Annotated in this window: 47 protein-coding genes and 1 tRNA gene (1 of these 48 running past the window's edge); 30 read left to right on the plus strand and 18 right to left on the minus strand. The window is 50.3% G+C overall.

The window, feature by feature from the left end:
- On the minus strand, positions 1-225 hold the 5' end (the start) of the coding sequence (locus SU32_RS11550; protein WP_053999526.1) for a carbohydrate ABC transporter permease. 672 nt of this gene lie to the left of the window's left edge; the window shows 225 of its 897 coding nt (coding positions 1-225); it begins with the start codon at positions 223-225; its stop codon lies off the left edge, out of view.
- A gap of 67 nt (positions 226-292) precedes the next feature.
- Positions 293-1,594, minus strand: coding sequence for an ABC transporter substrate-binding protein (locus SU32_RS11555; RefSeq protein ID WP_053999527.1), 1,302 nt, complete (start codon positions 1,592-1,594; stop codon positions 293-295).
- A 136-nt stretch (positions 1,595-1,730) separates the two neighbouring features.
- Between SU32_RS11555 and SU32_RS11560 the strand changes: the two genes are divergently transcribed.
- A complete protein-coding gene (locus SU32_RS11560; protein ID WP_053999528.1) occupies positions 1,731-2,570 on the plus strand; it encodes an amidohydrolase family protein in 840 nt (279 codons plus the stop codon).
- Between the two features lie 3 nt (positions 2,571-2,573).
- Here SU32_RS11560 and SU32_RS11565 read toward each other — a convergent pair whose 3' ends face one another.
- On the minus strand, positions 2,574-3,074 hold the full coding sequence (locus tag SU32_RS11565) for a MaoC family dehydratase (RefSeq protein WP_053999529.1): 501 nt from the start codon (positions 3,072-3,074) through the stop codon (positions 2,574-2,576).
- A gap of 78 nt (positions 3,075-3,152) precedes the next feature.
- On the opposite strand from SU32_RS11565, the gene SU32_RS11570 reads away from it, so the two are divergent.
- From SU32_RS11570 to SU32_RS11600, 7 genes are all read left to right on the plus strand, one after another.
- Positions 3,153-4,301, plus strand: coding sequence for a CaiB/BaiF CoA transferase family protein (locus SU32_RS11570; RefSeq protein WP_053999530.1), 1,149 nt, complete (start codon positions 3,153-3,155; stop codon positions 4,299-4,301).
- Positions 4,302-4,430: 129 nt separating this feature from the next.
- Positions 4,431-5,258, plus strand: coding sequence for a transporter substrate-binding domain-containing protein (locus tag SU32_RS11575; RefSeq protein ID WP_053999531.1), 828 nt, complete (start codon positions 4,431-4,433; stop codon positions 5,256-5,258).
- A 68-nt stretch (positions 5,259-5,326) separates the two neighbouring features.
- Positions 5,327-6,007: an amino acid ABC transporter permease gene (locus SU32_RS11580; RefSeq protein ID WP_053999532.1), complete on the plus strand. Its 681-nt coding sequence runs from the start codon at positions 5,327-5,329 to the stop codon at positions 6,005-6,007.
- 2 nt (positions 6,008-6,009) lie between these two features.
- Positions 6,010-6,675 (plus strand): amino acid ABC transporter permease, encoded by a 666-nt coding sequence (locus SU32_RS11585; protein ID WP_053999533.1) that lies wholly within the window; start codon positions 6,010-6,012, stop codon positions 6,673-6,675.
- A gap of 1 nt (position 6,676) precedes the next feature.
- A complete protein-coding gene (locus tag SU32_RS11590) occupies positions 6,677-7,480 on the plus strand; it encodes an amino acid ABC transporter ATP-binding protein (RefSeq protein WP_053999534.1) in 804 nt (267 codons plus the stop codon).
- 6 nt (positions 7,481-7,486) lie between these two features.
- On the plus strand, positions 7,487-8,416 hold the full coding sequence (locus SU32_RS11595; protein ID WP_053999535.1) for a D-amino acid aminotransferase: 930 nt from the start codon (positions 7,487-7,489) through the stop codon (positions 8,414-8,416).
- Between the two features lie 2 nt (positions 8,417-8,418).
- Complete coding sequence (locus SU32_RS11600) at positions 8,419-9,096, plus strand: GntR family transcriptional regulator (RefSeq protein WP_082376676.1); 678 nt, start codon at positions 8,419-8,421, stop codon at positions 9,094-9,096.
- A gap of 15 nt (positions 9,097-9,111) precedes the next feature.
- On the opposite strand, the gene SU32_RS11605 is transcribed toward SU32_RS11600, so the two are convergent.
- From SU32_RS11605 to SU32_RS11615, 3 genes are all read right to left on the minus strand, one after another.
- Positions 9,112-9,390 (minus strand): hypothetical protein, encoded by a 279-nt coding sequence (locus tag SU32_RS11605; protein WP_211097757.1) that lies wholly within the window; start codon positions 9,388-9,390, stop codon positions 9,112-9,114.
- 465 nt (positions 9,391-9,855) lie between these two features.
- Positions 9,856-11,100, minus strand: coding sequence for an L-rhamnose isomerase (locus tag SU32_RS11610; RefSeq protein ID WP_053999537.1), 1,245 nt, complete (start codon positions 11,098-11,100; stop codon positions 9,856-9,858).
- 21 nt (positions 11,101-11,121) lie between these two features.
- The gene (locus SU32_RS11615) at positions 11,122-13,239 is read right to left on the minus strand and encodes a bifunctional rhamnulose-1-phosphate aldolase/short-chain dehydrogenase (RefSeq protein WP_053999574.1); all 2,118 of its coding nucleotides are present in this window, start codon (positions 13,237-13,239) and stop codon (positions 11,122-11,124) included.
- 176 nt (positions 13,240-13,415) lie between these two features.
- Here SU32_RS11615 and SU32_RS11620 point away from each other — a divergent pair, with 176 nt between their 5' ends.
- The 7 genes from SU32_RS11620 (at position 13,416) to SU32_RS11650 (ending at position 20,551) form a co-directional block, all read left to right on the plus strand.
- Complete coding sequence (locus SU32_RS11620) at positions 13,416-14,231, plus strand: DeoR/GlpR family DNA-binding transcription regulator (protein WP_053999538.1); 816 nt, start codon at positions 13,416-13,418, stop codon at positions 14,229-14,231.
- Between the two features lie 33 nt (positions 14,232-14,264).
- Complete coding sequence (gene rhaS / locus SU32_RS11625) at positions 14,265-15,260, plus strand: rhamnose ABC transporter substrate-binding protein (protein WP_053999539.1); 996 nt, start codon at positions 14,265-14,267, stop codon at positions 15,258-15,260.
- Positions 15,261-15,325: 65 nt separating this feature from the next.
- A complete protein-coding gene (locus SU32_RS11630; protein WP_053999540.1) occupies positions 15,326-16,858 on the plus strand; it encodes a sugar ABC transporter ATP-binding protein in 1,533 nt (510 codons plus the stop codon).
- Positions 16,855-17,835: an ABC transporter permease gene (locus SU32_RS11635; protein WP_144421115.1), complete on the plus strand. Its 981-nt coding sequence runs from the start codon at positions 16,855-16,857 to the stop codon at positions 17,833-17,835. The genes SU32_RS11630 and SU32_RS11635 overlap by 4 nt, the downstream gene beginning before the upstream one ends.
- On the plus strand, positions 17,835-18,845 hold the full coding sequence (locus tag SU32_RS11640) for an ABC transporter permease (RefSeq protein WP_053999541.1): 1,011 nt from the start codon (positions 17,835-17,837) through the stop codon (positions 18,843-18,845). The genes SU32_RS11635 and SU32_RS11640 overlap by 1 nt, the downstream gene beginning before the upstream one ends.
- Positions 18,845-19,159: an L-rhamnose mutarotase gene (gene rhaM / locus SU32_RS11645; RefSeq protein ID WP_144421117.1), complete on the plus strand. Its 315-nt coding sequence runs from the start codon at positions 18,845-18,847 to the stop codon at positions 19,157-19,159. Before SU32_RS11640 ends, rhaM begins: the two co-directional genes overlap by 1 nt.
- A complete protein-coding gene (locus SU32_RS11650; RefSeq protein ID WP_144421116.1) occupies positions 19,160-20,551 on the plus strand; it encodes an FGGY-family carbohydrate kinase in 1,392 nt (463 codons plus the stop codon).
- Here SU32_RS11650 and SU32_RS17660 read toward each other — a convergent pair.
- Positions 20,504-20,647, minus strand: a complete 144-nt coding sequence (locus SU32_RS17660) for a DUF475 domain-containing protein (protein ID WP_425394276.1) — start codon at positions 20,645-20,647, stop codon at positions 20,504-20,506. The genes SU32_RS11650 and SU32_RS17660 overlap by 48 nt on opposite strands.
- A gap of 180 nt (positions 20,648-20,827) precedes the next feature.
- Here SU32_RS17660 and SU32_RS17585 point away from each other — a divergent pair, with 180 nt between their 5' ends.
- Positions 20,828-20,953, plus strand: coding sequence for a hypothetical protein (locus tag SU32_RS17585; RefSeq protein ID WP_281175885.1), 126 nt, complete (start codon positions 20,828-20,830; stop codon positions 20,951-20,953).
- A gap of 125 nt (positions 20,954-21,078) precedes the next feature.
- On the opposite strand, the gene SU32_RS11655 is transcribed toward SU32_RS17585, so the two are convergent.
- Positions 21,079-21,155, minus strand: a tRNA-Arg gene (locus SU32_RS11655).
- 33 nt (positions 21,156-21,188) lie between these two features.
- Positions 21,189-22,352, minus strand: coding sequence for a M20 aminoacylase family protein (locus SU32_RS11660; RefSeq protein WP_053999544.1), 1,164 nt, complete (start codon positions 22,350-22,352; stop codon positions 21,189-21,191).
- 147 nt (positions 22,353-22,499) lie between these two features.
- On the opposite strand from SU32_RS11660, the gene SU32_RS11665 reads away from it, so the two are divergent.
- Positions 22,500-23,675, plus strand: coding sequence for a D-alanyl-D-alanine carboxypeptidase family protein (locus SU32_RS11665; RefSeq protein ID WP_053999545.1), 1,176 nt, complete (start codon positions 22,500-22,502; stop codon positions 23,673-23,675).
- Here SU32_RS11665 and SU32_RS11670 read toward each other — a convergent pair.
- The 4 genes from SU32_RS11670 to SU32_RS11685 all read right to left on the minus strand — a co-directional run bounded on the left by SU32_RS11670 (position 23,641) and on the right by SU32_RS11685 (position 26,166).
- A complete protein-coding gene (locus tag SU32_RS11670; RefSeq protein ID WP_053999546.1) occupies positions 23,641-23,883 on the minus strand; it encodes a sulfurtransferase TusA family protein in 243 nt (80 codons plus the stop codon). The genes SU32_RS11665 and SU32_RS11670 overlap by 35 nt on opposite strands.
- 79 nt (positions 23,884-23,962) lie before the next feature.
- Positions 23,963-24,919: an acetyl-CoA carboxylase carboxyltransferase subunit alpha gene (locus SU32_RS11675; protein ID WP_053999547.1), complete on the minus strand. Its 957-nt coding sequence runs from the start codon at positions 24,917-24,919 to the stop codon at positions 23,963-23,965.
- Positions 24,920-25,004: 85 nt separating this feature from the next.
- Entirely contained in the window at positions 25,005-25,922 is a 918-nt protein-coding gene (xerD, locus tag SU32_RS11680) for a site-specific tyrosine recombinase XerD (protein ID WP_053999548.1), read from the minus strand.
- Between the two features lie 43 nt (positions 25,923-25,965).
- Positions 25,966-26,166 (minus strand): hypothetical protein, encoded by a 201-nt coding sequence (locus SU32_RS11685; protein ID WP_053999549.1) that lies wholly within the window; start codon positions 26,164-26,166, stop codon positions 25,966-25,968.
- Between the two features lie 143 nt (positions 26,167-26,309).
- Between SU32_RS11685 and SU32_RS11690 the strand changes: the two genes are divergently transcribed.
- From SU32_RS11690 to SU32_RS11700, 3 genes are read left to right on the plus strand one after another with little or no spacing between them, the layout of a single operon-like run.
- Complete coding sequence (locus SU32_RS11690) at positions 26,310-26,900, plus strand: shikimate kinase (protein ID WP_053999550.1); 591 nt, start codon at positions 26,310-26,312, stop codon at positions 26,898-26,900.
- Positions 26,897-28,021, plus strand: a complete 1,125-nt coding sequence (gene aroB / locus SU32_RS11695; RefSeq protein WP_053999551.1) for a 3-dehydroquinate synthase — start codon at positions 26,897-26,899, stop codon at positions 28,019-28,021. The genes SU32_RS11690 and aroB overlap by 4 nt, the downstream gene beginning before the upstream one ends.
- Positions 28,022-29,272 carry an HlyC/CorC family transporter gene (locus SU32_RS11700; RefSeq protein WP_053999552.1) on the plus strand — a complete coding sequence of 417 codons (1,251 nt, stop codon included), beginning with the start codon at positions 28,022-28,024 and terminating at the stop codon, positions 29,270-29,272. It begins immediately after the preceding gene.
- 44 nt (positions 29,273-29,316) lie between these two features.
- On the opposite strand, the gene SU32_RS11705 is transcribed toward SU32_RS11700, so the two are convergent.
- A complete protein-coding gene (locus SU32_RS11705; RefSeq protein ID WP_053999576.1) occupies positions 29,317-29,604 on the minus strand; it encodes a BolA family protein in 288 nt (95 codons plus the stop codon).
- A gap of 142 nt (positions 29,605-29,746) precedes the next feature.
- On the opposite strand from SU32_RS11705, the gene SU32_RS11710 reads away from it, so the two are divergent.
- Genes SU32_RS11710 through SU32_RS11725 form a run of 4 tightly spaced genes read left to right on the plus strand, consistent with a single transcriptional unit; the run spans position 29,747 to position 34,308 of the window.
- Positions 29,747-30,364: a J domain-containing protein gene (locus SU32_RS11710; RefSeq protein WP_053999553.1), complete on the plus strand. Its 618-nt coding sequence runs from the start codon at positions 29,747-29,749 to the stop codon at positions 30,362-30,364.
- A gap of 54 nt (positions 30,365-30,418) precedes the next feature.
- The gene (gene cobS / locus SU32_RS11715; protein WP_053999554.1) at positions 30,419-31,405 is read left to right on the plus strand and encodes a cobaltochelatase subunit CobS; all 987 of its coding nucleotides are present in this window, start codon (positions 30,419-30,421) and stop codon (positions 31,403-31,405) included.
- A gap of 10 nt (positions 31,406-31,415) precedes the next feature.
- On the plus strand, positions 31,416-33,314 hold the full coding sequence (gene cobT / locus SU32_RS11720; RefSeq protein WP_053999555.1) for a cobaltochelatase subunit CobT: 1,899 nt from the start codon (positions 31,416-31,418) through the stop codon (positions 33,312-33,314).
- Positions 33,307-34,308 (plus strand): esterase-like activity of phytase family protein, encoded by a 1,002-nt coding sequence (locus tag SU32_RS11725; RefSeq protein ID WP_053999556.1) that lies wholly within the window; start codon positions 33,307-33,309, stop codon positions 34,306-34,308. The genes cobT and SU32_RS11725 overlap by 8 nt, the downstream gene beginning before the upstream one ends.
- Here SU32_RS11725 and SU32_RS11730 read toward each other — a convergent pair.
- From SU32_RS11730 to rpmB, 3 genes are all read right to left on the minus strand, one after another.
- Positions 34,305-34,898: a hypothetical protein gene (locus tag SU32_RS11730; protein ID WP_053999557.1), complete on the minus strand. Its 594-nt coding sequence runs from the start codon at positions 34,896-34,898 to the stop codon at positions 34,305-34,307. The genes SU32_RS11725 and SU32_RS11730 overlap by 4 nt on opposite strands.
- Before the next feature lie 94 nt (positions 34,899-34,992).
- Positions 34,993-35,613 (minus strand): VUT family protein, encoded by a 621-nt coding sequence (locus SU32_RS11735; RefSeq protein ID WP_053999558.1) that lies wholly within the window; start codon positions 35,611-35,613, stop codon positions 34,993-34,995.
- A 91-nt stretch (positions 35,614-35,704) separates the two neighbouring features.
- Entirely contained in the window at positions 35,705-35,995 is a 291-nt protein-coding gene (gene rpmB, locus SU32_RS11740) for a 50S ribosomal protein L28 (RefSeq protein WP_053999559.1), read from the minus strand.
- A 222-nt stretch (positions 35,996-36,217) separates the two neighbouring features.
- Between rpmB and SU32_RS11745 the strand changes: the two genes are divergently transcribed.
- Complete coding sequence (locus SU32_RS11745; RefSeq protein ID WP_053999560.1) at positions 36,218-37,000, plus strand: DUF3108 domain-containing protein; 783 nt, start codon at positions 36,218-36,220, stop codon at positions 36,998-37,000.
- A gap of 23 nt (positions 37,001-37,023) precedes the next feature.
- Positions 37,024-37,932 carry an aromatic amino acid exporter YddG gene (yddG, locus tag SU32_RS11750; RefSeq protein WP_053999561.1) on the plus strand — a complete coding sequence of 303 codons (909 nt, stop codon included), beginning with the start codon at positions 37,024-37,026 and terminating at the stop codon, positions 37,930-37,932.
- On the opposite strand, the gene SU32_RS11755 is transcribed toward yddG, so the two are convergent.
- Complete coding sequence (locus tag SU32_RS11755; RefSeq protein ID WP_053999562.1) at positions 37,919-38,371, minus strand: cupin domain-containing protein; 453 nt, start codon at positions 38,369-38,371, stop codon at positions 37,919-37,921. The genes yddG and SU32_RS11755 overlap by 14 nt on opposite strands.
- A gap of 91 nt (positions 38,372-38,462) precedes the next feature.
- Here SU32_RS11755 and SU32_RS11760 point away from each other — a divergent pair, with 91 nt between their 5' ends.
- The 4 genes from SU32_RS11760 to SU32_RS11775 all read left to right on the plus strand — a co-directional run bounded on the left by SU32_RS11760 (position 38,463) and on the right by SU32_RS11775 (position 42,145).
- Positions 38,463-39,203 (plus strand): class I SAM-dependent methyltransferase, encoded by a 741-nt coding sequence (locus tag SU32_RS11760; protein ID WP_053999563.1) that lies wholly within the window; start codon positions 38,463-38,465, stop codon positions 39,201-39,203.
- Between the two features lie 80 nt (positions 39,204-39,283).
- Positions 39,284-40,069 carry a chorismate mutase gene (locus tag SU32_RS11765; protein WP_053999564.1) on the plus strand — a complete coding sequence of 262 codons (786 nt, stop codon included), beginning with the start codon at positions 39,284-39,286 and terminating at the stop codon, positions 40,067-40,069.
- Between the two features lie 26 nt (positions 40,070-40,095).
- Positions 40,096-41,214 carry a histidinol-phosphate transaminase gene (hisC, locus tag SU32_RS11770; RefSeq protein ID WP_053999565.1) on the plus strand — a complete coding sequence of 373 codons (1,119 nt, stop codon included), beginning with the start codon at positions 40,096-40,098 and terminating at the stop codon, positions 41,212-41,214.
- Position 41,215: 1 nt separating this feature from the next.
- The gene (locus tag SU32_RS11775) at positions 41,216-42,145 is read left to right on the plus strand and encodes a prephenate/arogenate dehydrogenase family protein (protein ID WP_053999566.1); all 930 of its coding nucleotides are present in this window, start codon (positions 41,216-41,218) and stop codon (positions 42,143-42,145) included.
- The last annotated feature ends 99 nt before the right edge of the window (positions 42,146-42,244 follow it).

A 42,244-nucleotide genomic window follows, 5' to 3' on the forward strand; every position in this document is an offset into this window, starting at 1 on the left:
CAGGAAAACGGTACGGCCGAACGCCCACCAAAAGCCGGCGTCTTCAAACAGCCGGACATAGTTTCTAAAACCGATCCAGTTATTGATACTGTCCGGCCGTGTCAGCCGGTATGCAGTAAAACTGGAGTAGAATGACAGGACCAATGGTATCAGAACCACTGCAGCAAGAATAATGAAAGCTGGCAGCAGCAGCACGAACCATTCGGGAAGCTTCGAGCGTCGCATATTTGTTTTCCAGACAATTTTGGGTTCGGGCCGCGCCTTGTGCGCGACCCTTGGCGTTTGGGAGGTATTAATAAACGCCTTCGTCTTTCATCATGGAATCGACTTCATCAGCAGCTTCAGCCAGTGCCTCATCGATGGTTTTGTCGCCCAAAATCGCCGCTTGCAACTGCGGGAAAATCAGGTTTGTCGCTTCAATCCAATATGGTGTTTGAGGCGCAGGAAACGCTGTCGATGCGGCTTCCTGAAATGCCGCAAGCACTTCGGCGCGGTACGGATCATCTTTAGATGATTCAATCACATGATCCCAAACAGCTGAACGTGTCGGCAACGGTCCTGCTTCACTCTCAAGCTTCTGGCTATCTTCATTCGTTAAGAACGCTACCAGAGACGCAGCCGCTTCCTTGTTGTCGCAGCTCTCGGTGACAGAGAAACCGTGATGTCCGGACCAGCCGGTTCGAACGCCTGCACTGCCTTTTGGCGGCGCAACCACACCAACATTACCGGCAATTTTCGATGATGCAGGATCATTGAAGAAACCGGCCCAGCCCGGCCAGTCAAGATTGACAGCCACATTGCCCGATGCAAAGCCCTGACCCAAATCGTCCCATAGATAAGACGGCGTACCGGCAGGAACCGATTTATTCTGGTAAAGATCGACAAACCATTTCAGCGCGCGCTTACCTTCTTCGCTGTTAAATGCCGGCGACCAATCTTCATTGAAAAGCTGCCCGCCTTCGGCAACGACCATTTCGTAATAACGTCCGACAATCGCCTCGTCTTTTCCGGCATATTGCGTGCCGTAGAAATTTGGCGGGTCTGTAAAGAACGTGGCCTGATCGGAAACCTGTTCCCAAGTTTCGGCAGGCGCGAGATCATATCCGTACTCTTCTTTGAATTTGCCTTTATTATCTTCGTCTTCAAACAGGTCCTTTTGATAATAAAGAGCGGAAACGTCAAACTGCGCGCGTGGCAACATAACCAGCTTGCCGTCAAGTTTTGATGCGGCAATGTTCGACGAAACATATTCGCCGATAAATTCCTCGGTAAGGAACGGCGTCAAATCTGTATATAATTGCGGGTATTGTGACGCAAAAGATGAATGGTTGGAGCCGACACACCAGGATGTTGTTCCTGCCGCCAAATCAGATTTGAATTCCTTGTCGAGCTCGAAGTGGTTCTTCTTGGAAATGATTTTGACGCTAGCGCCGGTTTCCTTTTCCCACTCTGCAATGCGCGAATAAAGCCGCTCATATTGCTCCCCGCCAATCAATTTGGCTTCCAGTTCAACACCGTCAAATTCAGCTGCCAATGCAGACGGCGCAGACAACATTAAAGCAGCCGCGCTTACACTTAAATAAAATTTCTTCATGAGACCTCCTCCAGATCCGTTTGTGCCACGGCAACGTGGCATCACATCCAAATTATGGATATTTCATATATAAACTTGACTTTTACATTTGGTCAATCACAATTTTGTTTTCTTTATCTGTTTAGGGTGGCCCGTAATGATTTTTGATACACATTTGCATCTGATAGACCGCAGCAAACTCAGCTATCCTTGGCTGAGCGAAGTGCCCGCGCTCGACCGGGACGCCTCCTATGACGACTATTTAAGCGTGGCCAAACGGCTCGGCATTACATCGACCCTACACATGGAAGTTGATGTGGCGGAGAAGGACCAGACCGCAGAAACAGACATGATTGAGCAATTGATGCAGACAAAAGGCGGCACACTTCGCGGTGCAATTGCATCATGTCGGCCCGAAGCAGAAGATTTTCCGGCATACTTGGAAAAGGTAGCTGCCCGACGGTCTGTTTACGGTCTACGGCGCGTGCTGCATGTTGTCCCCGACGAAATCTCGCAGTCCGACTTGTTCAGAAGCAATTTAAACCGCCTGGCAAATACATCACTGACATTCGACCTGTGCTTACTCGCCCGTCAGTTGAAAATAGGCGCATCACTCATTGATGCCTGCCCTGACGTGCCCTTCATTCTGGATCATTGCGGCGTGCCCGATATTGCCGGCGGCGGCTACGACACATGGGCAAAGGACATGAAAGATTTGTCGCGACGGCCAAATATTACGGCAAAAATCTCCGGTATCATCGCCTATGGAGACCCGCAAACTTGGACGCTGGATACACTGCGCCCCTATGTCGAGCATACGATTAAGTGCTTCGGCTGGGACAGAGTTGTCTGGGGCAGCGACAGTCCGGTTTGCACACTGGGCGGCAATATCGAATTATGGGTCGCTGCCACACACGCATTGATTGCGGGCTGCTCTGCCGATGAGAAAGTAAAGCTGCTGCAAGACAATGCGAAGCAGCTTTGGCAATTGGAATAGTAATTATTCCGCAGGCCGTCCGTTACGGTACTTCACCGTCTGAATGTGCTCGCAATATAATACGATCTCGTCGTCGTTCTTAAACACTTCATAACTGACACGCACTTGGCCAAGCTCGTCTGTGCGCGGTTTCTTCTCAAGATTTGTACGCACCGTATGAATGGTGTCACCGATGAAGACCGGTCGAATGAAGCGTAGTTTGTCATATCCATAGCTGAACGTGTTGACATTATTGTTCGCCATCAAACCAAGACCGTATGAAAACACCATTGCCCCGGCGACAAGACGCTTATTGAACAAACCTTCTTCTGTGGCGAATACATTATCGGCCACATAAGGGTGGTTATCCATAACGAGGCAGTTGAATGTCATCGCCTCGCCTTCTGAAATCGTACGGCGAATGGAACGGACCTTCTGGCCGACCTCAAATTCTTCATACATCCAGGTTTCAACATTATAGAGCGGGATTTCTTGGTTGTTTTCGTAATAGCCCTTGCCTGTCATTTCGATAACTCCATTATTACTTGACTGCTTGCGTATATAAAACTAACTTTCAAATACAATAATAGCAATCTGGCAGGCATGACAATGGAAAATAACAAACTCCCTCTCTCAGGGCTGCGCGTTTTGGATTTCGCGCAATTTCTCGCAGGACCTATGGCCGCTTTGCGGCTTGCCGATCTTGGCGCTGAAGTCATTAAGGTGGAACGTCCGCAGGGCGGTGACCTGTGTCGCAAGCTTGTGGTTGCCGACCAGACTTTCGGGGATGACAGTTTGCTGTTTCATACGATCAATCGAAACAAACGCAGCTTTGCCGCGGATCTGAAAATTGAAGACGATCTTGAGAAGGTCAAAGATCTGATTCGCTCGGCTGATGTGATGATCCACAATTTTCGTCCCGGCGTAATGGAACGCATAGGACTGGACTACGCCTCTGTTCAGAAACTCAATCCGCGACTGGTCTATGGCAGTGTTACCGGCTATGGCAGCACCGGCCCATGGCGAAACAAACCCGGACAGGACCTGCTGGTCCAATCTTTAACCGGCATGCCCTGGCTTTCCGGCAACCGCTCAGACGGACCTGTACCGGTATCTTTTGCGGTGCTGGATATGGCAACGGGCAATCATCTTGTTCAAGGTTTGCTCGCGGCCTTGATTCAACGCGGTATCAGCGGTCAGGGCACGCTTGTCGAAGTCGACCTTATGAGTTCGGCAATCGACGCCCAGTTTGAACAGCTAACATCATTCCTGAACGGCGAAAGAACGCAGCCGCCACGCAGTGAAATCGCCAATGCCAGCGTCCACGGAGCAGCGCCCTACGGGATATATCAGACACAAGACGGATATTTGGCCATTGCGATGACACCGATAGCCCGCCTCGCCGAGCTACTGGAATGCGACGCTCTTAAGCCATATGGCGATCCTGCTATTGCCTTTATCAAGCGCGATGAGATCAAAGCGGTTTTGGCTGAATTTCTAAAATCGGGAACAACGAAAAAGTGGCTCGATATTCTGGAGCCGGCCGACATATGGTGCGCTGAAGTTTTCGACTGGCCGCGCCTGATGGAAACCGAAGGTTTTGGTGAGCTTGATGCCGTGCAGGAGGTTGTCTCTGAAAGCGGTGAAAAAATGCTGACGACGCGCTGCCCGATCCGCATCAACGGCAAAACGCTGAAGTCCAATCGCGGTGCGCCGAGCCTTGGCGAATTTAATGCCGCTGACCTGCAATAAACGACATCCAGCCCAATCCAGGCATCATTGCAACCGTCTTTCAAGCGGTTTTGCTACCTGTTTCGCGTGCAGTTGACAGATTGTCGACAATCCTATTATCTGGTCTTTAGTTTTGCAAGGAGGCTAAAGATGAGATCATTATTAACTAAAGTTGCCGGAGCGCTGGTCATTTTGGCGAGCGTTATTCTGCCGCTATCTGCCGCATCATCACAGACGATGGATGCTATCAAAGAACGTGGTTCACTTCGCGTTGGCGTTACACAGGCACCACCGTGGTTCTATAAAGACCCTGCGGGCACGGAGTGGACCGGCCTTGGCGCGTCAATGGGCAAAGACATGGCCGAAAAGCTTGGCGTTGAATTTGACCCTGTTGAAGTAACCTGGGGAACTGCCGTCGCTGCGCTTCAGGCAAACAAAATTGATGTCATGTTTGTACTGGATGCGACACCAGAACGGGCAAAAGCGATCAATTTCCCGAAATCACCATTGCTGTATTACTCACTTGCAGTTCTTGTTGATGATGATTTGACGGTGGAAAACTGGTCAGACCTCGACTCATCGGAAATTAAACTGGCGGTTACGCAAGGCACATCCATGGATACCTATGTCACCGAGCAACTGAAGAATGCTGAAATTCTCCGGTTTCCGTCAAACGGTGAATCAGTCGCTGCCTTCCAATCCGGCCGTGTGAATGCGGTTTCACTGTTCCACCCACCGCTCATTGCAATGCGCAAGCAAATTGGCCGAGGCCAGATTGTCGTTCCCGCTCCGGCCTATCAGGCACAATCTTCAGCAGGTGTTCGCAAAGAGGAAGACAGCCAGTTTGTTGATTTCGTCGATGAATCCATTGCCGAATACTACAACTCAGGAACGAGCCAGAAATGGTATGAGGAATTCCTGACATCTTTTGATGTGGACCCTTCAAGCGTCCCTGCCATTGAAAAAGTAGCCGAATAAGCACTCAAACAAAGGATGCGCAGTCAAGCACTGCGCATCACCGCTTTATATGACCGGGAGTTGGCATTTTGGGATATGAATGGGATTTTTCAGTCGTATTCGGCAATTTTGATCTATTATTGCTCGGTCTTGTCAACACGCTGAAAGTAACAGGACTGGCGCTGTTTTTCGGAATACCGCTCGGCCTTGTACTGGCTTTGATGCGCCTTTATGGAAACAAAGCACTGCGCTGGCCAGCCGGCTTTATCATAGAATTTCTGCGTTCAACGCCGCCAATCGCACAATTGTTCTGGTTCTTTTTCGCTTTACCGATTTTGCTTGGTGTAGAGATTGACCCATTCAGCGCATCAGTCCTGACTTTCTCTCTTCAATCATCTGCCTTTTTTGCAGAAGTTTTTCGCGGCGGTATCCAGTCTATTGATAATGGACAATGGGAAGCGGCAAAAGCGATCGGCATGACACGCAATGCAACCTTGCAGCGGATTATCCTGCCGCAAGCTGTCAAGCGCATGATTCCGGCCTTTTTGGAACGCGCAATCGAATTGATGAAAACAACGACACTGGTATCGACGATTTCATATTCCGACCTGCTCTATCAGGCGAACACCATTGCCCAATCCTCCTACCGTACACTGGAAGTTTATACGACTGCGGCAGCGATGTACTTCGTTGTCATTCTTGCGTGTTCGCTTCTTGTTGGACGTCTGGAGCACCGGCTTGGCCGCAGCGGCGAAATTACAAGGGGCTGAACATGGATTATCAATGGGACTTCTCAGCTGTCGTCACATATTGGCCGGTTCTGCTTGTCGGTCTTAAAAACACAATTATTCTTGCCGCAGTCTGCCTGGTACTCGGCTTATTTTTTGGACTGTTTGTCGGCGCGGCCCGTTACAGTTCCAACCGTCTGGTCAACTGGCCGGCGACGGCTTTTGTCGAAGTTTTCCGCAATACGCCCGTGCTGGTCCAGATCATGTGGTTCTATTTCGCTTTCCCGATTATCTCGCCGATCGAGGTCAATGCCTTTACAGCAGCAACACTGGGATTGACGCTCAACACGGTTGCTTTTTCCAGTGAAATTTACCGCGCGGGCATTCAGTCAATCTCAAAGGGGCAATGGGAAGCGGCAAAAGCCCTCGGCATGACTTATACGGAACAAATGCGCCGCATTATCTTGCCGCAAGCAATCCGGCGCATGGTGCCGGCCTTTACAAACCGGGCCGTTGAACTTGTTAAAATGACATCATTGGCATCAGTTATTGCCTATGGGGAATTGATGCATCAGGCCAAGACAATATCAATCATCGCCTTCAACCCAATCGAAATGTACACAAGCGTCGCCATTATTTTCTTTGTGCTTATCGCGCCGCTATCCCTGCTTGTGCAAAGGCTGGAAATGAAGAAAAGAAAGTCATCATAAAATGGAAACCAATCAAAACACCGAGGTTTTGTGCCTTGAAGGGCTTAAAAAATCTTTCGGCGACCTTCTAGTTCTGGACAATATCGATCTGCGCGTTACCAAAGGCGAAACGATCGTTATTCTTGGTGCTTCCGGCTCCGGAAAATCGACAATGCTTCGTTGTGTCAACTTCATGGAGGTACCGAGCGGCGGACGTATCATCCTACACGGCGAGCAGGTTGGAAAAGAAAACCAAAACGGCAGCCGGACATATGATGAAAAAAGCCTGAGCGACCTGCGCAGCCGCGTCGGCATGGTGTTTCAGCATTTCAATCTTTTTCCGCACATGACCGTAAAGCAAAACGTCATGGAAGGCCCGCGCACAGTCCTTAAATGCGACCAGGCTGAATGTGAGCGCCGTGCAAAGCTCTACTTGGATAAGGTCGGGCTTGGCTGGAAGGCTGATGCCTGGCCATCGGAACTTTCAGGCGGCCAGCAGCAACGCGTGGCCATTGCCCGCGCATTAGCGATGGAACCCGATATCATGCTTTTCGACGAAGCAACATCAGCACTTGATCCCGAGCTTGTCGGCGAGGTTCTAGAGACCATGAAGCAACTGGCCGAAGAAGGCATGACAATGCTCATTGTCACCCATGAACTTGGCTTTGCCTACACGGTTGCCGACCGGGTGCTGTTCCTGTCGAAGGGAAAAATTTTAGAGCAAGGGGCGCCTGAAGCCGTGCTGATTAACCCGAAAGAGGAGGCGACAAAAAATTTCCTTCGCGGGCACGGCTCCTTCAGACTTCCAGAACCCAATTTAGATTGAACAAGCATGAATATTTTAGACACACACACAATCACCACACATGATGCTGACGAGGATATCCGCAACCGCGATATAAAAATCTATATCAATGGCGAGATCGTTCACCGGAACGAAGCAAAAGTCTCTGTCTATGATTCAGGGTTTATGCTTGGTGACGGCATGTGGGAAGGCATGCGGCTTTATAATGGAAAATGGGCCTTTTTTGATGAGCACATGGACCGTTTGTTTGACAGCTGCAAAGCCATCTCTCTGGACATCGGTATGGACCGTGAAGGCATTGCAGACGCAATGAAGCAAACGGCAGAGGCCAATAACATGCACACGGATGTGCATTGCCGCCTGATGGTTACGCGCGGCGTTAAGGTCAAACCATTTCAGCATCCAAGCCTTTCACGCAGCGGCCCGACCATTGTTATTATTATGGAACACTCCAAACCGGTTGACCGCCTGAAAACACAAGGCATTTCTTTGGCCAGCGTTCCACAGGTGCGCGGTCTGCCTCATTCACAGGATGCAAAATTCAACTCGCACTCCAAACTGAATTGTGTGATCGCCTGCCTGCAGGCTGAGGCCGCAGGCGCCGATGAAGCGCTGATGCTCGATCCGAACGGCTTTGTGAACACGACCAATGCGTGTAACTTCTTCATTGTGCGAAAAGGCGAGGTTTGGACATCCACCGGCGACTATTGCATGAACGGCGTCACGCGCCAGAAGGTGATTGATTTATGCCGTCAAAACGGCATTCCGGTATTCACCAAAAACTACTCTTTGTATGAGGCCTATTCTGCTGATGAAGCCTTTTTGACAGGCACGTTCGGTGCGCAAACCCCGATCCGTGAAATTGATGGAAAAATAATTGGTGATGGCACTGCCGGACCAATGACGCATAGAATACGAAGCCTTTATAAAGAGCTGATAAAAGCCAACACGGAGTAGACATGGCTGATACCCTATTAAGCCTTATACCTGTGGTTGACGAAACAAGGCGCGGGCAGATTGTCAGAAAACTTCGCCAATTGATCGTCGGCGGCCATGTGAAGCCGGGCGAGCGGCTGACTGAATCAGAACTTGCCGCAAAGCTGGGCGTCAGCCGCGCACCGCTGCGTGAAGCGGTCAGAGAGCTTGTCGAATTCGGCCTTCTTGAAAGTATCCCCTATAAAGGCCTATTTGTCAGGCGTGTGACCCGCACGGATTTAGATGAACTATATTCGCTCAGAACGATGCTGGAGAAATTCGCCTTTCAACAATGTTGGGACAAACGCAATCCTGACAACCTTGCAGACCTGCATAACCGTCATGAAGCATTGATTGCGGAAAGTGAAAGAGGGCAAGACAGGGAAAGGGCCATTATCCTCGAACTGGATTTGCACTCATGGTGCTATGAAGTTTCGGGGCACAAGCTTTTGCAAAAATCATGGGAGCAGATGAAGCCCAACCTTCAATTCTATTTCACGCTGCACCAGAAGGCCCACAACCGTCCTGGACCGTTTCGCGAAGCACATCAGGAATATGTCAAGCAAGCCTCAGGTGACAACCTTGATGCGATGTTATCGCACCTTGAAGACCATATGCGTCAAGGGCTGGAAGTGACCATGAAAGATATTCCGCTTGAGTAGGTAATTGGCACTATTTTACCCCTCAAAGCCTTTTGATAATGCAAACTCAATCAAAGGCATCTGTTTGCCGTTATAGTTTATTGCAGCCTCTCGGTTTGCCCGTTCTGTCGCCAGACTTCTCAGATCATCCGGACAATGCCTCGTGAACAGTAAGCTTGAAGCGGCATTAGCATCACTGACCGTTTCTCCGGCTTCTAATCTGCTCAGAAATTCGGCCGCCCTGACAAACCGCTTTCTTTGCGCAACTTTCAAGGCGGCAAGCCAGACAAGTACCGCGATCAGTATAGGAAGCAAAAATAACATCTCATCCCGTCATATTCTCATTTGCTTAACACTGTCAAAAGACTATCTGGTACAGGAGTTCCTTGCCGTGACCTACTTAAATTCGATTATAAATCCATAGTATGCTCCACTTGCGTGGCACATTTGATTTTGCCTAGCCTAACATTGAAATTGGAAGATTTGGTGGAGCCTAGCGAGACGTCCACCATTGCCCATAAAGCCCATTACACTGAAAGGGTTGCTCATGAGGGTATAACAGTTTGTTCCACCTGCTTGTCTCACTTGAGCCAAACTTTCAAACGAAATGCAGCCGAGAATGATCGGGCCATCGCGACTGACCATTTTCTTATCAGGTGGTTTGATGAATCAAAGTCTCTAACTGCCCAAAAAATCTTGATAACGGCCAAATAGAGAAAAAAGTTTAGCGCTCAAAATCTATGGGTTACTGATTACTTGCGCACATTTGACGACCGGAAATCACATTCCACGCTCGGTCACAGAAGCCTGATATGCGTCAAGATCACGAATCAATTGCAACCCATTTGGAACATCCATGCGGTTGCAAAATTCTGACCAAACCGCACCATATGGCAAATCTTTCATCTCTTCGGTGATCATGAGACGGGATGTAAAATCGAGCCCAGCTTCAGCTTTTTTTAATTGTTTCAGTGGTTGCAGCAATGCACGCAAAAGCGCTTTTTGCATATTGCGTGTCCCGATAACCCATGCCGCCGTGCGGCTAATCGTGGCATCAAAAAAATCAAGGCCAATAGATGTACGCTCCAGCATATCGGCACTGACAAGCTCCTGTGCTACAGCCAAGATATCATCATTGAGCAAGATGACATGGTCACTATCCCAACGCATCGGGCGCGAAACATGAAGCAAAATACGGTCAAGCGATAATGAGACCGCACTTAGTTTGTCGGCAATATTCTCGGTTGGGTGAAAATGCCCCATATCAAGGCAAAGCAACATTTGCTTGCGTATTGCATAACCAAGGTAAAATTCATGACTTCCAACAGTGCATGCCTCAACGCCAATACCAAATAGTTTGCTTTCAACCGCATCAAGCAAATGTGCCTTATCGTGGCTAGGTTCTGTCATCGCATCAAGCGAAGCCTCAAGCCGCTTGCGTGCAGCTAACCGATCAACAGGAGTGTCTTTATAGCCATCCGGCACCCAAATATTATTGACGCAAGCCGACCCCATCTCGCGGCCAATCTGTGCGGCAATATCGCGTGAACGCTTACCGTGCTCGATCCAGAAATCGCGGATACTCTGATCGGGATGCGACAATGTCAAATTATCGTCGGCCTTTGCATGGGCAAAAAAAGTCGGGTTGAAATCAAGCCCGATATTTTGCGTCTTTGCCCACTCCACCCATGTTTCAAAATGCTTGTATTCGATAGCATCGCGGTCAGGCGTTTCGTCGCTGTCCAGATACATCGCATGTAAGTTAAGCCGGTGATTGCCCGGTATCATGGAATAGGAGAATTCTAGGTCGGCGCGCAGTTCATCCGGTGTGCGCGCACGTCCAGGATGATTGCCCGTTGCCTGAATACCGCCGCCAGAACTGCCCGACTTTTTCTCAAAGCCAACAACATCGTCACCCTGCCAGCAATGCATCGAAATTGGTATGGATTTGAGGCGCGCCAACGCTGCTTCCGTATCCACATCCCATGCCGCAAAAGCATCTACCGCGTTCTTGTATTCAGACATAGTCGGTCCTCCCCAACCAGTTTAGCGTGTGAACGCCTGCACGTTTCCGGCATCGACATTGATAATATTTCCCGTCGACTTGGCGGAGGCTTCCGAAGCAAGAAAATACGCCGCCTCCGCAATATCCTCCGGCAAGACAGACCGTTTGAGCATTGAGCGCTGGCGGTACATATCCTCTAGTCCGTCCTTATCTGTTTGATAGGTGGATGCGCGCTGATCAAGCCATTCGCCGGACCATATTTTAGAACCTTTAAGCACCGCGTCAGGGTTTACAACATTGACCCGAATACCGGCCTCCGCACCTTCCAGTGCAAGGCAGCGCGCCAAGTGAATTTCGGCGGCCTTTGCCGTGCAATAAGCAGACGCATTGGGCGAAGCAGCAAGCCCGTTTTTGGAAGCAACAAATACGATCGAACCACCCATATCCTGCACCCGCAAAATCTTAAACGCTTCACGCGACACAAGGAAATATCCAGTCGACAGAATATCCATATTTTTGTTCCAAAGCGCCAATGTGGTTTCCTCCACAGGCGCAGAGCTGGCGATACCCGCATTGGATACCAGAATATCGACGCCGCCATATTCAACCGACATATCAGTAAAAGCAGAAATAACCGCAGCCTCGTCAGTGACATTCATCATTACCGTGCGCACAACATCACCGCTGTAACGTCCGCTTAAATTATCGCTTGATGCTTTCAGTGCCACTTCATCAATATCGGCCAGCACAACACATGCGCCCTCTGACAGATAGCGTTCAGCCGTTGCAGACCCGATACCTCCTGCGCCACCTGTCACCAGCGCAACACGTCCCGCCATGGATTTTGGCTTTGGCATGCGCTGCAACTTGGCTTCTTCAAGCAACCAATATTCAATATCGAAGGCTTCCTGCTCCGGCAGGCCGCAATACTCTGACACAGCCGAAGAACCGCGCATCACATTGATTGCATTGATATAAAACTCGCCGGAAATACGCGCTGTCGCCTTGTCTTTGGCAAAGGTAATCATGCCGACACCCGGCACCAGATAAACAACCGCATTCGGATCGCGCATGGGCGGACTATCATCATGCTTGCAGCGATTGTAATAGGCCGCATAATCTTCGCGGTAAGCAGCAATCGCATCCGCAAGACCTTCAAGCGTTGCATCGGCATTTGGATTGGCTGGATCAAAATCCACAACAAGCGGTCTGATTTTCGTGCGCAGGAAATGATCAGGGCATGACGTGCCAAGCTTTGCCAGTGCTTCCATATTATTCGCATTGACAAATTCCAGCACCGCATCGCTGTCATCGAAATGACCGACCATATGCTGTTGCGCCGACACCATACCCCGAATGGCAGGCATCAACCGTGAAGCAACATTGCGGCGATCAGCAGCATTAAGACTTACATGCTTTGCACCACCAAAGGCCGCCTGCCCTTCGGTTTTTGCTACAAACCAATCCATTGCCTTTTGAATGATCTCCAACGTCAGCTCATAGCATTTTTTAGCATCATCATCCCACGTAAAAAGACCATGGCTTTCCAAAACAACGCCCTTGGCATCAGGATTTTCAATACAGAATTTTTCCAGCCATAAACCAAGCTCAAAGCCAGGCCGCTTCCACGGCAACCAGCCGATACTGTCGCCGAAAATCTCCCGTGTCAGCTCTTTCGAGTTTTTGGCCGCAGCGATTGCGATAATCGCATCAGGGTGCATGTGATCGACATGCTTTTTCGGCACATAAGCATGAAGCGGTGTGTCGATAGAGGCCGCACGCGGATTAAGGTTGAAAGTACAGTGCGGCAGATAACCAACCATCTCGTCTTCAAACTCAAGACCGCGGTAAATGTTCTTCAGCGCCCGAAGCTTATCCATGTAGAGTGTGGAAAAACCGTCCATTTTGATCGAACCCACATCGCCGCCCGAACCTTTGACCCACAGTACTTCAACCATGTTTCCGGACAGCAGATCCTTCTCCATCACTTTGGCCGACGTATTGCCGCCGCCATAGTTGGTGATCCGCTTGTCAGAACCCAAAAGGTTGGAGCGATAAAGCAAAAGCTCCGGCTCACTCATGCCTTTGGCGCGCTCATCATCCCATTTGTTTTCCAGCCTTGCAGACTGTACGCCTGCAGAATTTTTGGTGTCGAGCATAATTTCCTCCCATGAGTCCGTCGGACCTTTGTTTTTGCCAAAATTGTCCAAACGCACCCCGTTGTCAATCACAAACAATCAAAACTTGTCATTGTGCGGCGCAATATGACTATTATTGATTGTTTGTGATTGACAATGGCATGTTTCAATGTGATGTTTTATGCGGGAGGCCAGCAATGCACGAAAGTGAACGCCACAGAATTATACTGTCAGCCGTACAGGAAAAACCGGTCGTCACCGTCCAAGAAATGGTAGAGTTGACCGAGTCGTCCGAGGCGACAATCAGGCGCGACATAGCAACGTTGCATGTGCAAAAAAAACTGCGGCGCGTTCGCGGCGGTGCTGAATCTATCAGCCCTCCGCAATTTGTCGGTTTAGCAGGACGCACTTTCAGCGTTAACGAAACAATCAACACCGCGCAAAAACGTGCCATTGCACTAAAAGCCGCAGAGCTTTGCGAGGACGGCGATCCAGTCATAATCAATGGCGGTACAACGACATTCCAAATGGTGCATCCGCTAGCCTTGCGCCGTTTGCAGGTTTTTACCAACTCATTTCCCATTGCTGAACACTTGCTCAAACACTCCAAGAACACGGTCGTTGTTTCAGGTGGCGTTATCTACCGCGAGCAGAACATTATTTTGAGCCCCTTCGACAATGATGTGACACGCAATTTTTATGCAAAGCGCATGTTTATGGGTGCACAAGGGCTTGGGCCGCTTGGTCTTATGGAAGCAGACCCTCTGCTTATTCAGGCCGAACAAAAACTGATCAATCAGGCAGATGAACTGATCGTTCTGGCCGATTCTTCGAAATTTAAAAAACGCTCCAGCCTCATCTTGTGTCCGCTTGAGCGGATTACAAAAATTATCACGGACGACGGAATTGATGACAAATCCGCCAGCATATTGGAGGCGGCTGGCATCGATCTCATCATCGCAAATTCCGCGAGAAGTGAAGCCACTTCAACCGCAGCGAAAGCTGCCGGATGAATTTATCCGAATGCATAAACCAGGGAGGAACCTATGCGCATTCTTAAAAAACTACTGACGACAGCCGCTGTCGCAGCAACCCTCATGATTTCACCAGCTCAAGCTCAAGAAACCAAACGCATTGCGCTTGTTGTCAAAGCGCTCGGCATTGGCTTTTTTGAAGCCGCAGCAAAAGGCGCTGAAGAAGCAGCCGAAGAGCTTGGCGATGTGGAAATTATCTACACAGGCCCGACCGATACAACAGCGGAAGGCCAAATCGAGGTAATCAATTCACTTATCGCCCAGAATGTTGACGCAATTGCTGTATCGGCAAACGACACGGACGCTTTGGTGCCAACGCTCAAAAAAGCAATGGACCGTGGCATCACTGTTATTTCGTGGGACTCGGGCGTTGCCAAAGAGGGCCGTCAGATGCACCTTAACCCATCATCAAATCCGCTCATTGGCAACATGATTATCAAGCTTGCTGCTGACAATCTACCGGATGGCGGCGATGTGGCCGTACTATCTGCAACAACAACGTCCACAAACCAGAACACCTGGATTGAGGAAATGAACAAGGTGATGGGCAACTATCCCGGCATCAATGTTGTTGCGACCGTTTATGGCGACGACAAAGCAGACAAGTCATACACAGAAGCACAGGGCCTGATGAAATCTTACCCTGATTTGAAAGCAATCATCGCGCCAACATCTGTAGGTATCGTTGCAGCGGCACAAGCAGTTACCGATGCCGGCAAGGCTGGCGAAATCAATGTGACAGGCCTTGGACTTCCATCTGAGATGGCGGGACATGTTGATAGTGGCGCATCAAAATCATTTGCTATTTGGAACCCGATTGATCTTGGCTATTCGGCAACGATGATTGCCTACAATCTTGCGACTGATAAAGCGTCAGCCGAGGCAGGAGCGGAAATCCCGATGGGGCGCATGGGCTCTGTGACACTTGATGAAAACACGGAAGGCGCGATGGCTGATCCTTTTGTTTATGACGCGTCAAATGTCGCTGACTTCAAAGACATTTTCTAATCATTTTTAATGACGGGCGGCGTTCAAGGCGCCGCCCGTTTTCCTTTCTGTAAAGGCCCGATAGAATGCTCGCATCGGATACAACCACACCAAAAACTGCCGAAGCTGCGCTTTCATTGCGCGGTATTTCGAAAGAGTTTCCAGGTGTAAAAGCCTTATCGGATGTTTCGCTTGATCTTTATCCAGGTCAGGTAACCGCCCTTGTCGGCGAGAACGGTGCAGGCAAATCCACGATTGTTAAAATTCTTACCGGTATCTATCAGCCGAACGGCGGCACGATTGAGGTAGCCGGGCAAAAAACACAATTTGCAAATGCTCACGCAGCCTCTGCCGCAGGTGTTACTGCGATCCACCAAGAAACAGTATTGTTTGATGATCTTTCGGTTGCGGAAAATATTTTTATCGGCCATGCGCCACGAGGACGATTTGGTCTGATTGACCGCGCAAAGATGAATGAGAACGCACGCGCCATTCTCAAACAAGTCGGCGCTGACATTAACCCCGTAACGCGCTTACGCGATCTTGGAATCGCCAGCAAACATATGGTTGCCATATCGCGCGCGCTATCTGTTGATGCGCAAGTGGTTATCATGGATGAGCCAACTGCTGCGCTATCCCATAAAGAAATTGCAGAACTTTACGAGTTGGTTGAAAAACTTAAAGCAGATGGCAAAGCCATTTTATTTATCAGCCACAAGTTCGATGAAATTTTCCGCATTGCCGACCGCTACACAGTTTTTCGTGATGGCCAAATGGCGGGCGAAGGCCTGATTGAGGATGTCAGTGAGGATGATTTGGTCACGATGATGGTGGGCCGCTCGGTCGATCAGATTTACCCCAAAAAAGATGTCACGATTGGCGAGCCTGTACTGACCGTTAGCGGTTACAGCCATCCGACCGAATTTGACGATATAAATTTCGAATTACGACAAGGCGAAATTCTAGGTTTTTACGGTCTTGTTGGTGCTGGGCGCAGTGAACTGATGCAGGCACTTTTCGGGATCACCAAGCCGTCAAAAGGAGCGATAAAAATCGCAGGTGACATCGCGATCGTTCGCTCTCCGGCAGAAGCGATTGGCCGCGGCATTGTTTATGTGCCCGAAGATCGCGGCAAACAGGGCGCAATTATTGGATTGCCAATTTTTCAAAATGTTACTTTGCCCTCGCTGCACAAAACATCGCAGCAAGGTTTTCTCAAACTGGCCGAAGAGTTCAAGCTTGCGCGTGAATATACTGCGCGACTGGATTTGCGTGCCGCATCGCTTGATCAGGACATTGGCGAACTGTCGGGCGGCAACCAGCAAAAGGTGGTCATTGCCAAATGGCTGGCAACTAAGCCGCGAGTTATCGTTGTTGATGAACCGACCAAAGGTATTGATATTGGCTCAAAGGCCGCAGTCCATGAATTTATGGGTGAGCTTGCGGCCAACGGCCTGGCGATCATCATGGTGTCGTCAGAACTACCCGAAATTTTGGGCATGGCCGACCGCGCAATCGTCATGCGCGAAGGCCGCATGGCAGGTGAATTTAAACGCAGTGAAATGACCGCCGATAGGCTGGTACGGGCTGCTGCCGGCATCAAGGAGAAAGCTGTATGATAAAGCAATTTATCAAATCACGTGAAGCACTGCTTGTACTGGCAATATTAATTCTGCTTGGCCTAATTTCGTCACGCTTTTCTGGGTTCATCGCCCCTAGAAATATGGCCAGCGTGTTTCAAGACACATCCATTCTCATCATGTTGGCGCTTGGCCAGATGGTTGTCATTTTAACACGCTGCATTGATCTTTCCGTAGCATCAAACCTTGCACTCACAGGCATGGTTGTCGGCCTTATCAATGTGGCAGCACCCGGCCTTCCTGTCCCTGTTCTTCTGCTTGTTGCGATGTCACTTGGCGCATTTCTGGGTGCGATTAACGGCATTCTGGTTTGGAAAGTCGACATTCCGCCAATTGTGGTCACGCTTGGTACATTGACGGTTTACCGCGGCATTATTTTTCTCATTTCTGATGGCGCATGGATCAACGCGCATGAAATGAGCGCCTCATTCAAGGCGTTTCCACGCTATGAATTGCTCGGCCAGCCTGTTCTTTCATGGATGGCTGTCGCCTCGATCATTCTGTTCTATTTGCTGGTCGTGCGTACACCTCTGGGGCGCGCCTTTTATGCAGTTGGCGGCAATCCGCATGCTGCCGTTTACACGGGCATCAATGTCGGCTTCACCCGCTTTATGGCGTTTGTGATTGCCGGTGCAATTTCCGGCGTCTGCGGCTATTTGTGGGTATCGCGCTATGCGGTTGCCTATGTCGATATTGCTGGCGGGTTTGAGTTGGAAGTCGTCGCGGCCTGCGTCATTGGCGGCATATCCATTGCAGGCGGCATCGGTACAATCGGCGGTGCGGTACTTGGCGCTTTATTCCTTGGCATTATCAAAAACGCACTACCCGTTGTTGATATTTCTCCATTCTGGCAATTGGCGATTTCAGGTTCGGCAATCATTATTGCGGTCGCGGTCAACGCCAGATCCGAGCGCAAAAAAGGCCGGATTATTCTAAAGAAAGCGGAGCATGCATAATGAGCAATGATTTTACCGCACGAAACATTCCCGACCGTCTAACAACACATGGCCAAAGAACGCTTAAAAGCTGGGAAACACTGCTCGTTATCATCGCGGTGATGGTGTTTGTTGTAAACGCGCTTTCATCGCCCTATTTCCTGAATCCGTGGAACCTGTCTGACGCGACATTCAACTTCACGGAAAAAGCCATGATCGCATTTGCCATGGCGATGCTGATTGTATCCGGCGAAATTGACCTGTCGGTGGCGGCTATTGTTGCGCTGGCTTCAACCGCCATGGGCTTTATGATGCAGGCAGGGTTCGGCACACCTATTCTGGTTGCGACCGGACTTACCGTTGGTGTTTTATGCGGTGCGTTTAATGGTGTGCTTGTCACACGGTTGGGCTTGCCCTCGATCGTTGTGACCATCGGCACGATGAGCCTTTTCAGAGGTATTTCCTATATTGTGCTCGGTGACAAAGCCTATACGGGATACCCTTCTGATTTCGCATTTTTCGGCCAAGGCTATGTCTGGTGGGTGATCTCGTTTGAGCTTGTTCTATTTGTTATTTTTGCCCTTATTTATGCAGTAATTTTGCACAAAACGAATCTGGGACGCGCGGTTTATGCGATCGGCAACAATCCGATTGGTGCAAAGTTCTCCGGCATTCGCGTCGAGCGCATCAAGTTCATTTTATTTCTTTTAACCGGACTCATGTCAGGTGTCGCTGCGGTATGTCTGACTTCCCGCCTTGGTTCAACGCGACCCTCTATCGCCTTTGGGTGGGAGCTTGAAATCGTAACAATGGTCGTGCTTGGCGGCGTCAATATTCTGGGTGGTTCAGGCACTATTCCAGGCGTAGTTCTTGCCGCATTGATAATGGGTATGGTGACCTTTGGCTTTGGCCTTTTGAATGTACCAGGCATTGTGATGTCGATTTTCATCGGCTTGCTGCTTATTGCAGTAATTGCCTTGCCGCGCCTTTGGTCGATGGCACGCGCCTCTCGCGCAAGGCGCAAAGCATGATGGAAAAAGTCGCGTTCAAAATGCAGCTTAAAGCCGGCTGTGAAGCTGAATATAAAAAGCGTCATGATGAAATTTGGCCGGAACTTCATACGCTTTTGAAGGAAGCAGGTATATCAGATTATTCAATCCACCTAGATGCTGAAACATCTGTTCTATTCGCGGTCTTATGGCGCACGGACAATCACACAATGGATGATCTGCCTTCCCATCCGGTCATGCAAAAATGGTGGGCGTACATGGCTGATATTATGGAAACGAACGCGGATCATTCCCCGGTGGCAACACCACTCCTCAACGTCTTCCATATGGATTAAGTGATGACGCAATTTATCGCCGTTATCGACATCGGAAAAACCAATGCAAAGGTCGCGATCGTTGACAAAGAAAATTGGTCTGAAATCGCGGTACGCACCACACCCAACAGCATTTTAAATAAAGCGCCCTATCCGCATTTTGATATAGAAGGCTTATGGAAATTTATTGTTCAATCGCTGCGAGCGCTCAACGAAACAAACCCCATATCAGCGATTTCAATTACAACCCATGGTGCATCGGCAGTATTACTTGATCATGACGGTGAGCTTGCATTACCGATGCTTGATTATGAGCATGATGGGCCTGATGCAATCAAATCCAGCTACAAAAAAATACGCCCCAACTTTGCAGAAACCGGATCGCCAGAATTGCCGTTCGGCCTTAATCTTGGCGCACAATTATTTTGGCAACAAAAATTATTTTCTAAGGAATTTTCGCAAGTCCAATCAATCGTCACTTATCCGCAATATTGGGCATTTCGGCTAACAGGTGTTCTGGCAACAGAAGTCACGTCACTTGGGTGCCACACGGATTTATGGAACCCATGGGAAAACAAATTATCTTCGCTTTGCACCCTGACCGGCTGGAACAAGCTTTTAGCGCCTATACGCGAAGCCAACGATATTTTGGGAACGATCACGCCGAGAATTACCGATGAAACAGGCATACCTGTCGATGTTCCTGTTTATTGTGGCATCCATGATTCCAATGCTTCACTTTATCCGAATTTACGCCAACGCAAAGGCCCGTTCAGTGTAGTGTCATCGGGTACATGGGTCATCTGCATGGCAATTGAAGGCAACAACATTAAGCCCGATCCAGCACGTGACACTCTGGTTAATGTGAGTGCCTTTGGCGATGCCGTCCCATCTGCACGCTTTATGGGTGGTCGCGAATATGACCTATTGTTGCAAGGCAATACTGCTGATTGCAGCGATGCCAACATTGCCACCGTGTTAGAAAAGAAAATCTGCCTGCTGCCCGCGGCAGAGAATCGGTCCGGCCCGTTTCAAGGCTATGCACAAAAATGGCAGGGCGATGAGCCTACTGATGGTGCGCGCTACGCAGCTGTTTCATTTTATCTGGCGATGATGACATCGGTTTGTCTGAACCTGATCGGGGCGCAAGGACCAATAGTCGTTGAAGGTCCATTTTCGCGGAATCATCCATTTCTCGATATGTTATCGGCAGCCACTCAAAGACCCGTTATAGCCGCATCCACAAGTGCAACAGGTACAAGCATTGGTGCAGCTATGCTCAGCGCTGATGATAGTGAGATCGCTAAACTTAACAGCGCAAAATGCGATCGAGAAATTGATTGCACTCAGAGCAATCACTTAATTTCATACGCGGATAGCTGGCGCGAAGCAGTCCGAAATATACAGCGATGACAAAAATGCTAAGATAGCATAGAATACGCCATGTTCGAGGTATCGATAGTCATTCAGTGTTCGATTATCGACAAGCATAATAGTCATCGCCCGCACATATGAAAAGCCCCATTTGACAGGTCCGGGTTGAATTGACCGCAGTCTATAGATTGAACTTGTGCCATTGCTACCTCGCCGCCAAGCGAATGATCGCAGCCAGCAATATCGTGCACTACGTTGAAGTTTTCGAATGTTGAAACAGATGGTGAATTGCGCAGAGGGTGAAACCGTGGCGCCTTGCAGATTGTAAAGATCGGCGGCCGTGATTTTGAGACGACTGGCCCAATCCGCATCAACGGCAAAACGCTGACGTCCAATCGCGGCGCGCCGAGCCTTGGCGAATATAATGCCGCTGACGCTTAAACCCAAACCGGCATATGAAGAATGATCAAACTATGCAGGCACTTTGGAAGAAATAGGGCGACTGTTTGGTTTCGGCAGTGTTGGAAACTGCATCATATCTGAATCAGACGAACAGAATGCCATAATGGTGATCCCGGCAGGAATTGAACCTGCGACCCTCAGATTAGGAATCTGATGCTCTATCCAACTGAGCTACGGGACCCCGCAACGCTGATATGCGAAAACTGCCCGCCGATCAACGGGCGGGGTTTTGCTCTGCGATCTGCGCCCAATAGCTGATGCCATACGGTATGATTTCGTCATTAAAATCATATTTGGGGTGGTGCAGACCAGCGCTCTCGCCGTTACCGATAAGGATCATCGCACCGGGCCGCGCTTCCAGCATATAGGAGAAATCTTCTCCCCCCATTAAAGGAGGCGTATTGATATCGATATTGCCAGCACCGACTACGGCGCTTGCAGCCTGCGTTGCAATCTCGGTTTCTATGTCATGGTTGACCGTGACCGGATATCCGCGGCGAAACTCCAATTGGACTTCGCAGCCATAGGCATCGGCGACAGATTGCGTGATTTCCCGTAAGCGCTTTTCACCATATTCACGAATATCGCCGTCAAGTGTCCGGATTGTTCCGCCAAGCTTTGATTCATTCGGGATAACATTGTGGGCATCACCGGCGTGGAATTTTGTAACCGAAACCACGATAGCCTCAAGCGGGTCCACATTGCGTGAAGCAATGCTTTGTAGCGACTGGATCAGCGCCGCGCCCGCCACAATCGGGTCAATCGTACTATGCGGCATAGCAGCGTGGCCGCCCTTGCCTTTCAGCGTGATGTTAAACTCGTCAGTTGCGGCAAAAAACCCGCCTTTGCGAATTGTAAATTCGCCCACCGGAACGTTGGGCATGTTATGCATCCCGTACACTCGGTCGATGCCAAACCGTTCCATCATGCCGTCCTTGACCATTTCGTTGCCCCCACCGCCGCCTTCTTCCGCCGGTTGGAAAATCACAACAATCGATCCGGCAAAATTGCGCGTTTCGCTTAAATATTGCGCAGCGCCAAGCAGCATGGCCGTATGTCCGTCATGCCCGCATGCGTGCATTTTGCCTTGTGTTTTGGAAGCATAGGGCTTGCCGGTCGCCTCAATGATCGGCAGGGCATCCATATCCGAACGAAGCCCCAATGTTTCGCCGTCGCCGCGATTGCCTTTAATAACGGCACAAACGCCAGTGCGCCCAAGGCCGGTGACGACTTCATCACAGCCGAACTCGCGCAGTTTTGCTTCTACAAATGCCGCAGTTTCGTGGACATCAAACATCAACTCCGGGTTTTGGTGCAAATGACGGCGCCACTCCGCAACTTCCTGCTGCATTTCCGCTGCCCGATTTAAAACTGCCATTATGTCGCCTCAACTTAAGTGAATTTGATGCCCTATAGATGGCGCGGCAAAGCTGCCACATCAAGCAGTTAATCCGCAAAACCACCCCTTAATTGTTTGAAACCGCAAGCAGCCTCCATTAAACAAATACATATAGTAGGAGAACTCATGGCCCGCACGATAAAACCAATATGGCTGACCATATCGCTAATCTTTGCGGCCATAATTTCCGTACATACAGCATTTGCAGGGCCATCAATATTAATCGAAATGAAATCAGGCCGCGTACTTGAAGCCAATCAGGCTTTTGACCGCTGGAGCCCGGCTTCATTGACCAAATTGATGACGGCTTATGTGACGTTCAGAGAAATCGCAGCCGGTAACCTGACACCTTCATCGCCGGTGCGTATATCCAATAATGCGGCCAACAATCCGCCAAGCCGGATGGGTTATAAAGTCGGCTCCATCATGACGGTCGAAAATGCGCTTGAAATGCTCATCATCAAATCCGCCAATGACGTTGCCGTTGCACTTGGCGAAGCGGTTTCAGGAACAGAAAAAGAGTTCGTTGCGCGCATGAACGCAGAGGCCAAACGCCTCGGTATGACCGATACGAATTTCACAAATCCCAACGGTTTGCATGACGAAAACCAATATACAACCGCGCGCGATCTGGGCATTTTGGCAACAGCGATACGGCGTGATTTTCCAGCCTATGATCCTATTTTTGCAGCCGAAGCAATCAGCATCGCTGGCAAGATAACCTCTACCTATAATCTGCTGCTCGGGCGTTATGACGGGGCGGACGGTATGAAAACAGGCTTTGTCTGTGCATCGGGCTTCAATCTTGTGTCATCGGCAACACGCAACGGCCTGACCATGATCGCTGTCGTTTTGGGCGCCGCTTCCCAGAAAACACGGGCCGAAGAGGCCGTAAGACTGCTGGAAAAAGGCTTTGCCAACGCCAATATGTCAGCACCGACATTGCTTGATTTGCCGCGCCCTGCAAATGCTTCCACACAAATGGCGAATATGCGCTCTGCCATCTGCACCGAAGAAGCACGGGCAACACGCTGGGACGGGCGGCAAATTGAGGGCTACATCACCTTTAACACGCCTGAAATCAAGGCCTTAACGCGCGCGCCCAAAGCGCTGTCTTCCGGACTTGGCGGAGCGGATGGCGTCTCAAAATCAGCGGTGATGCTCAATGGCCAGTTTGTAGAGGCTTATCCGATTCCTAGCGAAAAGCCGGTCAGACCCACTTTGTTGGAAAGCGGAGACCGCGAGCGTTTTGGTTTAAGACCTGGCTTTACTGTGCCGGTGCCGACCCAGCGCCCTTCTTGAGCAGAAAGCGATGCCCGCCTTCAACGGCTTCCGATGTGATCAGAGTATGGCCACGCTCGCGCACGAAATTGGGAATATCAATTACAGCAAGCGGATCGTTCGTTTCGATCCACAATTCGTCACCGGCAGACATATCCCGCATGCGTTTCTGGGTTTTTAAAACAGGCAGCGGGCAATTCAGACCGCGCAAATCATAAATTTCAGCCATTATACTGGTCACAATTTTCGATCATGATCTTCCGGCAGCCTTTGGCGTAAATCAGGATGATAAAACCTTTGAAAGCTGATTATAGATTACGCCCGATTGCCAAAAACTTTTCACGGCGCTGGCGCTTGATCTCGGCTCCGTCCTTGCCTTCAAATTCTTTCAGAGCCTCGGCAATACATTTTTCTGCCTCAACCATCACCGCATCCACATCACGATGCGCACCGCCTAAAGGCTCATCAATAATGCCATCGATAACCTTAAACTGAAGCAGATCCTGCGCTGTGATTTTCATGGCGGTTGCCACATCTTTTGCGCGCGCTGAATCGCGCCAGAGAATTGATGCGCCCGCTTCAGGTGAAATCACAGAATAGATCGCATGTTCCAGCATGAAAACCTTGTTCGCGGTTGCAATAGCAATCGCACCGCCGGAACCACCTTCGCCGATAACGATGGAGATAACAGGCACATCAAGATTGAGACACTTCTCGGTTGAGCGCGCAATCGCCTCGGCCTGTCCGCGTTCTTCTGCGCCGATGCCCGGATATGCGCCCGATGTGTCAACAAGTGTGATGACCGGAAGACCAAACCGGTTGGCCAGTTCCATAATGCGCACTGCTTTGCGGTAACCTTCCGGCCGCGCCATGCCAAAATTATGCTTCAGACGTGTTTTTGTATCAGACCCTTTTTCCTGCGCGATCACAGCAACAGGCTGGCCTTGGAAGCGGGCAAACCCGGTCACAATGGCATGATCTTCACCGAAATTCCGGTCACCGGCAAGCGGCGTGAAATCTGTAAACAGCGCCTCGATATAATGGAGGCCGTGCGGGCGGGCCGGATGCCGGGCCACCTGCGCTTTTTGCCAAGGCGTCAACTTACGGTAAATATCGACGAGAGCGTCTTGAGAGCGCTTTTCAAGCCGTGCAATTTCGTCGGCGGTATCAACGGCGCCTTCTTCTTTTGCGGATATTTTCTTGAGCTCAAGGATCTGACCCTCAAGGTCCGCGATAGGTTTTTCAAATTCCAGATAGCTGGTCATAGAACTCTGCCATTTTCACGCTTACTCTTGCAGCGTGAGGTGGCGGTTTCAAGCCGCAATGTCAAGCTTTGCAAATCTGATGCACTTAAATTTGTGCCAAAGGATGGTGCTCTGTGACCAATGCATGAAGCCGCTCATCAAGCACATGGGTATAAATTTGCGTCGTGGATATATCCGAATGTCCCAATAATTGCTGCACAACGCGCAAATCCGCACCATTTTGCAAAAGATGTGTTGCAAATGCATGGCGCAAAACATGTGGAGACAATTGGCTCGGCGATAAACCGCAGCGTGCGCCGATAGCTTTTAAATCCCGCGCAAACACCTGCCGCGCCAAGGCCTGCTCGAAATTATCGGCCGGAAACAACCATTTGCACTGGTCCGCCTTTTCATTTTGATCGCGAATTTCCAAGTGAAAATTGACAGCATCCATCGCCTTTTGCGACATCGGAACCATACGTTCCTTGTTGCCCTTGCCTTTCACAATAAAGAACGGTTCATGACGGCGCATCAGAGAGACAGGCAAGCCGACAAGTTCACTGACACGCAATCCTGTTGCATACAGCATTTCAAGCAAAGCATGATTGCGAACAGCGCGGGCTTTTAGTTTTTTCGACCGGTGCGGCGCCTGCGCTTCGCGCTCGGCCTGCTCCAGCAACCGCGAAACATCGTCTTCGCTCATAGTTTTTGGCAATATGCGCGCCTTTTTGGGCGATGCAATTGTCGCGGTCGGATCATCCGCGCGTACGCCTTCCGAATACAGAAACAAATAATATTGCTTCAATGCAGAAAGCCGCCTCGCCTGACTGGACGCGGCAAACCCTGCTGCTTCCAGTGAACCGATATAGTCCGCAATCTGGCTTTGAACGGCTTTGGCAAGTACCGTTTTACCATGGCTGCGCAAATATTGATCCGCATCGTCCAGATCACGTCTGTAAGATGATAGTGTATTGGCAGCAGCGCCGCGCTCGGCGCTCATCATTTCTAGAAAGGCATCAATCATAAGGAAATTATAGCTTCAAAATCTTACTGATCTGCGAAGGACATCATTGAGAGGCATTTTCGTCAATGGAATCGGAGGCGGCAGGCTGAACCTCTTGCCGTACAGGGTTTATTTTATCGGTTGGTACGCGCTCGGTCATTTCCCGCTTGGTGGGTTCCACATACATGACAAGCGCAAACATCGCGCCATAAATAGCACCGCAAATAAGTCCGATTGTCATTAAAAACCGAATTAAACTCGGCATATCACACCACCCAACTAACTATCATGCTTCATAAGCGGCTTTTCCGGCACAAATCAACCGCCAACTGCCCACAAGAGCACCGACATTCTTGACAGTAGCGACAAATTTGTGCGCTAAGCGGGTCCAGAGCGAAAGACAGTTTCATGGATACGGCAACTAAAAAACGCGCGGCCAATGTGCGTCATCTAATCGGGGATCAAACCATCGCGCTTGTCGGTCTGATGGGGGCAGGAAAATCTGCCATAGGCAAGAAGCTTGCGCTGGCTTTGAAATTACCTTTCGTCGATGCTGATACAGAAATTGAAGCGGCGGCAAAGATGCCCGTGGCTGAAATTTTTGAAGCTTATGGTGAGCCTGAATTCCGCCGCCTTGAGGCCAGTGTCATCAAGCGTATTTTGGAAAGCGGGCCGCAGGTTCTGGCCACCGGTGGCGGCGCTTTTATGAGCGAGGCAACCCGCGATATTATTCATGAAAATGGCATATCGTTGTGGCTGTCAGCAGATATCGATCTGCTGATGGTTCGCGTGAGTAAAAAAACGACAAGACCGTTACTGAAAAACCCCAATCCACGGGCAGTCATGCTTGATCTTATGGAAAAGCGTTACCCGGTCTATGCCAAAGCCAATATTGAAGTCGCCTCCGAAGATCTGACAAAAGATGAAATGGCCCGCAACGTCATTAACGCGTTGGACGATCATCTGTCCCAACACACACGGAAAGACCAACCGGCATGACTGACAGGAATTTGACGGAAAAGGTAAAGGTCGAGCTTGCCGACCGCTCCTATGATATTCTCATTGGCGAACATGTACTCTTGGGTGCCGGCAAACATATCAAATCGGTTCTGCCTGATGCCAAATGCGCAATCGTCACCGACGAAAATGTCGCCGCGATCCACTTGGAAGCTTTGTTGGAAAATCTCAAAGCCGAAGGCATTGAAGCCGCGCCCATTATTCTTCCCGCCGGAGAAGCAACCAAAAGCTACGCGCACCTTCAAACTGTTATCGAAGCCATTATCGAAATGCGCCTTGAGCGGGGAGATGCGGTCATTGCGTTTGGCGGCGGCGTTATTGGTGATTTGGCAGGCTTTGCGGCGGCGTCCGTCCGGCGCGGCATGAACTTCATACAAATTCCAACATCCCTGCTGGCACAGGTGGACAGTTCGGTCGGCGGCAAAACAGGCATCAATTCACCGCAAGGTAAAAATCTTGTCGGCGCATTTTACCAGCCCCGGCTTGTGCTTGCGGACACAACCGTTCTCGATACCCTGTCTGAGCGCGAGTTCCGTGCCGGTTTTGCGGAAGTCATCAAATACGGCCTCATCAATGATGCCGGTTTCTACAATTGGCTTGAGCAGAACTGGGACGGGATTAAAAAAGGCGGCAAAGAGCGCATCCATGCGGTTGCAACTTCATGCCGTGCAAAGGCAGCCATTGTTGCGCGCGATGAACGGGAATCCGGCGAGCGCGCCTTACTCAATCTTGGGCATACATTTGGCCATGCACTGGAAGGCATTACCAAATACCAGTCTGACGTGCTGGTTCATGGCGAAGGTGTCGCAATCGGTATGGTTCTTGCCCATGCCTTTTCAGCGCGTATGAACCAGTCGTCCCCTGATGATACGCAGCGCGTCAAAACTTATCTGGAAAAAGTCGGATTGCCGACAGATATGTCCGGCCTGCGCAACCATGTTAAAAGCGCTAATCAGATTATGGACTTTATCGCGCAGGATAAAAAAGTTTCACGCGGCAATCTCAATTTTATTCTGACACATGGCATTGGTCAGGCCTATATTGCAAAAAATGTACCGGCAGCAGAAGTGCACGCCTTTTTGACGGAAGCTTTGGAGAGCTAGATGGAAATTTGGATTACAACATTAGCGATCATCGTTTTGATTGTTATGTCCGCTTTTTTTTCCGGTTCCGAAACAGCACTTACCGCTGTTTCGCGCGGACGCATGAAACAGCTTGCCAATCAGGGTGACGCGCGCGGCGAAGGCGTCAACAAATTAACCGAAAACAAGGAACGGCTTATTGGTGCCCTGTTGATTGGCAACAATATGATCAATGTTCTGTCCTCGGCGCTCGCAACCACATTATTTTTGAGTGTTTTTGGCGAAACAGGCGTTGTTTATGCGACCGTCGTCATGACGGTTCTTCTTGTTATTTTTGCTGAAGTGATGCCGAAATATTTGGCCATTTCAAAAACAGACAAATTCGCCTTGACCGTTCAGCCGGTTATCCGTGTTTTTGTCATGGTAGTCTCACCACTTGCCTATGCGGTTGATCAAACCGTGCGTTATATTTTGGCGACCTTTGGCGTTCGGTTTGACGATAATGAATCCATTCTTTCCGGCCATGATGAACTGCGCGGTGCAGTGGAAGTGCTGCATGAGGAAGGCTCGGTTGACAAGGAAGATCGGGCGCGTTTGGGCGGTTTGCTTGATTTGAACGAGCTTGATGTGGCCGATGTGATGATCCACCGCACCAATATCGAAATGGTCAATGCCGATGATCCGTCGGAAATGATTGTGAAGCAAATTCTGGAAAGCCAATATACACGCCTGCCTGTCTGGCGCGGTGAAACCGATAATATCGTTGGCATTGTTCATGCAAAAGACATGCTGCGCGCTTTGCACACGGTTGATAATGACCCCGGCAAAATTGACATTATGAAGATCGCAAACAAGCCATGGTTTGTTCCCGATACAACGATGCTGCACGATCAACTTAATGCATTTCTGCGCCGCAAAGCCCACGTGGCCATTGTCGTTGATGAATATGGCGAGCTTGAAGGTCTTGTCACACTGGAAGACATCATTGAAGAGATTGTCGGCGAGATTGCCGACGAACACGATGTTGAAGTTACCGGCGTAAAAAATGAGGCAGACGGTTCGGTTCTAGTCGATGGCTCCGTACCGATTCGTGACCTGAACCGCGCTTTGGGCTGGGAATTGCCTGACGATGAGGCAACCACCATCGCCGGCCTAGTTATTCATGAAGCAAAACTCATACCGATGGAAAAACAAGCTTTCACATTTTACGGCAAGCGGTTTCTTGTTTTGAAAAAAGTCAAAAACCGCATTGAAAAACTGCGCATCAAATAAGCTTACAGCAATTCCAGCGTAGATTTGCTTGAGCGCTGATATTTCTACCAGCGCACTTTATCTGTAGTTGCAGCAGGCTCTAGGGCCAATGCGTGCAAGCCTTCATCGAGAACAGGCTTGAGCAATTCATTGATCATACGGTGTCTTTGGACACGCCCAACACCGTCAAACTTTGCCGAAATAATTCTGACACGCATATGCGTTTCACCCGATCCATCGGGTGTTCCGCCTGCGTGCCCCGCATGCAGATGGCTTTCATTGATGACTTCCATACGCACCGGATCAAGCGCTTGAGACAAGGTGTCCCTTATCTGTTTTTCAATTGAACCCATTTCATTGCCTTTCCAGCCTTGCAACGCCGCCCATGTCCAGCTAAACCGGTGCGTCGCCAAATGCACATGAATCTGTGCCTATTGTGTTGGTGGCAAAGCTGTCAATCCTTGTTTAGCGGACGTCACGTCCCACATCGGTAATATGACCCAACGATCAAAATACTTCGATAGCATCCGTATCAATCCGGGTGGCAAGAAAAAGAAAGCCGAAGAAGCGGCACGCAACAAATGCCAGTGGGCAGGTTGTGAGAAACCCGGTGCGCATAAAGCTCCGGCAGGCAGAGACCGTGAGGGCGAGTACCTGTGGTTCTGCACCGAGCACGTTCGTGAATATAACAAAAACTACAATTATTTTTCCGGCCTGTCGGACGACGACATTGCCAAGTTCCAGAAAAACTCCCAGACCGGTGACCGCCCGACCTGGAAGATGGGCACAGCCAATTCCGAGGCGAAACGCTCTGCACCGATTTTTGCAGACATGAAATCCGGTTCGGCCAAAGCGATGCGTATGCGCAATCCTGCCGCTTGGGATAATGTTGTGAACGCGAAACCGGTGCGTCGCCTGAAACCGCTTGAAGCAAAGGCGATTCGTACACTTGGTCTTGAGCAAACAGCGACATCTGATGAGATTAAAGCGAAATACAAAGAGCTTGTGAAAAAACACCACCCCGACGCCAATGGCGGTGACCGCACATCTGAAGAGATTTTCCGTGAAGTCATTCAGGCGCACAAAATTCTTAAATCAGCAGGCATGGCCTGATACTGCATAAATTAAAGGACGATGATCGCGCAAATAGCGCATCAAGGAGACATTATGAATAAGATCGATCTCGATATCGCGAATATGCCAGACACAATGGTTGATGTGCGCAAAACTTTCGGCATTGACGTCGATCTGGAAGTGCCTGCCTACAAAACGGCCAATAATTATGTGCCGGAAATCGATGAGGGTTATGTTTTTGACAAGCCAACGACGCTCGCCATTCTGGCCGGCTTTGCGCACAACCGTCGCGTTATGGTTTCAGGCTATCACGGCACGGGTAAATCAACCCATATCGAGCAGGTTGCGGCGCGGCTGAACTGGCCATGTGTGCGTATCAATTTGGATAGCCACGTTTCACGTATCGACCTTGTGGGTAAAGATGCAATCGTTCTGCAGGACGGCAAACAGGTTACCGAATTCAAAGACGGCATCTTGCCATGGGCCTACCAGAACAATGTCGCGCTTGTATTTGATGAATATGATGCCGGTCGCCCTGATGTGATGTTTGTCATTCAGCGTGTGCTTGAATCATCGGGTCGTTTGACATTGCTTGATCAGAGCCGCGTGATCCAGCCCCATCCGGCATTCCGACTGTTTGCCACAGCCAATACGGTTGGCCTTGGTGACACAACTGGTCTTTATCACGGCACACAGCAGATCAACCAGGCGCAAATGGACCGCTGGTCGATTGTGACAACACTGAACTATCTGCCGCATGATCAGGAAGTGGAAATCATCCTGTCCAAAGCGCCGCAATACCGCAATGAAAAAGGTCGTGAGACTGTCAACGCCATGGTCCGCCTTGCCGATTTGACACGCAACGCCTTTATCGCGGGCGATCTTTCAACAGTGATGTCACCAAGGACCGTTATTACATGGTCTGAAAACGCTGCGATCTTCAATGATATCGGCATGGCCTTCCGCCTTACATTCCTGAACAAATGTGACGATCTGGAGCGCACACTTGTGGCCGAATTCTACCAGCGTTGCTTTGGCGAGGAACTTGCTGAATCAGCCGCCAATGTCGTGCTGAGCTAACGGAGTAAACGTGGCAGGTCCGGGCGATAATTACAGAAGAAAACCCAACCAGAAGGTTGATACCGAACCGTTCAAAAAAGCGGTAACGGCCTGTATGCGCGCCATTTCCGGCGATCAGGAAATGGAAGTTGTTTTCTCTAATGACAAACCGGCTTTCGCCGGCAATCACGCTCGTATTCCAGACCTGCCCAAGCGCGTGACGAAAAACGATGTGATGATCACGCGCGGCGTGGGCGATTCAATGGCTCTGCGCGCTGCGTGCCATGATGAAACTGTGCATCGCACCATGTTGCCGGAAGGCGATCAGGCCCGCGCCGTCTATGATGCCGTCGAACAGGCGCGTGTGGAATCCATCGGCGCAAAGCGCATGTCCGGCGTTGGTGACAATCTGGCAGCGATGGTCGAAGACAAATTTATTCGCTCCAATCTTTCAGGCGTGACCGAAAAGGAAAACGCCCCGATTGAGGAGGCGATCGCCCTTGTCGTGCGCGAACGTTTGACCGGCCGCAAAACGCCGGAAGGCGCAGCTTCCGTTGTTAATCTCTGGCGCGACTGGATCGACGAAAAGGCCGGCGATGAAATCGAGCGCCTTGCAGCCGATATCGAAAATCAGGCGGCCTTTGCTAAAACGGTGCGCGACATGCTGTTCCGCATGGAAATGGCAGAGGATTATAACGGGGACGGACAGGATCAGGACGAAGATGAGTCCGACGACGAAAGCACGCCTGAAGCCGATGATGATGACGATGATGGTGGGTTGGACGATCAGGAATCGGGCGACGAAACCAGCGAAGAGGACGACACACCTATCGAAAGCGAAGAGTCCGAGGCTGGCGAGATGGATGAATCTGACGCCACTGCCGACGAGATGGACGAAGATTTCGATCAGGAGGCCGAAGAGCCCGGTGAGGCCCAGCGGCCTGATCCCGGCATTCAGGATATTCTTTCCGACATTGACTATAAGGTTTATTCGACTGAATTTGATGAAACCGTCGGCGCTGAAGAACTGTGCGATGAGGCTGAGCTGGAGCGGCTTCGGATATTCCTCGATAAGCAGCTCGCCAATTTGCAGGGCGTAGTCGGGCGTCTGGCCAACCGTTTGCAGCGCCGCTTGATGGCACAGCAAAATCGCTCATGGGATTTTGATCAGGAAGAAGGTTATCTTGATCCGGCCCGCCTGCCCCGCATTATTATCGAAGAACAATCTGGCGGTTTTGGCGCGCTGTCATTCAAGCGCGAACAGGACACTAATTTCCGCGATACTGTTGTCACGCTGCTGATCGATAATTCCGGCTCAATGCGCGGCCGCCCCATCACTGTGGCGGCAACTTGTGCCGACATTCTTGCGCGTACGCTGGAACGTTGCGGCGTCAAAGTCGAGGTTCTTGGCTTTACGACCCGCGCTTGGAAAGGCGGTCAGGCGCGTGAGACCTGGCTGAAAAACGGCAAGCCCAATGAGCCAGGCCGTCTTAATGATCTGCGGCATGTAATTTATAAATCAGCCGATGCGCCATGGCGCCGTGCCAATAAAAATCTCGGGCTGATGATGCGCGAGGGCCTGCTTAAAGAAAACATCGACGGCGAGGCTCTGACCTGGGCGTACCGCCGGTTGGCGGCACGTTCAGAGCAGCGCAAAATTCTGATGATGATTTCAGACGGTGCGCCGGTTGATGATTCAACGCTCTCCGTCAATCCGGGCAATTATCTCGAACGCCATTTGCGGGCAGTCATTGAAGAAATAGAAACCCGCTCGAATGTCGAGATGCTCGCAATCGGTATCGGCCATGATGTAACGCGCTATTACAGACGCGCTGTCACCATTGTAGATGCTGAAGAACTGGCCGGCGCAATGACAGAGCAGCTTGCGTCCCTGTTTGAAGAAGAAAACGGGCGAAAGCGCAGTGATTAAATTTGGCGGCGCTTTAGCCTTTTTTCTAGCGCTGACAATATTATCAGCAAAAGCCCAAACGCTTCAAAGCTTTGACGTACAAGCCCGGCCATTTGAGCAATTTCGAATTGGTTCTGATGAAAAACAGTTCGGGCCGCTTGAATTTGTCGGCGGGCTGGAAATGACCGGCGGATCACGTGATTTTGGCGCATGGTCGGGCATTACTATTTCCCCCAACCAGACAGATTTTGTCGGTGTTCTCGACACAGGTTTCTGGATAGATGGCAAAATCCTGCGCAGTGAAACCGGCGCACCGGTCGGGCTTTCTGCGCGTCTGCAGGAAATTTTAAATGAGGCCGGCTCTCCCATTAAACAAAAATGGCAGGCAGATGCCGAAAGCATTGCCCGTAGAGGCGATGAATTTTTGGTCGGATTCGAACGGGCGCACCGCATTGACGCTTACAAAGTCGATGCCAGTGGCACATATATTTTTCAAAATACCAGCGATCCGGATGTACCGCTTTTTGAGCTTCGCTCCAATCGCGGTTTTGAAGGCATAGGTGTCGCGCCAAAGGGAACGCCCCTTAGTGGCGCGCTTGTCGGAATTAGCGAGAAAAGCCTTGATAAAAGTAAGAATATTATGGGCTTTGTACGCCATGATCATGGCAGTAGTTTTGAGTTTTCTGTGGTTCGAACCGGCGAGTTTGATATAACGGATTTGGGATTTTTACCCAATGGCAACGTGATTACACTCGAAAGACGCTTCAACATTGCATCGGGCGTTGCAATGCGGCTGCGTCACTTCACGGCAAGTGAAATCACAGCAGGTGCTACCGTCGACGGAGAGATATTGCTTGAGGCTGACATGCTCTACCAGATCGACAATATGGAAGGGTTGTCGATTACAACGGACGAGGATGGAACGCCGCGCCTGACGATTGTCTCGGACGATAACCATTCGCTGTTTCAACGTAATTTGCTTTTGGAGTTCAGACTGACAGGCTCGCTGACTTAAAAATTCCGGCGCACACCAAAAACATGCGCATTATGGCCGCCGCCCATATTGGACAATGTGCCGTTGGCACCCGAACGGTGATGGGTGCGGTAGAAAAATTCCGTTTTCGGCAGTGGTTTAAAACTGAATGCAATTTCCGGCCCGAGATAGAACAGCAAGGATGCGTCTGTTCCGGCCTCTTTGGCGCGCTCGGTTTCAATACCGATCGTGTCGCTGACGACACTCAAACCGAATGTAAAGCGCGGGGCGACATTAATGAACCCGATATCAAGACCTTGGTGCCGGATTGTCGTACCCACCCAAAGTTCGGCACTGGTGGGGTCAGTATCGCCAAAGCGTATCGCTCCGCCCACTTCTCCGCCCAAAAAGAAACCTGAACCGAGTTCGACAAAATCCCGGTTGTAAATAGCGCCAAAGTTGAAATTATCCTCAAGTTCGCCGCCAAACGGAATGTTCGCATCGCCGGGAAATGAAGAATAGGAAAATTGGCCGACAAAGAACGACACGCCTTCAGAAAGCGTCTTTTCTCCAGCAAGTGCTCCTGTTGAAAATAACAATACACTTGAAAGTAAGGCCATGCTTTTGAACATGATGAGATCCCCACCACTCAAAAGCATCGTATAGAGTACGAATAATCAATGCAAACATTTTGAACTAATTGTGGTTAACACCACATTACTTTGCTCAAGCAGCAGCAGGAGACCTTACAAATAACCGGTATGGAAAAAGCATTGCGACACCGACAAATATTTTGACGATGAAATCACCGACGGCAAGCGATATCCAAAGCGGCACTTGCGCACCGATACCCAAAAACGGGACGGCAAAACCAAGAGACCCGTCTTGCCCGCCAAAATCCAGAAAACCGAACACGGGCGCAAAAGCAATTCCGAAGAATAAAATAGTATCGAGAATCGAGCCCAGAACAGTCGAAATAAGCGGCGCCTTCCACCATTGAGAAGCACGCAAACGGTCAAAAATGGAAACATCCAGCAACTGTGCCAGCAGGAAAGCGCTGCCCGATGCAATTGCAATACGCGGCGTTGCCAACCAGATTGACAGAACAACGGCCAATATAAAGCCGGAGAAAACAACAACCCTCGCTTGGCTCTTACCGAACCGGCGGTTTGTCAAATCCGTGACCAGAAACGCCATCGGATATGTAAATGCGCCCCATGTCAGAAGATCTGCAAGGTTGATCGCGCCAAGATGTGCCTGAACAGGAAACTGAACAAGAAAATTGGAGGCAACCACAACGGCGCACATAGCAAGGATGAAAAGAGAAGTGTTTTTTGAAATAAGCATTTTTTTACCCTGGGTGATGCCACCAGCTAGAGAAACAACAGAGCGGGCACTTGCCCGCTCATACTAAATCATTATTGCAACCCAAAGAAGCTTACGCAGCTTCAGCTTGCTTTTGCGCAATACGGCGCTTGATCAAGCGTGCACGCTGAGAAAGTTCAGCAGTTTTTGCCTTGGCCAAATAAGCGTCCAAACCACCGCGGTGCTCAACAGAGCGCAGTGTTGATGCAGCAACGCGAAGGCGGAATTTTTCGCCCAGAACGTCAGACATCAAAGTCACTTGGCAAAGGTTTGGCAAGAAACGGCGACGTGTTTTGTTGTTTGCATGGCTAACATTGTTGCCAGTCATGACCGCTTTTGTTGTCAATTCGCATACGCGGGACATAGTCTTTACCTCAAATAATTATGGCCTCTTGTCCAATGAAGATCAAAGCGAAACCTTAAATGGCCGCCGACGCTGTCACTTAGACTTTGCGAGGAGTCGGGGTTCTATAATGTTGAGTTTCCAAAAGGTCAATGCCCTAGCACTGTAGAATTGATCATATAAAAGGCCAAATTACATCAATAAGGTGTCAATGAGGGACTTATCACGAAGGATTACAGGGCAATGAAGCGCCTTTATACGATGATCACTTTCGCCGCCATATGCGCCGGCGCCAATGCAAATTCAGCTTTAGCTGCTGATTTCGAGAGTGAATATGCCATATCAGTCATTGGTTTGAACATTGGCAAAAGCAAATTCAAAACCTCAATCATTGACAACCGCTATAAAATTAACGGCACCTTACAGGCATCAGGCGTCGCGTCCATTTTCACCTCAACAAGCGGCAGCCTGACAGCCACTGGCAGTTTGGGCAAGGACAAGGTCCAACCGACCGCTTTTGATGTCAAATATAAGGACGGCGACAAAAACAAGAGAACAGTTCTTGAATTCTCCGGCGATAATGTGACCAAAGTTACAAACACGCCCAAATTAAAGAAAAAGGGCAAATGGGTGGATATTGAAAAAAGCCATCTGACCAATGTGCTTGATCCGATGGGCGCAATTCTTGTTCCCGCAAAATCCATGCGGTCGGTTTGCAACAATACATTAAAGATTTTCGACGGGGAAATGCGCGCCGATTTTCCCATGCGCTATTTGCGAACCATTCCGTTTTCGACAAAAGGCTATAAAGGTGAAGCGGTGACCTGCCGCGCCTCGTTCAAGCCAATTGCAGGATATGATGCCAAAAAAGAAGACATCAATTGGATGCGTGATAACGGCCGGATTGAAATCAGTTTCGCCCCTGTCGGTGACACCGGGTATTTTGCACCCGTCGCTGCAAAAATTAAAACACGCATAGGCATGGCAAATATCAGGGCACGGCGCTTTGAAGCATTGACAAAATAGGCGGTTGCGACGACACCGCTTTCATGGGCCAGAACAACGACAACACACACAAAAATAGCGCGACAATTATCGGTTTCACTGCCGTATTGATGTGGGCGCTGCTTGCGCTGTTCACAGATGCAACGGGCAATATTCCGCCCTTTCAATTGGCATGCATGACCTTCTTTATCGGCACACTGGTCGGTGTCGTCTGGAACCTGGGGCGTAAAAAACCGGCGGCGGAAAAACCTGTAAGCTTGCGGGTCGCCCTTGCTGGCGGCGGCGCGCTATTTGCCTATCACGCCCTTTATTTCGCAGCTTTGAAAAACGCACCGGCGGTGGAAGCAAGTCTTATTGCTTATCTGTGGCCATTGCTCATCGTGGTGTGTAGCGCGTTGCTACCGGGTGAAAAACTGGGATGGCATCACATTATTGGCGCGCTGGCCGGTTTTACCGGCACCATATTGATTGTTACCGGCGGCAAAGGTTTCACCATCGATCCGGATGCGACACTGGGCTACGCGCTGGCCTTTGCGGCCGCCTTCACATGGACCGGCTATTCCCTGATCTCGCGCAAATTTGCAGATGTCCCCACCAAAAGCGTCATCGCCTATTGCGCAGTGACAACCGTGCTCGCACTGGTCGCCCATCTGATATTTGAAAAAACCATCATGCCGGACAGCGCGGTTGAATGGATGGCAGTTATCGGCCTTGGTCTATTGCCTGTCGGCGCGGCATTTTACACATGGGACTTCGGCATGAAGCGCGGTGATGTTCAGGTCATCGGCGCTTCCAGCTATGCCGCGCCCCTGCTCTCTACAATTATCCTGATTGCGTTTGGCAGCGCGCTCTTTTCATGGTCGATCGTATTGGCCTGCCTTCTGATTACATTTGGCGCGATGCTGGCCGCGAAAAATATCATTTTACGAGGCAAGAAGCCTAAACACCTTTAGGTTTGCGCGGGGTGGGCTTCCAGTCCGGCGCAGCAAGTTCAAAACTTGAAAATTCAAATCCCGGCGCAACCGTGCATCCAACCAGTGTCCAGCGGCCAAGCGATGTGGCCGTTTGCCACCAATTGGCAGGAACGATGATCTGCGGTCGCTCGCCCATCGCAAGATTGGTGCCCAGTCGGTAGGATTGCGCATCATGGCCATTGGCCGACATTGTCAGAGCCAGCGGCGCACCGGCATAAAAATGCCAGCCTTCAGCAGCATCTCGAACACGGTGCCAATGCGATGTTTCTCCTGCTTCCAGTAAAAAGTAAATTGCGGTGGAATATGCGCGACCCTGATGATTCCCTTCATCGCGAAAGCTCTCCACATAAGAGCCGCCTTCCGGATGCGGCTGCATTTTCAGCAAATCTCTGATTTCGTCCGGCGTTAATTCATTCATTTCGTCACCATTTAGCACTTGTCGAACGGGTCGCTACAACGCACATTAAACCCATGGCAACAATCCATAAATCAAAGCAGAGCAAAAGCCCATGAACGCCGATATTGTGGAAATGCGCGCTTTTTATCATTCTGCACTTGGAGAACGCAGCAGCAATGCGATTGCCATGGCGCTCACACGCATTTGGGAGCCTGTTGCCAATGAGCGTTTGCTTGGCCTTGGCTACACACGTCCTTGGCTAGAGCGGTTTGAAAGCGATGCACAGATAACGCTTTCATTCATGCTGGCTGAACATGGCGCCGCCAGATGGCCGCGCACCGGCCCTTCGCGCTCTGCTTTGGTTTTTGACGAAGAATTACCCCTTGCAAACGGTTCCATCGACAGGGTTCTTGCCGTTCACACATTGGAGTATGCGGAAAGTCCGCGTGAAACATTGATGGAGCTTTGGCGGGTTCTAGCCCCCAACGGAAAACTGGTATTGGTTGTTCCCAACAGACGCGGCGTATGGGCGCGTATCGACACAACACCTTTTGGCAATGGCCGCCCGTTCTCATCGGGCCAGCTGCGCAACCTGTTGCGCGAAACCAATTTTACCCCCGCGCATGAGACCGAAGCCTTGTTCTTTCCGCCCAGCAGACGCTTTCTGGCGCTCAAGCTTTCCAACCAGTTTGAAAGCATTGGCCTGCGTATCGGGCGTCTGTTTGGCGGCGTTATTGTGATCGAAGCACAAAAACGACTTTATCAGGGCTTACCGGTTGCCGGCCGTCAATCAAGACGTGTTTTCGTTCCAGCACTTTCTCCGCAAGGTGCAACAAGAAATCAAATGGATTGACGCCTTTGCATTTACGATAAACTCCACGTAAAAAATCCCGTGCCTGACCGGCACAGACAACAAACATCCCAGAGAATCATATGACCGCAAACAATCTCCAGCGACTGACAGAACTTCGTGCAAAAATCGATGCCGTGGATGAGTCGGTTCATAATCTCTTGATGCAACGTGCCAGTGTTATCGACGAACTGATCAAGGTCAAAGGAGCGGCAACGCAAAAAGGTGCGGCCTTTCATCCCGGACGTGAAGCCAGCATGATGGTCCAGTTCGCCAAGCGTCATGGCGGCTCGTTACCGCTGGAAATGATCATCCATATCTGGCGCGATATCATTTCCACATTTACTTATCTTCAGGCCAATTACACCGTGCATTTGTCCGATGTGGGCGATACGAATTTACTGCGCGATATGGCGCGTTTTCAGTTCGGCTTTACAGTGCCGTTTCAAAACCACGACAGCATCAAACAGGCTTTCGGCGTTATGGCCGAAACCGGCAATGCGCTGGCCGTTATCGCTGTTGAAGGCGAAAAGTGCTGGTGGCAATATCTGGGCGGCAAAAACGGTCTTGGCTTGATGGCAAGACTGCCCGTGCTTGTTGAAACAAAGCTGCCGTCCGTTGACGCATTTGTTGTTGCACCGCCGACAACAGAAGCAATTCCGTTTGATTGGCGGACTTATGCTGGCTTTGTGGAAAGCACGGATGCTTTGAATGATTGGACAGGCGGCAAAGTGATCGCGATAGACACAGACGAGCAAGGCAGGTATCAGGCGCTTATTGCCATCGCCGATGGCGGTGCAGCACCAAAGAGCATGCTCGACATTCGTGCTGTAGGTGGTTATTTCGAGCAAATAGAACCGGCAGCGTAATCGCTCTTCACAATCTGGATATTAAGATGACAGCACAATCACCCAAAGCCACCCGACCTGAGCCTAACAAAGGCGTAATGGATATAGCGGCCTATGTACCAGGTAGTGACAAAGCCAATCCGAATGTCAAACTGCACAAATTGTCGTCCAATGAAACGCCGATCGGCCCAAGCCCTGCTGCCGTCGACGCCTATAATAATTGTGCAAACAAGCTTGAAATTTATCCGGATGGTTCGGCGACAGAATTGCGCGATGCCATTGCAAAGACACACGGGCTCAATCCTGAGAATATCCTATGTTCGAACGGCTCTGATGAAATATTGGGCTTGCTCGCCAGCACCTATATCGGCCCCGGCGATGAAGGTATTTTCACCGAGCACGGCTTTCTTGTTTACAAAATCCAGATCAAAGCCGCTGGCGGCGTTCCCGTTGTCGTTCCGGAAACAGACTTGAAAGCAGATGTGGACGCTATTCTCGCTGCTGTTACCGAGCGTACAAAGATCGTATTTCTTGCCAATCCGAACAATCCGACCGGCACTTATATGAGTGATTCAGAAGTGCGACGCCTGCAGGAAAATCTGCCGCCGCACGTCATGCTAGTTCTGGATGCGGCCTATGCGGAATATGTACGCCGCAATGATTATGCGTCAGGTATTGAATTGGTCTCCGCAAGCCAGAATGTCGTCATGACGCGAACCTTTTCAAAGATATACGGCCTTGCCGCGCTTCGCATCGGCTGGATGTATGCGCCTGCCCACATTGTGGATGCGGTCAACCGTGTACGCGGTCCGTTCAATGTCAATTCCGCTGCTATTGCTGCCGGTGCTGCGGCAATGAAAGACCGTGCGCATATTGATAAATCAGTCGCTCATAATGACGAATGGCTGCCAAAGCTGACCGATGCACTCACTGCCATTGGCCTCAAAGTTACGCCAAGCGTCGGCAATTTTATTCTGATGCATTTTCCTGAAGGCGATGATGTTCACACATCCGAGGCGGCGGACGCTTACCTGACCGACCGCGGTTTCGTTCTGCGACGTGTGGCAGCGTATGGCCTTCCTAACGCTCTACGCATGACAATCGGCTCTGAAGAAGCAAATCAGGGCGTCATCAACGCACTGACAGAATTTATGAAAACGACCTGATATGCCTCTTGATAACCCTTTATTTGAGCGCATTGCCTTAGTTGGCATTGGCTTGATCGGCTCGTCCTTGGCACGTGTGATCGAGCGCGAAAAGATAGCAAACGCTGTTGTCGTCTCGACGCGCAGTGAAAAAACGCTCAAGCGCGCAGAAGAGCTGCGCCTTGGAACGCACTACACAATCGATGCGGCAGAAGCTGTCAAAGATGCCGATCTTGTCATCGTCTCTGTTCCGGTTGGCGCGTCAGGTGCGGTCGCCGCACAAATTGCTTCCTCGCTCAAACCCGGTGCGATTGTTACCGATGTCGGCTCGACAAAGGCTTCGGTTATTCGCCAGATGAAGCCTGAACTGCCGGACAATGTGCATTTTATTGCAGGCCACCCGATTGCCGGTACCGAATATTCCGGTCCGGATGCGGGCTTTGCCAGCCTGTTCGAGGGCCGTTGGTGTATCCTGACACCGGATCAAAACACTGATCCGGCGGCACTGCAAAAGCTGAGCAGCTTCTGGAGCGCTTGCGGCTCTGATGTCGAGACAATGGACCCTGCCCACCACGATCAAGTGCTTGCGCTCGTCTCTCACCTGCCGCAACTCATCAGTTACAATATAGTCGGCACAGCGTCTGATTTCGAATCGGTTTCAGAGGCTGATGTGATTAAATATTCCGCATCGGGCTTTCGCGATTTTACCCGCCTTGCGGCGTCTGATCCGACAATGTGGCGTGATGTTTGCCTTCATAACAAAGACGCAATTCTAGAAATGCTGGCGCGTTTTTCAGAAGATCTATCCTCCATGCGCGCGAGTATCCGCCGCGGTGACGGTGATGCTTTGTTTGAGTTGTTCACCAAAACCCGCTCTATCCGCCGGTCCATTATTGAGGCCGGACAGGATATTGATACGCCGAACTTTGGCCGTACACCTTCCAAAGGTTGAGCTAAGCAATAAGAGCAATTCCCTATAGGAGTTGCTCTAAAGCGTGTCTGCGTTTCACTGAATCGCATCCACGCTCTACCCCTTTGATTTGCCGCATGT

The sequence above is a fragment of the Ahrensia marina genome (genome assembly GCF_001293565.1).
Classification (GTDB): Bacteria; Pseudomonadota; Alphaproteobacteria; order Rhizobiales; family Rhizobiaceae; genus Ahrensia; species Ahrensia marina.

Bases quoted from the DNA above. Each gene is read 5' to 3' on its own strand.
- SU32_RS11735 (WP_053999558.1), bottom strand. From the start codon at position 35,613: ATGCTTATTTCAAAAAACACTTCTCTTTTCATCCTTGCTATGTGCGCC.
- rhaS (WP_053999539.1), top strand. From the start codon at position 14,265: ATGCGCATTCTTAAAAAACTACTGACGACAGCCGCTGTCGCAGCAACC.
- hisC (WP_053999565.1), top strand. From the start codon at position 40,096: ATGACAGCACAATCACCCAAAGCCACCCGACCTGAGCCTAACAAAGGC.
- xerD (WP_053999548.1), bottom strand. From the start codon at position 25,922: ATGATTGATGCCTTTCTAGAAATGATGAGCGCCGAGCGCGGCGCTGCT.
- SU32_RS11600 (WP_082376676.1), top strand. From the start codon at position 8,419: ATGGCTGATACCCTATTAAGCCTTATACCTGTGGTTGACGAAACAAGG.
- SU32_RS11675 (WP_053999547.1), bottom strand. From the start codon at position 24,919: ATGACCAGCTATCTGGAATTTGAAAAACCTATCGCGGACCTTGAGGGT.
- SU32_RS11560 (WP_053999528.1), top strand. From the start codon at position 1,731: ATGATTTTTGATACACATTTGCATCTGATAGACCGCAGCAAACTCAGC.
- SU32_RS11630 (WP_053999540.1), top strand. From the start codon at position 15,326: ATGCTCGCATCGGATACAACCACACCAAAAACTGCCGAAGCTGCGCTT.
- SU32_RS11640 (WP_053999541.1), top strand. From the start codon at position 17,835: ATGAGCAATGATTTTACCGCACGAAACATTCCCGACCGTCTAACAACA.
- SU32_RS11760 (WP_053999563.1), top strand. From the start codon at position 38,463: ATGAACGCCGATATTGTGGAAATGCGCGCTTTTTATCATTCTGCACTT.
- SU32_RS11710 (WP_053999553.1), top strand. From the start codon at position 29,747: ATGACCCAACGATCAAAATACTTCGATAGCATCCGTATCAATCCGGGT.
- SU32_RS11775 (WP_053999566.1), top strand. From the start codon at position 41,216: ATGCCTCTTGATAACCCTTTATTTGAGCGCATTGCCTTAGTTGGCATT.
- SU32_RS11700 (WP_053999552.1), top strand. From the start codon at position 28,022: ATGGAAATTTGGATTACAACATTAGCGATCATCGTTTTGATTGTTATG.
- SU32_RS11565 (WP_053999529.1), bottom strand. From the start codon at position 3,074: ATGACAGGCAAGGGCTATTACGAAAACAACCAAGAAATCCCGCTCTAT.
- SU32_RS11660 (WP_053999544.1), bottom strand. From the start codon at position 22,352: ATGGCAGTTTTAAATCGGGCAGCGGAAATGCAGCAGGAAGTTGCGGAG.
- SU32_RS11670 (WP_053999546.1), bottom strand. From the start codon at position 23,883: ATGGCTGAAATTTATGATTTGCGCGGTCTGAATTGCCCGCTGCCTGTT.
- SU32_RS11570 (WP_053999530.1), top strand. From the start codon at position 3,153: ATGACAATGGAAAATAACAAACTCCCTCTCTCAGGGCTGCGCGTTTTG.
- cobS (WP_053999554.1), top strand. From the start codon at position 30,419: ATGAATAAGATCGATCTCGATATCGCGAATATGCCAGACACAATGGTT.
- SU32_RS11555 (WP_053999527.1), bottom strand. From the start codon at position 1,594: ATGAAGAAATTTTATTTAAGTGTAAGCGCGGCTGCTTTAATGTTGTCT.
- SU32_RS11575 (WP_053999531.1), top strand. From the start codon at position 4,431: ATGAGATCATTATTAACTAAAGTTGCCGGAGCGCTGGTCATTTTGGCG.
- SU32_RS11685 (WP_053999549.1), bottom strand. From the start codon at position 26,166: ATGCCGAGTTTAATTCGGTTTTTAATGACAATCGGACTTATTTGCGGT.
- rhaM (WP_144421117.1), top strand. From the start codon at position 18,845: ATGGAAAAAGTCGCGTTCAAAATGCAGCTTAAAGCCGGCTGTGAAGCT.
- SU32_RS11615 (WP_053999574.1), bottom strand. From the start codon at position 13,239: ATGCTCGACACCAAAAATTCTGCAGGCGTACAGTCTGCAAGGCTGGAA.
- SU32_RS11620 (WP_053999538.1), top strand. From the start codon at position 13,416: ATGCACGAAAGTGAACGCCACAGAATTATACTGTCAGCCGTACAGGAA.
- SU32_RS11665 (WP_053999545.1), top strand. From the start codon at position 22,500: ATGGCCCGCACGATAAAACCAATATGGCTGACCATATCGCTAATCTTT.
- SU32_RS11730 (WP_053999557.1), bottom strand. From the start codon at position 34,898: ATGTTCAAAAGCATGGCCTTACTTTCAAGTGTATTGTTATTTTCAACA.
- SU32_RS11745 (WP_053999560.1), top strand. From the start codon at position 36,218: ATGAAGCGCCTTTATACGATGATCACTTTCGCCGCCATATGCGCCGGC.
- SU32_RS11585 (WP_053999533.1), top strand. From the start codon at position 6,010: ATGGATTATCAATGGGACTTCTCAGCTGTCGTCACATATTGGCCGGTT.
- SU32_RS11755 (WP_053999562.1), bottom strand. From the start codon at position 38,371: ATGAATGAATTAACGCCGGACGAAATCAGAGATTTGCTGAAAATGCAG.
- aroB (WP_053999551.1), top strand. From the start codon at position 26,897: ATGACTGACAGGAATTTGACGGAAAAGGTAAAGGTCGAGCTTGCCGAC.
- SU32_RS11610 (WP_053999537.1), bottom strand. From the start codon at position 11,100: ATGTCTGAATACAAGAACGCGGTAGATGCTTTTGCGGCATGGGATGTG.
- yddG (WP_053999561.1), top strand. From the start codon at position 37,024: ATGGGCCAGAACAACGACAACACACACAAAAATAGCGCGACAATTATC.
- SU32_RS11690 (WP_053999550.1), top strand. From the start codon at position 26,310: ATGGATACGGCAACTAAAAAACGCGCGGCCAATGTGCGTCATCTAATC.
- SU32_RS11635 (WP_144421115.1), top strand. From the start codon at position 16,855: ATGATAAAGCAATTTATCAAATCACGTGAAGCACTGCTTGTACTGGCA.
- SU32_RS11595 (WP_053999535.1), top strand. From the start codon at position 7,487: ATGAATATTTTAGACACACACACAATCACCACACATGATGCTGACGAG.
- SU32_RS11765 (WP_053999564.1), top strand. From the start codon at position 39,284: ATGACCGCAAACAATCTCCAGCGACTGACAGAACTTCGTGCAAAAATC.
- SU32_RS11705 (WP_053999576.1), bottom strand. From the start codon at position 29,604: ATGGGTTCAATTGAAAAACAGATAAGGGACACCTTGTCTCAAGCGCTT.
- SU32_RS11590 (WP_053999534.1), top strand. From the start codon at position 6,677: ATGGAAACCAATCAAAACACCGAGGTTTTGTGCCTTGAAGGGCTTAAA.
- rpmB (WP_053999559.1), bottom strand. From the start codon at position 35,995: ATGTCCCGCGTATGCGAATTGACAACAAAAGCGGTCATGACTGGCAAC.